Genomic DNA, 57,671 nt, shown 5'->3' on the forward strand with positions numbered 1-57,671 from the left:
CGAGCTCCTCTATCGAATTTCAGCCGCTTCCAATCGACGATCCCCGGCAGCGGCAGCCAAATATCGATCGTGCACGCAGAACCTTGGGATGGTCTCCATCCGTGCAACTCCATGACGGCCTAGCGAAGACTATTGCCTATTTCGATGGTTTGCTGCGCTCTGAAGGACGCGTGCAGTGAGATGACAAAGACGGTGATTATTACGGGTGGCGCGGGTTACGTGGGGGCGCACTGCGCCAAGGCTTTCGCAAGTGCGGGCTGGAATGTCGTGACGATGGACAATCTATCGCGGGGCTGGCGCGATGCCGTCCGATGGGGCCCCTTGGTCGAATGCGATATTCGAGATTCAGACAGGGTACGTAGTGCACTGACGACCTACAAACCGGATCTGGTGGCGCACTTCGCCGCCTTTGCGTATGTTGGAGAGTCAGTAACAGAGCCGGCGATCTATTATGAGAACAATGTGGCCGGTACACTCGCCTTGCTTGGAGCGATGCGCGCGTCCGAATGCTCTCGCATCTTGTTTTCCAGTACCTGCGCGAGCTATGGCATTCCCGAATTTGTACCGATCGACGAGAGCCATACGCAAATGCCAATCAATCCTTACGGCTGGAGTAAGATGATCGTCGAGCGCATACTGGAGCACTACAGCGGGGCCTACGGCTTAGCCTCTGTTTGCTTAAGATACTTCAACGCCGCGGGCTGCGATCCGGATTGTGATATTGGTGAACATCACGAGCCCGAGACGCATGCCATTCCCCTGGCGATCGAAGCTGCTCGCAATCCGCTCCGTCCGTTCACGGTTTTTGGAACAGATTTTCCTACGCCTGACGGAAGCGCGATCAGGGATTACATCCATGTGGTCGATCTTGCACGAGCACATTTGCTTGCTGGTGAGATGTTAACGAGGAGAGACGGAGCGTTCGTTTATAATCTTGGTACGGGGGTAGGTACCAGCGTACTTGAGTTGATAGGTACGGTAGCTCGTGTCACCGGGACCGCGCCGGCGGTACGGTATGGACCGCGCCGAGAGGGGGATCCACCGGAGCTCGTTGCATCGTTCGCCAAAGCTGCAGCAGAGTTAGGTTGGCAACCGACCCACTCGGAAATCAGTTTCATTGTGGAGACCGCGTTGCGCTGGCGCGATCATCATTTTGCCACCCAGAGCGCAAACCGTTTGAGGAACAGTCCACCGACCCGACGATGCTGAGGCCGGTGAGACTCTGTGCCGGAGCTTGGCGGACCATGAGGAACGAGCTCTGCTATGTTTCTTGAAAGCCTTCGCTTCCTTTTCGGACGCGTGAATAAGACGGATGCAATCCAGTTCGGACTGAGGGGGCTGCTGTTGCCATCCCGCATCAGGCACCTTAGTGGACCTGCCCAGGTCAATTCTGGGCCCCGCGACGTAACAATAATCAGCGTGGTACGAAACGGCGAGCCCTGGCTAGAGTCGTTTTTGACTCACCATAGGGCCATAGGCGTTAAACACTTCGTTATCCTGGATAATGGATCGACCGATTGTTCAATCAGTATGCTCGCCAACCAGGCCGACGTTACGCTGCTCTCGAGCTCCGTTCCCTACCATGCTTATGAAAACACAATGAAGCGCTATCTGGCGAACACTTACTGCCGTGACCGGTGGTGCCTGTGCGTAGACGTGGACGAGCAGTTCGACTTTCCTGGGTCGGCTAGACTGCCTTTGTCCGCTTTGATCAACTACCTCGACGGAAGGGGTTTCAATGCTGTGATCACCCAGATGCTCGACATGTTCAGCGACAGGTCAATTTCTGAGGTGAAGATACAGCGAGGGATCGATCTGCGCTTGCAGTTTCCGTTCTACGACGTGTCAACGATCGACAAGTCTCCCTACACCTTCGGAGCGGTTAGCAACCCCGAGATCATGACCCACCACGGCGGTATCAGGAAGAAGGTGTTCGGCACAAACAATGGTCTTACCAAGGTTTCGCTTTTTCGAATGGACGGACAGATCAAGCCATTCGTTGCCTGGCACCACGCACTGAATGCCAGATTGGCAGACATTTCGTGCGTTCTTCTCCATTTTCCGTTCGTTGATTCTTTTTATGCAAAAGTGGCTGACGCCGTCCGAACCGGACGATACGGCTATCTAACGAGTGATGAGTATTCGAGTTATTGGGCAGGATTGCAGAGGCTGCCCGGTCTCTGCCTGAAGTTTGATTCGGCAAGTAAGCTTTCAACTGTCGATGAGCTGCTCGACAATGGCTTTTTGGCTACTTCGAAGGAGTATCGGAATTGGCTATGTAAGAACACGCGTGTACCTGCATGAGCAAGCCAGCAGATGAACAAAGTAATGAGCCGCCTGGACGACAGGTGTATATTCGAAGTCCTCGCCGACCGAACTTTCGCCCGGACTTGGGTGATTGCGTATGACCGCGTTTTCCCCGTTTCGTCGCATCGCAAGGTCTTGCCGCTCCCAACTGCTGCGGCTCGTTGCTCAGAGCCCCTCTTCAATCGGTCGGCTATTGCCGCGTCGCTTTTGGACGCCTCCGCCCGGAACCATTGATTTCGGCGATTTTGGAAGGACGGAACCGATCAGCGTCGACTTCGGCTTCGACCGCGGGCTCCCGATCGATCGTTATTTTATCGAGCGCTTCCTTGAGCGCAATTCATCAATTGTCTGCGGCAGAGTGCTCGAAATCGGTGACAATGAGTATACCCTTCGGTTCGGCGGCTCGCAGGTGGAGAAAAGTGATGTTCTCCACGTCGACGCGACGCATCCAGCCGCTACCATCGTCGGGGATATTTCGGTCCCTGGTACTTTGCCGAACCGGGCTTTCGATTGTATCATTCTCACGCAAACGCTGCATCTGATCTTCGATATGCGCGGGGCGTTGGCGGAGCTTGCCAGGGCTCTCAAGCCGGGCGGAACGCTGCTCATTACAGTGCCGGGGATTTCTCCCGTTGATCGAGGGACCTGGGGCCGCACTTGGTACTGGTCCTTAACTGAGAATGCACTTGAGCGACTGCTGGCCTCGGTGCTTGCGGAAGAAGGCATTGAGGTCGAGACGTTCGGAAATGTCTTTGCTGCGACGTGCTTCTTGCAAGGACTATCGCTGTCGGAAGTGCCGCCGGCCAAGCTTGACGTGCTCGATAAAGCGTTTCCCCTAATTGTCGCTGCCGCAGCAAAGAGGCTGCCCCAATGATACCGCTGCCGATGCGAAGGTTAAAGCGATCAATTGAACGGTGGATCTCTGGCGCTGACCCGATCATACTCATGTATCACCGTGTGGCAGACATTCCGGTCGACCCCTGGGGGCTTGCGGTACATCCGGTGCGCTTCGAGAAGCAGATCACGCGTCTTAAGCGCTCTCGACGTGTCGTACACCTCCACGAATTGCTTGACTTGGAGCGGAGCCGTACGCCCTCGGAAAAGCCGCTTGCAGCAGTCACCTTCGACGACGGCTATCATGATGTCTATTTGAACGCTCGGCCGATATTGCAGCGGCTAGATTGCCCGATGACGCTGTTCGTAACTACAGAGATCATCGGCACTGCCAGGGAATTCTGGTGGGATGCTCTGGCGCGGGTCCTCCTTGAAGCCGAATACTTGCCAGATAGTCTGACGCTCCACGTCGGGGGCAAAGATTGCCACTGGCGGGTCCCCCCGTTCTCGAATCTTCAAGGGCGAGACCGCGTCTTTCGAGAGATTTGGGGAGCTTTGCGAGTTCTTCCACACCAAGCTCAGAGGCAACTCCTAACGAAGATCGGTATATGGTCGTCCTGCGATCTTTCAGCTCGGGAGATGCATCGGGCCATGACAGCTCAAGAGGTTCGCAATATCTCGGACGACTTGATCACGATCGGGGCGCACACGCTGACGCATCCCACTTTGCCGGCGCACAGCGCAGACATTCAGTTCAGGGAGATTGCCGACAGCAGGCGAGCCTGCGAAGAAATCACGGGTACTGCAGTGCGGGCCTTTGCCTATCCGTTCGGCGATCATAGTGATGTGACTGTCCGAGCAGTCAGAGAGGCCGGTTTCGAACTTGCTTGCACGGTGGACGCTCGCTCTGTCGGACATAATCCCGTTCCCCTGACGTTGCCACGGATCTACGTGGGAAATTGGGAGGCCGACGAGTTTCAAATGAGGATCGAGGATCCCTCGCTATGACAGGAAGTCTAAAGCGAGTCACGATCGTCAGGCGTCGGAGCGGCTGGTTCGACCTTGACTTGCGGCGCGCATGGGGACATAGAGATCTTTTATTTCTGTTTGCCCTGCGCGACATCAAGGTTCGGCATAAGCAAACCTTACTTGGCCCCGGTTGGCTGGTGCTTCAGCCTCTTGTGTGGACGGCTGTCTTTACAGCCACGGTCAGCGGTGTCGCCGGTGTGTCGACAGCAAATCAGCCGGCACCACTATTCTATCTTTCGGGGCTGATCGCGTGGGCCTATTTCTCACAGGTCATCCACGCTACCAGCCAGGTCTTCATCGAGAACGAACACATCTTTAGCAAGGTCTACTTCCCCCGCATCATTGTCCCGTTGTCGTCACTGATTTCGAATGCAGTGGCGCTCCTGATTCAGTTCCTCGTAGTGCTTGCGTTCCTCATCGCATTTCAATGGCTCGGAAAGGCCGACGGTCTCTCATGGCGCATTGTCGCATTTCCAATGGTCGTTCTGCACCTTGCGGCCTTTTCTCTTGCGATAGGTCTCCTCCTTGGCGCGTCAACCGCGAAGTACCGCGATCTGGCCTTCATGACGCCGTTCCTAATCCAGGTCTCGATGTTCGTAACCCCGGTGCTCTATCCTTTCTCGGCTATTCCAGAACAGTTTAGGGTGCTTGCGAGCTTCGCCAATCCATTGACAGCCATCGTCGAGGAAGGCCGTTGGTGCCTCCTAGGCGAATCGATGCTCTCGCCGGGCCAGCTCCTAGCTTCCCTTTTCACAACGTCTGTCGCTCTGGGATGTGGTGTTCTGCTTTACCAGCGCGTTGAGCGCACGGTCATGGACACGATCTGAGATGCGGCATCAACTAGCAATCGACGTCGAAGGTCTTTCGAAGCGATATCGCCGAGGCGCCATAGGCATGAGCTCGTTGAAGGAGGAAATCCATTATTTTCTTGATCGACTTCGAGGTAAGCGGCCCGCACGGCGGAGCGGCGAGTTCTACGCGCTTCGGGATGTAACCTTCTCGATTCCGGTGGGAAGTGTTTGTGGGATTATCGGGCGGAATGGCTCTGGTAAGACGACACTTCTCAAAGTGCTGACCTCGATCACCGAGCCAGATGAGGGAGAGGCCAGGCTTAGGGGGCGAGTCGGCAGTCTTCTTGAAGTGGGCGCGGGTTTTCATCCTGAGTTGGACGGGATCGAGAATATCTATCTAAACGGCGGCATCCTAGGAATGAGCAGGTCTGAGATCACATCGAAGCTTGATAGAATTATCGAGTTCGCCGACGTGGGAGCGGTGATGGAAACGCCGGTCAAGCGCTATTCCTCCGGAATGTATGTCCGCCTCGCCTTTGCAATTGCTGCGTATCTCGAGCCGGATATACTGTTGGTTGATGAAGTTCTGGCGGTCGGCGATGCCGACTTTCAGCGCAAATCGCTCGCCAAAATGAAAGACGCTGCAGGTGAGGGGCGAACCGTGCTGTTCGTCAGCCACAATATGGCGATGGTCCGCCAGCTCTGTGATATGGCCATCTTTCTGGAGGAGGGGTGCGTGAAACAGATTGGCCCGTCCTCGGCCGTCATCGATCGCTATCTGCTTGCATCCACGCCACAATCGGTTCAGGTGCAACGCACTGAGACCGATGCTGTTTGGGGGGAGCTCCGTGTTGTAGAGCCATCGACTGAGACTGTATGCCCTCATCTCAAATTTGGTGGAGACTACGATTTTGTATTGCGGTTAGGAGCTAAGCAGCCGTTCAAGCGTGGCGTCGCGCAAGTCAGGATACTCGATCAGGAGGGAGTGCTGATCTCATCTCTGGAAAGCCTCGCGGAAGGTGTCGATCAGTTCGACATTTCGGAGGTCGTTGAAGTCGTGTTCAGCGTACGCTCGTTAGGCTTGTTGCCGGGGACGTATCTTGCTGGTTATTCGCTCTATGCCTGGGGTGAAGAAGAGGCGAGATTGTCCGCGGAGGCTTGTCTAAGCTTTGAAGTCATCCCAGCCACCGTGAATGATGCGTATTGGCCGTACCTACGAGAGCATGGCATCGTTCGGTTGGCCCATTCGGCAAACCTGCGCTACCCGCTTCTTAGTCCGCAGCTCTCAGACCCGGCTGGACTGGCCAGTAGGCCTGAAGGGCTTCCGCCCGTGGAGTAGATGATGCTTTCCGACGCGCCGAAGGACACGTTCAAGCAACTCGTAGGGGAACATCAGAAAGCCGTAGATGACTGGGTGCGTATAGCGCCACATCGAGCGATCGATGGCTTCATCGATCCGCGGCTCCGTCACCCCCTTTGATCTCAAGTAGCGTTTGAGCCATGACAGATAGTACAAGCGCACAGTTCCGTACTGCCCTTCGCGGCGCACCGTGGTGAGACAGGAGGCTCGGTGTTGTCGGTACTTGAGCCAAACATGGCTGGAAAAGAAGACAGGCGCTTCCAGGTAAAGTTTGGAGAAGCATCCCTGGTCTTCATAGGCTTGTTTTTCGCCGGTAAAGTGCTCCTCGAATCCTCCAATGCGCGCAAGGATATTGGCCCGGATCATGACGTCAGAGGGACATGGTGCGTCTGCCTTCCCAAGCGGATAAAGCGCGAGTAGGGCCTCGGGCTGCGGAACGGGGCGATCGAAAATGTGTCCCGTCGGGATCAGGAAATCGTGGTCGCCCGTCCAGCTCCCCCAATAAAGTACCGCGCCGCAGACCATGCCCAGCTCGGGATGGTCTCGCATGATCCTCACCTGATCGACCAGCTTGTTCGGTTCCCAGACATCATCTGCATCGATGAAAGAGATTAGTTCGCCACGCGCTGCACGTATTCCAAGATTCCTGGTCGCGCTCATTCCGCGGTTCACGTGACCGGCGTGCTCCAGGTATCTAACTTTCTCGGGATATCGCCTAGCGTATTCCATAGCCGTTTCGCTGCTCTTGTCCGTCGAGCCATCGTCAACGAGCAAAAGCTCCCAGTTGGCATAACTTTGAGTAAGCACGCTTTCCACGGCTTCCGCCATAAAAGTCTCAGCGTTAAAGAAAATCATAATGATGGAAACAAGGGGATCAGATAGCTGCACCGCTTGGTCCTGTGGATGCTCCGAAATCATCTCTTACCAAAATCGCCTTGAGAAGTGAAAGCTTTACTGAGGGGTACGATTGCAGCGGCCAACAACTTTGCCTGTGAATTGTACGCCTCAAGAATCTTGGGAATTCATTCGAGTGGGTCGCAAATCGGACATCGCGTGTTCGGTTCGATCGTTCCGAAGTGGCATCCATGAATTGAGACACTCACGTTTGTGCCAAGATGATAGACCTTTAGCACGGTCCTCAAAAGGCCGCGCGCTAAATCGCTCGAAAAGCCGCCTCTTTTCGATCGGATTCCTAAATCACGCCTTGTCGCAGCAAGCACTTCTTGGATCTTGGAAGTCCGGGTCGCGTCTTGGATGCCAGAGATGTAGAGGTCAAAATCGCGGCGCGACTTCGCAAACAGGTCCTCGGGCACATTTGGGTGGCTCGCCCGAGCATAATTCATAGTCAGTTCGTACGATCGCGTCATTTGTCGCACATTTCTCGACATCGTCTGGGGAAGTTGACGGTAACCCACGAGAAAGGCTGGTGAGAGTACGGCGCGCGCGCGCTCGGCAATCTGGAGGTACAGCAGCCAGTCCTCGCATCCTTGCGCATTGGCTGCGCGGAGGCCTGGGTTCCAGCCGCCGATCTGTTCAAGCAGCGTCCTCCGAATAAGTGGAACGCTTGAATTGCCTATAAAGTTGCCAACAATAAGCGGCTGGTAGATATCCCCCTCGAGGCGACTTACGTAGCAGCGTGTTATCTTCGAGTCGGCGTCAATGTCGACAAACCAGCAATAGTCCAGCCCGACGTCGTTGGGCGCTTTGAGCAGATTGGCGACTTGCCGTTCGATTTTAGTCGGGTGCCAAAGATCGTCCGCATCAAGCGGGGCAATTAGGGAGCCTTTTGACCTAGCAAGAGCGGTATTTCGGGCAGCCGCAACGCCCGAATTAGATTGACGTATCAGGATAACCCGGGGATCTTGGTCACTGAATTGAGACACGATGTCTGGTGTCTCGTCGGTGGACCCGTCGTCGACCACGAGGATCTCAAGGTCGCCGTACGTTTGCTGCTGCGCAGCTTCAAGGGTCTCGCCGATCGTTTGTTGTGCGTTGTAGGCAGGAATAAGAACGCTGACCAATGCCATGATGGCAGCCCTTTAGCCGGTCCCATCGGGAGCTAGGCACATTATCCATATCATCCCGGATAGTCCCGGCAACTTCACTGTTAGGGTAACCAGCGTAGCCAAGTAGCCTTGGCTCGCTTTTCGAGCTATTCTGCGGACCTAAGGAGAAGCACTGCCATTACATTTATTCTCGAGCGGTAGCGGCTGAGAGATGCTGCTTTTTCAATCCAATCGTCCGATCCTTGAAGAGCCTCATGACGAATTCCGTCGCACTTGTAATCAATACATACCAGCAGGCTCATTTCCTCGCCGCGTCAATAGAAAGCGGTTTAACGCAGACGGCGCCATTCGACGATATCATAGTCGTCGATGATGGATCGACCGACGACCCTGCATCCGTTGTTGCACGCTATCCAGGGGTTAGGCTGATCACCCAGCCCAATGCTGGACTGGCAGCGGCGCGGAATACAGGGCTCAAGGCGTCAACATCAACGTACATCGTCTTCCTCGATGCAGATGATCTGCTCATGCCAAATGCGGTCTTCCTTGGCCTGGCCAGTCATGCACTTAACCCTCTCGCAGGTCTGGTCTATGGAGCGCATCGTCGGGTCGGACGGCGAGGTGAGCCATTGGGAGGAAAAGTCTACTCGGAAATCGGAGTCGACGCTTTCCGCACCCTTTTGACCGGTAACGCCATCGGGATGCATGCTACTGTGATGTACGACCGACAGAAGTTGCGAGACATCGGTGGATTCGACGCGTCCTTACCTCGTTGCGAAGATTATGACGTCTATTTCCGCATGGCGGCGAAATATCCGATCCACTCGCATCCAGAGATCGTTGCTCTCTATCGCTGGCACGGACAGAATATGTCCGGAGATCCATCTGTCATGCTGAAATGGGTCCTCCTCATCAATGATCGCCAACGGGCTCACACGACCAATACTTTGCTCCTGGAGGATGAACGCCTCCTCGGACGGCGAGTGTGGGTCAGATACTACAAGGATGAGATCGTAAGTGACCTTAAAAGTGGCTATCGATCGCGAAGTGCGCTTCTCTCCTTCGCGCGAAGCCTCCGTTTCGGAAAGATCGCCGCGCTAGAAATGGGACGATGGTTCATCCACCGAGTTCGAACCCATATACGGACGCCGGGCAAAATCGCCTTTCCATAGTTCCATAATAACGCGTTGAGGGCCGGCATCCTACATGGCAATCCTAGTGACTGGAGGGGCAGGCTATATCGGCAGCCAAATGGTTCTTGACCTGGTTGACGCCGATGAAACCGTTCTCGTGCTCGACGATCTTTCCACCGGTTTTGAAGCCGCCGTTTCTCCCAAATCGCGATTGGTTGTCGGAGATGTGGGCGAGGCGAGTCTAGTGTCCCGTCTCATTGTCGAGCACAACATTGATGCGATCATCCACTTCGCGGGCTCGATCGTCGTTCCCGAGTCGGTGGCCAACCCCCTCTATTACTACTTGAACAATGCGAGCAAGACACGGACACTAATCGAAGTCGCCGTCGCATGCCGCGTTCCGCACTTTATTTTTTCCTCGACCGCTGCGGTATATAGCGCGCAAGGATCACTGCCCGTCAAGGAAGGCGATCCGCTTCTGCCGCAATCTCCGTACGGACGATCTAAGCTGATCTCGGAGTGGATCCTGCAAGATGTTTCAAGGGTGCAGCCTATCAAATTCGCCATCTTGCGGTACTTCAATGTAGCAGGAGCCGATCCGCAAAGAGGCATCGGGCAGTCTACACGAGGCGCTAGTCACCTGATCAAGGCGGCCATCGAAACGGCAACTGGGAAAAGGCCGTTCGTCGAAGTATTCGGAACAGATTATCCCACTCCAGACGGGACCTGCGTCCGAGATTATGTCCACGTAAAGGATCTAGCTGGCGCTCACCGGCTTGCGTTGGCACGGTTAAGAGATGGTGGAGAAAGCATCATTGTGAATTGCGGCTATGGTCGCGGTTATTCTGTCCTGGAGGTCTTGCATGCTGTTGAAAAGATATCGGGAATAAAGCTGGACATTCGCATGGCTGCGCGGCGGCCAGGTGATGCGGCTATGATCATTGCGGACCCAAGTGTAGCGACCACGCAACTAAGCTGGACGCCGACGTTCGACAGTCTCGATGCGATCATCAGGAGCGCACTAGAGTGGGAACTTGCAAGATCGTACTAAGTTGGGCGTTACGAGGGGACCGAAACGTAGATGCGAGCGTTAAAGTCGTGTAGTGCGGTGAAGGTCATGGTCCCTGAGCTGCTGCCGGTTTGATGGACACCGGGTTGAGCTAATCCCACCTTGCGCTCGAACTCAACCGGGCTGAGATAACTGATAGTCGAGTGCCTGCGGGTCGTGTTGTAAAATCTTTCGATGTAATCGAACACATCGGCTCGCGCCTCGTCTCTGGTTTTGTAGATCTTGTTGGCCGTCCGTTCGGTCTTGAGCGAGGAGGCGAAGCTCTCCATCGCTGCGTTGTCCCAGACGTTGCCGGAGCGGCTCATGCTGCAGACGATGGCAAGGTCGGCCATCAGGCGCTGGAACTACTCGCTGGTGTACTGGCTGCCATGGTCGGAGTGGTGCAGTAATGCGTCCGGTTTGCCGCGTCGGCCAAATGGCCGTCAGAAGCGCATCAGTGACCAATTGTGCGTCATGGCCGCGCTCATCGACCAGCCCACCACGCGCCGCTCGATCTCCTGCTGCTCCGGCTTCATCTGCCCTTGGCCAGGAAAGGCCTGCACCGGGTCGGAGCCGAACTCCCTTCACCCATTTGCGTAGAACGTTCTCATGAACGTCCAGCTCGCGACCGGCTTGCGCCACCGATACCCCACGTTTCCCCGACCAGCTTGACCACCTCGACCTTGAACTCGCGACTAAACTTCCGTCCCTTCATCGCCCACCTCCGGCTTCATGAAACACCTAATCTCGGTGTCCATCAAACCGGCAGCAGCTCAGACGCCAGTCTCTTCGACACCCTCGCCGCGCCACACGATGCGGCGGCCGACCTGCGCAAAGGACAGCTCCACTATCTCCCGCACCGAGTGCATCTCGCCGGTGGCGAGCACGAAGTCGTCCGCCCTATCGGCCTGTAGGATCTTGTGCATGCCCTCGACGCAATCTTTGGCATGGCCCCAGTCGGGCTTGGCCTCGAGATTGCCGAGATAGAGCGTGTCCTTCAATCCCACCACATGCGGGCAACGCCACGCGTGATCTTGCGGGTGACGGCGGTCTCGCCTCGGATTGAGCTCTCGTGATTGAACAGGATGCCGTTGCTGGCAAACATGCCGTAGGCTTCGCGATAGTTCACCGTGATCCAGTAGCTGTAGAGCTTGGCTACGCCATAGCGCGAGCGCGGATAGAGCGGTGTTCTGCGGAATCTCCTGCACGAGGCCATAGAGTTCGGGCATCGAAGCCTGGTAGAACCGCGTCTTGTTCTCCATGCCAAGGATGCGGACCGCTTTCAGCAGGCGCAACACGCCGATCGCGTCGGCACTGGCGATGCATTCCGGGCTCTCGAAGCTGACGGCGACGTGACTCTGGGCGGCGAGGTTGTAGATCTCGGTCGGCTGGATTTGCTGCACGAGGCGGATCAGATTGGTCGAATCTGTCATGTGGCCATAGTGCATCAGGAACGGCACGTCGCCGACATGCGGGTCCTAGTACAGATGGTCGACGCGTGCGGTATTGAAAGAGGATGCTCGGATGAGACCTCGGCGAGGAGAGCTGAGCTGGGCCAGCCGGATCGTAGCAGCAGATGGCGCTTGGTGACGCCGTAGTCGCCGCAATTGCCTTCGTATGGGAAAATCTGCCACACCGCATCACGCCAACTTGCAGGCGGAGCCTTCGGCGCTATGCCGAAATTCACCGTCGAATTGATCTGGGCGAGTTCTTGCCAACGCTGAATTGAGGAGCGGAAATCTCTGATCCTCCGATCATCGTGGTGCGGGCAATCCTCGGAATATTGAATGCAGAATCTTGAAGAAGACAGAGATGGTGTTACCGCTCGAAATTTTTAGCTGGAATAGGCGGGCTGGCCGCAAACGCAATACATCATGGCCAGCATGCGCATAGCATGTCTGATTATCGAAACGTTCGCCTGACATTCTTGATTGCTAGGCGGAGTATATTCGATGCTATGGAAGCGCTACGACAATTATGAGGCATCGATCGTGGAGCAGCGCGCGTGCTCGATCTCGACCGACTAAAGCGAATATCGCGCAGCCTATAGCCTCATCTGCAAGATGAACGTCTTTAAGAACTCGGAGCTGCTTGCCTGCTCCATCATCGCGTCCCTAGAAGGCCACTTGCGGACGAACTTAGAGTCCATGCGAGGCCTCGTCAGCAAGACCTCTTCGTGGAAGGGCGGCGCCGCTTTGCGGACGCCGAGTACTATTTGCAGGATGCGCCATTTGTAAACGTCGGAGGTTGTTGATTTCCTTCAGCAACATCAGGCGCCGAAGTTGTGCTCCGTTATGCAGTGATTCAAACAGCGCGAGGATCTCGCGCGCTTGAACGTACACCTCCATATTGATGGCGTGTTGATCGAAACCGTACGATCGAAGGCGAGCTTCGATATCAAGCGCAGCAGAAGCGTCCAGTTGCCAGTCCAGGGCATTATTGATGGTATAGATTTCAGCGACGTCCTGAAATTCCGGGGCAATGCCGGTAAGGTCGACGCGGCGAAGCGTCATCTCGATAGCCTTTTGGCGGTAGGTGTTCAGGACCCGATGCCGCAATATCCGGTAGCGCTGCATCTCCCAGGAGAGCTCGGCGATGTCGATGACGAGCAACCACTCGATCGCTGATTGAGGTGCAAGGTCGCGGAAGATTGCGGCCTGAAGGGCATAATACTGATCGATGTTCTCTCCCGGTAGGAGTTGAGGCGGGTGACACAGCGCCTCGAATTGAGAGGGCAAGACTTTCGCCGAGTGTGCTTGGGGAAGATTGACAGCGCCATTCATTGACCTCGCGCCTCCGACAGCGGGCGTGCTGCTGGTGCAGCCACCTCTACTCCGTTCGCCACATGGACGGGGCTGGCATCCCAAAGCTGCCTTGCGATCGGCAGCGGCGAAATTTGCAGGTTGGTCCACCAGGCTCTTTCGTCTCCGTGTCGGTGTAGGGATTGATGATGCGATCGGCAGAGCGGCACCGTGAATTCGTCGCTGACTTTGCGTCCCAAGGTGCGTGGTTGAGCGAACTTCAGGTGATGCGCATCAGCAGGTGTCTTCTGACAAACGAGACAACCTTGGCTGCGGATGAAGGAGAGGTGGTCCTTGCTTCGTCGTCGGGGCGGCTCCTTTGGGAAGGCGAGGCCGACCTGCTGTCCGGGAGAGGGGCTGGCAGGTGCGAAAATGTCGCCGGATGTCTCCGAAGGAGAATCCTCAGGTAGAGACCGTCGGACCGCTGGCACGGCCGGCTGCTCTGCTGGATCGATGTCTGGAGGGGCAGCTTCCTCGAGCCTCTTCTGGTAGGCGGCCTCAAGAGCGCGAGCGTCCGCCTCTAGAAGAGTGTTCTTGAGGGAAAGGCTGATCTTGGCCCAGGCAAGCAGCTCTTCGACGCCCCCCTGAAGAGCAAGTTCGCCCAAGAGGCGATCGAGAAGCTCGGCCGAGTGTTCAGGGGGCAGGACCGGTGACCGGTTCAGGACGCCCGTAGGCAACTTTCCCTTCGGTCCTGACGCGGTCTGGGCCTCGGTGGCAACGGGAGGCCCTGTAATGACGTCAGGCGCGTCCAAATCGTCCTCTCCGGCTATCCCGACCAGTGCAAAGAGGGCATAGCGGCGGGCATAGGTCAGCGCCGCAACCATCCGGTGCGGCGCTTCGACATCCTTGCTGGCGCAGACCGGAAGGTCCGAAGAAATCCATTCGCCGGAAGCATGGGCCAGCAGGGTAGTGAGGTGGATCTGGCCGGTGACCTTCTCTATCCGAGTAGTCTGGATGGTGGCGATCTCCTGCTGGCTTAACGTCTTGCGGACGATGTCCAGGCCAGAGGCTAGGGACGCGTAGCGGAAGGTCCGATCATCCTCCCGCGGGAATGGTGACCGGATCACCGCCGTCAGGGACTTCTCGGGGTTGGTCAGCTCGGCCTGAGCTCGGGCGAGGGCGGCCGCGATAGTCCCGATGCGCTCACTGGACTGATGCATGGGGCCTCTCCGTCGCCTGAGCCTCGAAGCTGATCGCGCCGGACTTGGACCGCTTGGCCTTGATCCCGTGCCCTGTGGCTTCCTTGGCGTCCTCCGGCATGAGTTTCTTCAAGTCGGCCTTGGCTGCCTCATGTTGCCGTGCGCGTCGCGGGTTCGTAAATAGGTAGCCGCCAGTTCCGCCCATTGATTGGAAGTGGACATATCAACGACTTTGACAGCCTCTAGCCTCGGGCGCGGCGTCTCGATGTTGAACAGAGCGGGCGGCTCGCCACTCTGGACGCAGCGCCAGAACTTTTTCTCGGCGGTAAGGAGGAGATGTTGGTAGAGCGGGTCGGCGTGGATCTTGATCTCGACCCATTTGCCGCCGCCGGTGATGATCGAGAGCACCGCATTGCGGGCGGCGATCACCCACATGTTGTGCTGCAGCTGCGCCATGTGCTTCTCGGCCGCTGCTTCCTCGGTAAAAGCCCAGGGCAGCATGAACTTGGCTTCGAAGACCGCGCCGGTCTGCTCGACGGTCCCGTCCAGCGTTGCGGCCATCCATTTGTGCACGGGGTGACGGACGCGCTTTTGGATGTCCTTGATCGTGTGGCCGCTCGCGCGCTGATACCAGGCGCGGTTTAAGACCTCTGTGACGGTCCCGAGCTGAACGATCAAATTGTCCGAGAGATCCTCCGGCTCTGCTTCGCCGCGCTTTTCGCGCCAAAGGCGAATGAGGCTCTCCTGGTCATCGCCCATGATGATGCGGGCGTCTGAGCCGCCGAAATGCCGGCGGTCGTTTGGGTTGAACCTGATGATTTGATATTGTGGCCCGGCCGGGCCGTCACTCTGTACGCTACCCACTGGTATCTCCTACTCCAGAACAGCGGCGCTTGTCGCCGCACTGCCTGAAGCCTCGCATCTGCGAGGTGAGATACCGGTGGCGCCATCGCGCGCCCGGCCGACTCAGTAATGCTCCAATCGCAGCGGAATGCCAGTCCTTTTTGCAGCAATCTTGTTGCTCGAGTTAGCGCGAGACTATTGGCGATGTTCAGCAAGGGAAAGCCCAGGCGAACGGATTGTGAAGGACGCGCTCTCGCTCAAAATTGACAAATCAAAACCAAAACGGGCGAGTGGCAAGTACCAGAAAGAGGCGCCTTTGGTCTTCAACCGCCTTAAGCGGGGGTGGCGGCGGGCTCCCCTCCTGAATGCATGGAAGCCACGGACCTCGCACGATCATCTCTGTTTCTCGATCCGAGGCTTGAAGTCGTAGCCACTTCGAGGGAAGCGTCGGGACGAGAGCAAGACCCAAGTAGAGGCGGCATGGCGTCAGAACGAAAAATCGCAGCGAACCGATCGAACGCCAAACGAAGCACGGGTCCTAAGACCGAGGCCGGTAAGACGCGGTCGAGCCGCAATGCCCGTCAGCACGGTCTCTCGCGTCTGAATCGAGAAGGCGATGTCAGCTCCAGCGCATTGGCCGGCGCCATCACGGTGGGCCTGGCGCAACAAAGCTTATTCGAGATGGAGAATCTCGTCCGGGCCAATCTGTGGCTGGGCCGCATCCGGCAGGCCCGCCATGATATGCTTGTCGCGCTATTGGAATGCCCGAGCCCGAAGCTGGCGAAGCGTCTTGTTGGATTGGAGCGCTATGAGAAACCGGTTCGGGCCGCGCAACGGCGGGCCCTGAAGCGCTGGCTTAAAGAGATGTGATAAAGAAGGGACGCGCGGGCGGCTAGACGCTGAACGTCAGGGCCTTGCGTCTAGAGAGCCTGTCGAAACCCATGGCGTCAATCGCACGAACGGTGAGGATTTCAATCTGGCTCAATCGTGCGCCAATCGAGCAAGGAGCGTGGCGGCATCGTGAATGCGCCACGCACGAATCGCTCCTGGCTACCGCGCTCGTCTAAGCCAACGTGGAGTCATGCCGCGCCTCAAGCCCGCTCTCGACCGCTCTTCGTTCGTTGCTGTGCTTTTGCATGAACCGGTGAAGCTTGCCGTGCACCAGGTCCCGGATGCACATGCACAGCCTTGGCCGCCAGCGGTTCACCGCATTCAGAGCAGACCATCACGGGATCGAACATCCTCTTGCAGCTCTTGTGCTCGTGCAGCATCGGCCGTCCGCGCGAATCGACCATGTGCACGTTGCCCCAGTGCACGATCGACATGATGATGGGATACAGATCCAGGCCCTTCTGGGTCAGGATGTATTCGTAACGCTTTGGTGCGTCCTGATAGGGGATTCTCCGCAGCACGCCGAAGCGCACCAGCTTCTTCAGCCTGTCGGCGAGCAGATGGCGGGTAATCCCTAGCGACGCCTGGAAGTCGTCAAACCGTCGGATGCGAAGAAAGCACTCGCGAAGGACGAGCAGACTCCAACGATCGCCGATCACAGCGACGGTGCGGGCCAGGGAGCATGGCTCCTCTTCGAGTGCATCCCATTTCATCAACTTGCTCCGCGCTTTTCGACTTCAGAAAAATAAATTCTAAAACAGAACTTACATGATTTCAATAGGATGCTGTTGCCCACGGCATTGGATGACGAATATCATATTGACAGTTCTATAACAGAACTTATGGTTCACGCCGAGCCAAACGAGACGGCGGTTGAACCGCCGATGTAACGAAGGGAAGAGCGTTCCATGGTTGCTGCGCTGAAGGCTGAGTTTCACTTCGATTTCGGCAGTCCCAACGCTTATCTGGCCGAGCTCGCCTTGCCTGATATCGAGAAGCGCACCGGGATCAGGTTCGACTATGTCCCGGTCCTGCTTGGCGGCGTCTACAAGGCGACGGGCAACATGTCTCCGGCGGACTCGCTGCGCGGGATCAAGAACAAGCCGGAATACAATGCGCTCGAGACTGCGCGCTTCCTGCGCCGCCACGGCGTCACGAGGTTCACGCCGAACCCGTTCTTTCCGGTGAATACGCTGAGCCTGATGCGCGGGGTCGTCGCGGCCGAGTTTGAAAGCCTGTTCGAACCCTATTTCCGCGCCGCCTATCATCATATGTGGGTGGAGCCCAAGAAGATGGACGACCCGCAGGTATTTCGCGCGGCGTTCCTGTCCTCTGGTCTCGATATTGACCGCATCATCGCGCGCGCCCAGCAGGATGACGTCAAAAAGAAGCTGATCGAGAACACCACGCGCGCCGTGGAGCGCGGCAGCTTCGGCTCTCCGACCTTCTTCGTCGGCGACGAAATCTATTTCGGCAAAGACAGTCTGCGCGACGTCGAAGAGGAAATCCTCGCGCAGCTCGCCAGCGCCCGGCGCAAGACGGCGTGATCATAACATCTAGGCAAAACTAACAGGCAAAAAGCCGTTTCTCAGGGAGGGTGCCGTGGTCTCATTGACCCAGGAGACAGTCGGGAGCGTGGACGGTCTGCCGAGCCGGATCCATCACGCGATGGCGCCGCATGTCGCAGCAACACCGGATCGCGTGGCGCTGGTCGACGATATGGGGACGCTGACCTATCGCGAACTCGATGCGGCGGTTCAGGCCACCGCTGACAAGCTGCGTGCGCTTGGCATCCGCGCCGGCGACCGCATGATGATCGTCAGCGAGAATTCGATCCCGCTCGCTTGTCTGCTGCTCGCCGCGAGCTTGCTCGATGCCTGGGCGATTGTCGTCAATCCGCGGCTGTCCCCGCGCGAGATCGACCAGATCCGGGATCACAGCGGCGCAAGGCGGGTGTTTTTCACTGCCGGGGTGTCGCAGGAAGCCGCCACTCATGCTGCACGGTGCGATGCGCCGGTGCAGGAGCTTGGGCCGCTGCGCGATATCGGCGTGACCGCGCTGAACACGGACACGGCGGCGGAGCCGGTCGAAGCCGATGGCGCCAAACAAGTCGCAGTTCTCATCTACACCTCTGGCACTACGGGCACGCCCAAGGGCGTAATGCTGACCCACCGCAACCTCTTATTCAGTGCGCGCGGCACCGCCGCGTGGCGCAGGATGACCGCGGCCGACGTGCAATATTGCGTGCTGCCGATCTCGCACATCGTGGGCATCTCGCTGCTCACCATGACCTTGATGGTCGGCGCCAGGGTCCGCCTGGTCGCAAAATACGATCCGGCAGCCCTGGTGAAGGCGATGGCGGAGGAGGGCATCACCATCCTCAACGGTGTGCCTGCGACCTATCAGCGCCTGTTGGAGTACCGCCGCAATGCCGGCCTGCCAAAGCTCGATCGCGGCGCCCTGCGCTTGATCGCGGTCGCCGGCGCGCCGCTTGACCTCGAGCTCAAGTCGCGCGTCGAGCAAGAGCTGGGCCTGCCGCTGCTGAATGGCTACGGGATCACGGAATGCTCACCGGGCATTTCGGGCGTGCGGAGCGAGTCGCCGAGGGCGGATCATGCGGTGGGGACAGTCCTGCCGGGCCTGGAGGCCAAGCTCGTGGGCCGCGACGGCAAACCAGTGGCGGCGGATGCGGTCGGTGAACTCCATGTCCGTGGGCCGAACGTGATGCGCGGCTATTATCGGGCACCGGATCTGACTGCGAAGGCGATCGATCCGGATGGCTGGTTCAATACCGGCGATCTGGCTCGCGTCGAAGGCGATGTTCTCTACATCGTTGGGCGCACCAAGGAGATGATCATCCGGTCAGGATTCAACGTCTACCCGGCTGAGATCGAGGCCGTGCTGAGCACGCACGAGTCGGTGGTGCAATGTGCCGTCGTCGGCCGGCCGGTCGAGGGCAATGAGGAAGTTGTCGCCTTCGTCCAGCTCATCCAGGGTTCCAAGGCGACGGCGCAGGATCTGCTGGCCCACATTGCTCCGCAACTTACCTCGTACAAGCGACCGTCGGAAATTATCCTGATCGACACGCTGCCAGCGACGTCCACCGGCAAGATACTGAAGCACAAACTGGCTGAGTCCCTGCGCAGTCCAGGCTGACGCTCTGCCTCACAAAGAGGTCTCTCGCAACGAAGGAAAAGGCCATGCAGAAGAGAAACGCGACCGCAGCCGTGATCGGTGCAGGAGACTACATCGGTGCCGAGATCGCCAAGAAATTCGCCGCTGAGGGATTTTCGATCTATGCCGGCCGCCGCAACGGCGACAAGCTCGCGCCGCTGGTCAAGGACATCGAAGCCGCGGGCGGCGAAATTCACGCCCGTTCGCTCGATGCCCGCAAGGAGGAGGAGATCACCTCCTTCCTGAATGACGCCGACAAGCATGCGCCGCTCGAGGTCTGCATCTTCAACATCGGAGCCAACGTTAACTTCCCGATTCTCGACACCACCGAGCGGGTGTTCCGCAAGGTATGGGAAATGGCCTGCTATTCCGGTTTCCTGGCCGGGCGTGAGGCGGCGCGGCTGATGACGGCTCGCGGCGGGGGCAAGATCTTCTTCACCGGGGCGACCGCGTCCTTGCGCGGAGGCAGCGGTTATGCCGCCTTCGCCAGCGCGAAGTTCGGCCTTCGAGCGGTCGCGCAGGCGATGGCGCGCGAGCTGGGTCCGAAGAACATTCATGTTGCGCATCTCATCATCGATTCCGGTGTCGATACGGAGTGGGTGCGCCAGCGCCGCATCGAGGCGCTTGGCGCCAACGCGCTCGACAATCCGGACCTCCTGATGCCGCCGGCGGCCGTCGCCGGCGCCTACTGGCAGCTCTACCAGCAGCCAAAGACCGCCTGGACATTTGAGCTGGAGATCCGCCCGTTCGGCGAGAAGTGGTAGGGAGCCGATTCGATGGAGCTCGCATTGTCGCCGCAAGATGCGGCGTTTCGCGACGAGGTTCGCGCATTCATCAGGGATCATTACCCCGAGGAAATGCGCGTTCCGAATCCCGAGACCGATCTGACCAAGGAACAGTCGCTGCTCTGGCATCGCATTCTCTACAAGAGGGGCTGGATCGCGCCGCTGTGGCCGAAGGAATATGGCGGTCCCGGCTGGTCGATCACACAGCGCTTCATTTTCGAGCAGGAGACCTCCCGGGCCGGGACGCTTCCGCCGCTGGCGTTCAGCGTCACCATGGTCGGCCCCGTCATCTACACCTTCGGCAACGAGGCGCAGAAGACAAAATTCCTGCCACGGATCCTGTCCGGCGAGGATTGGTGGTGCCAGGGCTATTCCGAGCCGGGCTCCGGCTCGGACCTTGCGACCGTCAGAACCAAGGCGGTGCGTGACGGCGACCATTATGTCGTCAACGGTCACAAGACCTGGACCACGCTCGCCCAGCATGCGGACTGGATCTTCTGCCTCGTGCGCACCGATCCGAATGCGAAGCCGCAATCCGGCATCTCTTTCCTGCTGATCGACATGAAGTCGCCCGGCGTCACGGTGCGACCGATCATCACGATCGACGGCAGCCACGAGGTCAACGACGTCTTCCTCGAGAACGTCCGCGTGCCGGTCGAAAATCTGGTCGGCGAGGAGAACAAGGGCTGGACCTACGCCAAATTCCTGCTCGGCAACGAACGCACCAGTATGGCCGGCATCGGCCGCTCCACCCGCTACATCAACAAGCTGAAGCGGATCGTGAAGGCCGAGATCCCGGCCGACGATCCCGCGCACCTCGAATTCCTGCGGGACATCGCCAGCATCGAGCTTGACCTGCTGGCGCTGGAGGCGACCGAGCTTCGCGTCGTGGCACAGATGGCGCGCGGCATTGATCCCGGCCCGGCGGCCTCGCTGTTCAAGATTCGCGGTACCGAGATATTCCAGGACATCACCGAGCTCACCCATCGCGCCATCGGCAATTACGGGCTTGCCATCCGCGAGCACCCGGCCAGCGCCAACCATTTCATGCCGGGTCCCGATCACGGCCACACGGCGTCCGAGAAATATCTGAACGCGCGCAAGCTCAGCATCTACGGCGGATCCAACGAGATCCAGCGCAATATCATCGCCAAGGCCGTGCTCGGCCTCTAGCCGCGGCGCATCGGGAGGATCGGATGGATATCCAGTTCACGGAAGAGCAGGAGTTGCTGCGCTCCAGCGTGCAGCGGCTGCTACGGGATCAATACGATTTCGAGGCGCGGCGCAGGATCGTGGCGAGCGAGGAGGGCTTCAGCCGGACGCAATGGCAGGCTTTCGCGGAGCTCGGCCTGCTTGCGGCACCGTTTTCAGAAGAAGCGGGCGGTCTCGGCGGCGGTCCGTTGTCGACCATGATCATCATGCATGAGTTCGGCCGTCACCTCGTCGTCGAGCCCTTCGTCGAGACGGTGGTGCTGGCCGGCGGATTGATCGAGCATCTGGGTACGCCGGAGCAGAAGCAGGATCTCATTCCAGGCATCGTCGACGGCAGCAAGCTCTGGGCGTTGGCCTGGACCGAAAAGGCCTCCCGCTTCGATCTCGCCAACGTCGCCACCCAGGCGCGGCGCGAGGGAAGCGACTATGTCCTGAGCGGCGAAAAGACCATGGTGGTGTCGGCGCCCTGGGCGGATCATCTGATCGTCTCGGCCCGGACCAGCGGCGGCCAGCGCGACTGCGGCGGTGTCGGTCTCTTCGTGGTCGACCGCCATGCCGCGGGAGTTGATCTGCAGAGCTTCAAGACCATTGACGGCCGGCGCGCCGCCGAGATCAGCCTGCGCGGGGTTCGCGCGCAGTTGCTGGGCAGGGAAGGAGAGGGCGTCGGTGCACTGGAGGCCTGCCGCGACCGCGTCATCGCCGCGCTGTGCGCCGAGGCCGTCGGCGCCATCGGCGAGCTGAATTCGGCGACGCTGGACTATTCCAAGACCCGCAAGCAGTTCGGCACGACAATCGGCTCCTTCCAGGTTCTCCAGCACCGCATGGTCGACATGTTCATCGCGCATCAGGAGGCACTCTCGCTGATGCAACATCTGACCCTCAGCCTGAACTCCGGCGATGCCGAGCTGTCGCGGCTTGCCTCCGGCGCGAAGTCGAAGATCGGTTACGCCGGCAAGTTCGTCGCCGACCAGGCGGTGCAGCTTCACGGCGGCATGGGCATGACCGACGAGCTCAACGTCGGGCACTATTTCAAGCGTATCTCCTCCATCAACATCCAGTTCGGCGATCCCGCCTTCCACGTGCTGCGCTACGCGCAGCTGGACGCGGCCGCATAGAGAAGAGGCCAGCATGACCACAGAAGCAGTCATCGTTTCCACCGCAAGGACCGCCGTCGGCAAGGCCTATCGCGGCGCGCTCAACAACACGGACGGCCCGACCATGGCCGGGCATGTGATGGCCGAAGCGGTGAAGCGGGCAGGCATCGCGCCCGGCGAGGTCGAGGACGTGGTGATGGGCTGCGCGATGCAGCAGGGCACCATGGTGATGAACGTGGCGCGCAAGGGTGCGATCCGGGCGGGCCTGCCCGTCACGGTCGCCGGCACCACCATCGACCGGCAATGCGCCTCGGGCCTGCAGGCCATCGCCGTGGCCGCGCGCTCGGTCATGCTTGACGGGGTCGAGGTCGCGATCGGCGGCGGCATCGAGTCGATCAGCCTCGTGCAGAACGAGCACATGAACAGGTTCCACGCCGTCGACGAAGAGCTGATGGCGATGAAGCCCGAAATGTACATGTCGATGCTCGACACCGCCGAGGTCGTGGCCGAGCGCTACAATATCGGTCGCGACAAGCAGGACGAATACAGCCTCGAGTGCCAGCGCCGTGTCGGTGCTGCGCTGCAGGCGGGCCGGTTCAACGACGAGATCGTGCCGTTCACGACGAAGATGGCGCTCGTCAACAAGGACACCAAGGAGGTCACCTATGAGCAGGTGACGCTCACCAAGGACGAAGGCCCGCGACCGGAAACCACCGCGGAGGGTCTCGCCAGGATCAAGCCGGTGTTCGAGGGCAAGACCATCAGTGCCGGCAATGCCAGCCAGCTGTCGGACGGCGCTTCGGCCTGCGTGATCATGAGCGACAAGATCGCGGCCAGGAAGGGCCTCAAGCCGCTCGGCATTTTCCGCGGCTTCGTCGCCGCCGGGGTCGAGCCGGACGAGATGGGCGTCGGTCCGGTGGCCGCAATCCCGCGCCTGCTCAAGCGCCACAATCTGAAGATCGACGACATCGACCTCTGGGAGCTCAACGAAGCCTATGCGGTGCAGGTGATCTATTGCCGCGACAAGCTCGGCATCGATCCGGACAAGCTCAACGTCAACGGCGGCTCGATCGCGATCGGCCACCCCTACGGCATGACGGGTTCGCGGCTAACCGGCCACCTTCTGATCGAGGGCCGGCGGCGCAAGGCGAAGTACGGCGTCGTCACCATGTGCATCGGCGGCGGCATGGGTGCCGCCGGTCTGTTCGAAATCATTCACTGAGCGGAAACGCGGGGAGGTCATTCGTGAAGACAGCGATCACTGAAATGTTCGGCATCGAGCATCCGATCATCCAGGGAGGCATGCACTATGTCGGCTTTGCCGAGCTCGCCGCTGCGGTATCGAATGCCGGCGGCCTTGGCATCATCAACGGCCTGACCCAGCGGACGCCGGAATTGCTGGCGAAGGAAATCGCGCGGTGTCGCGACATGACCGACAAGCCGTTCGGCGTGAACCTCACCTTCCTGCCGACCTTCTCGGCGCCGCCGTACCCCGAGTATATCGCGGCGATCAGAGAGGGCGGCGTCAAGGCGGTCGAGACCGCTGGCCGCAGTCCGGAACAGTACATGCCCGCGCTGAAAGCGGCGGGCATCAAGGTGATCCACAAATGCACGTCGGTCCGGCACTCGCTCAAGGCCGAGAAGATCGGCTGCGACGCCGTCAGCGTCGATGGCTTTGAGTGCGGCGGCCACCCCGGCGAGGACGACATCCCCAACATGATCCTTTTGCCGCGCGCCGCCGATGAGCTCAAGATCCCGTTCGTTGCCTCGGGTGGCATGGCCGATGCGCGCAGCCTGGTCGCTGCGCTTTCGATGGGCGCCTCGGGCATGAACATGGGCACCCGCTTCGTTGCCACCAAGGAGGCGCCGGTCCACGACAACGTGAAGCATGCGATCGTCAAGGCGAGCGAGCTCGACACGGTGCTCGTCATGCGCGCGCTGCGCAATACCGAGCGTGTCCTCAAAAACAAAGGGGTCGCCCAGCTCGTGGAAATCGAGCGCGAGAAAGGCGCGAGCCTGAAGATCGAGGACATCCACGACCAGGTCGCGGGCGTGTACGCCAAGGTGATGGTCGACGGCGACATGGACGCCGGCGCCTGGAGCTGCGGGATGGTGGTCGGCCTCATCGACGACATACCGACGGTCGAGGAGCTGATCGATCGCATCATGAGCGAAGCGGAGACGATCATCCGTCAGCGGCTGACCGGCTTCCTCGACGGCAAGGTCGAGACTGAGAAGGCGCGCGCAGTCGCCTGATGCGGTGCCTCCGGGCACGGCATGGTCGCGAGCCGGTATGACGTGCCGGCCGAACATGGAGATCTGATCGCATGGGCGCACCTGTCTGTCTGATATCCGGCGTTGGGCCAGGCACGGGATCGGCGCTGGCAAGGCGATTCGCCGAGGGAGGATACCGTCTCGCGCTTCTCGCCAGGAATGAGGAGCGTATCGCCGCGCTGGCGCAGGAGCTACCGGGCGCAAAAGCTTATCGATGCGACGTGTCTGATGCCGCGCAAGTCGAGGACGCGGCATCCGCCGTCGAGCGGGATCTGGGCAGTCCCAGTGTCGTCATTCACAACGCGGTAGGTGGCGCGTTCGGCAGGTTCAGTGAGATCGATCCGCAAATTCTCAACCGGAACTTCCAGGTCAACACGATGGGGCTGCTCTATTTGGCGCGGCGGTTTGCCCCGGCCATGACGCAGGCCGGCCATGGGGCCATCGTCGCGACCGGAAACACATCGGCGTTGCGGGGCAAGCCGGGCTTTGCCGGCTTCGCGCCGACCAAGGCGGCACAACGCATCCTTGCCGAGGCAATCGCGCGTGATCTCGGACCGCAGGGCGTCCACGTCGCCTATGTCGTTATCGACGCCGTGATCGACCTTGAATGGACAAGGAGCGTTGGCCGGACCGGCCGGACGACTTCTTCATCAAGCCGCGGGCGATCGCGGATGAGATCTGGCATGTCGTTCACCAGGACCGCAGTGCCTGGTCGTTCAATGTGGAGATCAGGCCATTCGGTGAAGCCTGGTAGTTGGTAAGTCAGCAGCACCGCCGCTCAAATCATAACAAGCTCAGGAGGGAATTTAGATGTTGATGAGGAAACTCGCGCTTTCCGTGGCCGCGCTTGCGGCATTTGCCGCGATACCGGTTCATGCCGACACGCCCGGTGTGACGGAATCGGAGATCAAGGTCGGGGCGACATTCCCATTCAGCGGCCCCGCGTCTCCGCTCAGCAATACCGGCAAGGGCCTCATCGCCTACGTTCGCTCGATCAACGACCGTGGCGGCGTCAATGGACGCAAGATCAACATCATGACCTATGATGATGCCTACAGCCCGCCAAAGGCCGTCGAACAGACCAGGAAGCTGATCGAGGGCGACGAGGTGGCATTGTTGTTCAGCCCGCTCGGGACACCGGGTCTCAGTGCAACCGTCAAATATGTGAACGGCAAAAAGGTGCCACACCTCTTCGTCGTCAGCGGTGCGACCAAGTTTGCCAAATTCGCCGACTTCCCGATGACGACCACGGGACTGCCGAGCTACAACACCGAAGGCAAGATCTACGCGAAGTACCTCACCGAGACCAAGCCCGACGCAAAGATCGCGATCCTCTACCAGAATGACGACCTCGGCCGGGATTTCGTCGCGGCGTTCAAGGAGGCGTTGAAAGCCGATTTCGACCGGAAGGTGGTCGCCTCGCCTTACGAAGTTACCGAACCCACCATCGAATCTCATGTGGTGTCGCTCAAGGCCTCGGGGGCCCAGGCCTTCGTGATCGCGGGCACGCCGAAATTCACCGCCCAGGCAATCAAGAAGGCGAGCGAGATCGGCTGGTCGCCGCTGACCATCATCAACTATGTCTCGAGCTCGGTCTCCGCTACCATTGTGCCTGCCGGAGCGGACAAGGCGGTCGGGGTTATTGCAGCGACCGTAACAAAGGATACGAACGACAAGCGGTGGGCCGACGACCCGGGTATGAAGTGGTATCGGGAGCACTTCGAGAAATACCTTTCCGGCTCCGACATTGGCGACAACAATTACCTGTTCGGGACCCAGCAAGGTCAGATCCTGGAGCAGGTGCTCAAGCAATGCGGCAACGATCTGTCGCGCGAGAACATTCTGAAGCAGGCGCGCAACATCAAAGGACTCGTGCTTCCGACGCTGATGCCTGGTATTGCGATCAACACCGGCCCGAGCAACAGTATGGCGTACACGCAGCTTCAGCTGCAACGCTGGACCGGAAGTTCCTGGGAGCAGTTCGGTAGTGTTCTGAGTGCCGACCAAAACTAATCAGCACTAGAGCGCCCGTGATGCTGGGTTCTCCTTATCGGAGTTGGGGCTTGGAGATTGATTTGCTACCTCAAAGCCTCCGCTTCGACACGGTCGGCTGACCAATTTCAGCCGAGCATTCTCGGACATCCAGAAATCGCGGATTGGTCAGTGCAGTCGAGGTTGATGGCATCACAGGCGCAAATGGAAGCTGCAATTGTTTTCTTTCACGCATGAAGCGCCGAAGCAGCTTCAGCCGATCAGCTCCGAGTGCCTCGGCAAATGCTCGATGACGTCAAGGCGCCGATCGCCACCTTCGTACTTGGCTACGAAAGATTGCGGTTTGCGGAGTTTCTGGACAAGCGAAAACCGCCGCCAGCGGTTGCCCACATGGCGGCGGTTCACGATTGGGCGAAGCTCGACTCCCGGCCGATTGCTACGGCGCGTTACCGCACGTACCAATATCCCCACCAGCGCTGGGACACCGGCCGCGCCTGTGCCTTCATCGCCGCGACCTCCTCGGCAGGGCGCAGCTGCGGGCCATAGACCGCCGGCGGGTAGACGTCGTCCCAGAACACAAGTCCGCCCTGGGCGGCGGCCGCCCGGTGTGACGGAGCAAGTGCGAGCTCGGCGGCCGACGCCGTGGATGTCGCCAAAGTGAGGCCGAGGGCGGCCAGGGCAATGGATGGAATAAGGGCACGGAAGTTCATTGGATTGAATCCCTCATGAAATGCGATGGGTGATAATGCGACGGGTTCCGGATGGTTGCAAGGGCACGGGCTGGCCGGCTGACGCCGAACTTCCGGTTGCAGGGGCGCATGGTGTCGCCAACGCGCGTCGGATCGACCGCGACGGGCCTTGATGCATTGGGCTGCGAGAACGTCTCTTAGATATGTCGTCGTCATATATATAGAGAGTGTTCGATGATCACCTCCGGCCGAGACGAGATCAGCCCGAGGTCGGCAACCTTGCCGCGCGCGCGGCATGCATGGACAAAGGAGACCGAACCTTGAACATTTTTTCGGCGCTCGCGAATCCTCGAGAACCATGATGTCGACACACTGCTCACTCTTGATAGGACGCGCACGATCCAGGACGACTCCCAGGACGACTCTCATGACTTCTGCGTTTGTCTCTGCTTCCATTTTCGGCGCTGGTCTCATTCTCGGATACGCGCTACGCGCCTGGCGCGTCCAACGAAGAACGGTGAATTCGTCCAGCGGCGCGTCGCGCCGGGCGTCGCGGCCCGCTCCGACCTCGACGTTCGGCCACGCCCGGCGAGCCTTCTAGGCATCGTCCCATTCGATGACGGTATCCAGCTTCACACTGAACTCGATGGGACATGACGACATGAGTGAGCCCAAGAAGGATGCGCCGCGACGCTACATCGTGGACGGCGCCGGACAGCGCGTGCTTGTCGGTCTGACGATCTCGGAAACGATCGAGTTCGAAGCGCTGGACAAGCCGGACACCCGTCCCGGCGCCGAGCTGCTCGGGGAGGCGGCGCGCGTCCGAGAGGCCAGGCATGACGAACGTTGGGTGGAGCTCTACGTCAAGCACGAGCGAGCCTGGAGCGACTGGATGGCCCAGACGCGTGCGCGGCCGGCGCAGCCGCCGTTGCTCAACTAGAAATCGCGAACGTCCATTCCCTCCCTGAGACGGTCTCGCGCATCGGTGGCAGGAGGCTGAAGCTCATCACACCGCGAGCATGCGGCTTCCCTGGATGCTCATCAGGGTGAGGTTGCCGGTCGCATAGGCGCCGGTGTCGATATTGGCGCGGTTGGCCAGTAGTTCGGCGCTGCGGACCGGCGTATGGCCGTGGACGATATATTTGCCGAACTGCTCCTCGCTCTGCAGGAATTCCTCGCGAATCCAGAGCAGATCGCGCTCGGTCTGCTCGGCGAGCGGCACGCCCGGGCGAACGCCGGCGTGGACGAAGAAGAAGTCTCCGCAACTGAAGCTCAGCCGCAGATTGTCCAGGAATTCCAGATGCTCGGTCGGCATGGCGCGAATCAAGTCACGCAGGATCGATGCCGGCTCGTCGCGCCTGAGATCGGGCGGAGCAAGCCCGTAGGACATCAATGTCTGGGTCCCGCCGAAGGCAATCCAGTCCTCGAACAGGGAAGGATCTTCGAACACCCTCACCAGAAAGGCCTCGTGGTTGCCCTTGAGGAAGACCGCATTCCCCCGGCGGCTCCGCTCGACCAGGATGTCGAGGGTTGACCGCGTATCCGGGCCGCGATCGATGTAATCGCCCATGAAGACTTCGACGGCATAGCGCGGCCGGCTGCGCGCAACGTCGGCGTCGATCACCCGCAGCATGGGCTCGAGCAGATGCGCGCAGCCGTGAATATCAGAGATCGCGTAAATGCGGACGCCGTCCGGCAATTGCGGTTTGGGAAGCGACGGGTAGGATCGCGCGAAAGATTTCATGGCGCTCATCGATCGGGTGGTCGGAAAAAATATCCCCAAGTCACCGGCACCGGAGAGCGTCCATCCAACGCGAACAACGCGAGTTCCGTGGGGCCGCAGCTCGTTGTCGGTGCCGATCACGCCAAAAGAAGGGCACGGCATTTTTTGTTTCATGGACTTCAGGAACGAGAGGGGTCCGCAGGAATTGCATCGCTGGCTCGAAGCGTGCAGCAAGTCTGCATGACTCGTTGCAGATTCTCGCGTACACCCGCAGATAGAAATCCTTGGAAACTCTCGCAAGTGATCCGATGTTTGCGTTCGTCGGCAGCAAGCAGCGCCTCAAACTTGAGCGAACAGCGGCTCGTGCAACGATGGCGTCGCATTGGATGCGGAACTTGATTCAAAATAGGGCAGTTCGCTCGCTCGTATGTCAGCACTGTGACGACATTTTCAGCGCACCGAATTTCGCCGCGCATCTCAACGCGACACATCGTCCGTGCGCCGCAAAAGTTTCGCGTGCAGCGCCACAATGTCGCTGCGATCGACCAACACTTTCCGTGCGGGGAATTGACGAGTCTTCAGCATCACGATGAGCGTCAGGCACTCTCTCGATACGCAGAGGTTCGAATGGCTGTTGCAACTTACGGTTCTGAAAGCGCTCATGCGCTGTCATCTGCGCGCGGCAGTGCGCTTCAGAGGCCCTTTCAGGTCGTCGTCATCGCTGCTGATTTTCTGTTGATCCTGCTGAGTTACGCGGCGGGGGCTTCGCTGTACGGCGTGGCGGTCGCATCGCCGCCCGAGGGTGCATCGGTGGGAGCTGGATTGTTCGTCGGTGTGGTGTTCGTCGGGATCGCCTATTTCCGGGACGTTTATTCCACGCACCGCCTGCTCAATCTGGTTTGGCAGCTTCGAATGGCGGCGTTTATCTGGTTGACGTCGCTCACGATCCTCGCCGTTGCGGCCTTCCTGCTGAAATCGACGGACAATCTGTCGCGCGGCACCGTCATCGTCTTCGCCGTGATCGGCGGGCTCGGTCTGATCAGCCTGCGCTTCGTCTGGCAGGCCGTGTTCGGCACGAGCTTTGCGAGAAGCCGCCTGGTCGACCGCAAGGTGATCCTGCTCAGCCTGAAGCCGCTCGACTTCACCTCGAGCCGCTTCAAGGATTTGCGCAGGAACGGCTTCGACGTCATGCGCCATTTCGTGCTCGGAGAGGACCGGGATGACGGCCAATGGGAGCGGCAGATTCGCGACGTCATCCGTCAGTCGCGCGCGGCCGACGTCGATGAATATCTGCTCGCGATCGACTGGAACGAATTGCCGATGCTGCGCAAGCTCGGGCCATATTTGCGCGCCGTTCCGCAGCCCATTCGCCTGCTGCCGGACGATTCTGTTGCCGACCTCGTGACCCGTCCGTTCCTGCCGGTCAGCGGAACCGTCGCGGTCGAGATCCAGCGGCCGCCGCTCACCATTCTCGAGCGGCTGCAGAAGCGCTGTCTCGACGTCGGCGTCGCTCTGTTCGCGCTCGTGCTGCTGACGCCGCTGCTGCTGACCGTAGCCGTGCTGATCAAGCTGGATTCGCCGGGAAGCGTCATATTCCGGCAGTCGCGCCGCGGCTTCAACGGCAAGCCGTTCGAGATCTGGAAGTTCCGCACCATGACGGTTGCCGAGAATGGCGAGACGGTGACCCAGGCGACCAAGGGGGATGCTCGGGTTACCAAGATCGGGCGCTTCCTGCGCATGACCAGCATCGACGAGCTGCCGCAGCTCTGGAACGTGCTACGGGGGGACATGTCGCTGGTGGGACCGCGTCCGCACGCGCTCGCCCATGACAATTACTACGACGAGCTCATCAGCAAGTATGTCTACCGCCATCACATGAAGCCGGGCCTGACGGGCTGGGCTCAGGTGAACGGATTCAGGGGCGAAACGCCAACGATCGATCTGATGGAAAAGCGGGTCGAGTACGACGTCTGGTACGTCAGCAATTGGAGCATCTGGCTCGACCTGAAGATCATGGCCCGCACCGCGTCCGCCGTGATGTTCCAGGAGGCCTATTAGAGCATGATCCGGAAAAGTGCGTAGCGGTTCTCCGAAAAGATCATGCTCCTAAGGGCGCGATGGCGTTTCATCCTAATCGCATCGCGCTTTAGCCGCTCGATCTCTCAATCGCCGGAAACCTCCGTCCCGGGGCTCAGGTTCCATTGCGCGGCGGCCTGCGGAAGAGCCGCATGATCGCATTGCGCAGCGCGAGCAGCGGCGGCACGAGCACGAAGAAGGCTCCCATTGCGACGGAGACGATGACATGGCGGATCGAGAAAGGCTCGTCCTGCTCGATCTGGCGCCGGCTCGGGTCGATGGGCGCGGGTGAGAGCGTCGTCGCCATGGGGTGGCGGAGCGGCTTGCGTGGAGGGACCACGATCAACACGAACAGAATGTTGAGCAGGACCCAAATAGTCAAAATCGTCAGGACGATCAGCATCCGAGCCTACCGGAAAAAAAACTGCGAGTAATGAGCCGAGATTAGCCCCGGGGAACCGAGAAAGAAAGATGCCTAAAGTTTCGGCATTTTCAGGCCTCAAGGCTCGGATCGTCTTATTGACAGCTGGGCACCGGCACAACTTTCCCGGCGACCACCGTATCCGTCAATCCTTGCTTTTGGCTAGAGCAATAACTGCAAGTTGTGGATTCCGGACGAATACGGAGCCCGCGAGCAGGTCCTGAGCGCTTGCCGCGTGCGCGAGGGCACGGGATGCCCTTCAAGCGACCGCCAAGCACGAATAAGGCCCGCTGCCAATCGGCAACGGGCCCGAGCTCATTCCAGTTGTTCAGTGGGAGCGGCGCCTCGCCTCCGCCTAGGCGTGCTCGACGTAATAGCTGTTGTGGTGCTTGCCCTTGTAGGCCTCGATGCGCTTGAGCATCTTCGGGTTCGCGCGGTTGAGCACGGCGCCGATCAGCTTCTTCTGGAGGACTTCCGAACCTGAAACCGACTCCTGCAGAGCGGTTCGCGTGGTCTGGCCCCATTCGATCACGTAGACCATGGCGTCGATCAGGAAGCTGACGGCCTTGGAATCGGCCACCGGCATCACCGGGGCGAGATCGATCACGATGTACTCGTAGTGCTCCTTCAGCACCTTGAGCAGCTCGGCCATTGCCTTGGATCCGATGACGTCGGCCGAATTGACCATGCGCGAGGCCACTACGGAGGGCAGGAAATCCAGTCCCGTCTCCTTGCTTCGCTGCACGTGGTAGCCGAGGTTCGCGGGATCGTTGAGAGCCTCCACGAGGCCGGTCTTGGCGTTGGGCGCGAGCTCCCGCGTCAGCGAGCGCGTGTGCAGATCGCCGTCGATCAGAACCGTGCGATGCCCGGTGAGGGCGATCAGCTGCGCGAAATTGGCGGCCACCGTCGTCTTGCCCTCCTTTGGAAGCGAGGAGACGATGCCGATCACCTTGATCTCGCGGGTCAGACGCGCGACGTCGATCGAAACCTTGATGTTGCGCAAGGTCTCGGCAAAGCGTGAGAACGGATGATCGACGACGTAGCGGGAGAGATCGGGAGGGCCGGTCTTCGCTGACGTCGAGAGCAACGCGCCGGCCGTCGTCGGCGGACGTATGTCCGGCAGCACGCCGAGGCATTTCACGCCGAGCTCATCCTCGACTTCGCCGGGGGTCCGCAGCACGTCGCTCAGCAGTTCACGCGCAAATGCCGCGCCGAAGCCGAGGCAGAGGCCGCCGACCAGGCCGCCCACGAGGGCGAGGACCGTTCGCGGCGAGCTCTTGCGGTCCGGCTTGGTGGCGGTGCTGATGAGGCGGGCCTCGCTGAGGGGAAAGCTCTGGTTCTGCGTCGCGCTCTGCAGCTTTTCCAGGAAGTTGTTGTAGAGATTGCGGTAGGTGTCGGCGGCACTTTCGAGATCGCGCAGCTTGACCTCGGCCTGGCCCTTGTTGCCGGCCTGGGCGACGAGGTCCTTTACGTTCTTCTCGAGCGAGGCCTCCCGGCTCTTCGCGATCTCGTAGTCGCTGCGATAGGCGTCTGCGATCCGACGCACCTCGTCGGCGATGTTCTTGCGCAGCTCGTCCATCTTGTTGGCCAGATTGACCGCCGCAAGGTGGGTCTTGCCGTAGCGCCTGGACCAGTCGGAATATTGGGCCTGTAGGTCGAGATATTGAGCGCGCAGACGGGTGATCACCGAGTTGTTGAGGGCGTCCGTCACGGTAGATTGCGCAACATCCTGATCGGAGATCGTGTCGATCCGGTCAAGCCGGGCCTTGGCTTCGGCGGTCGCAGCCCGCGCCTGAACTAGCTGCGTGTTGAGGTCCGACAATTGCTGCTCGGACATCAGGCCGCGGCTGGTTCCGACGATGTTGTTCTCGGCCTTGAAGGTTTGGACGGCGCGATCGCTGGCCGATGCCTGCTCGCTCAGCTCGAGGCTGCGCTGCTGCAGCCATTCGGTGGCCCGCTTGGTGGACTGATATTTGGCCTCCAGGGCGCCGACGAGATAGGCATTGGCGATCGCGTTGGCGATCTTGGCGGCTTTGTCGGGGCTCCGCGCTTTATAGCTCAGCGACAGCACATATGTCGTCAGCACGCGCTCCGTACGCAGATTCTTCTGAATCTGCTGGACGACCGCATGTTCGATTCGCTCCTGGCTTGCTGGTTCGCCGGAGCCGAATAGCGATGTCAGCTTGCCGATTGTGATAGAGAGCAGGCCGGGCTTGGAGCCGTTGAACTCCGGGTCTTCTGTCAGCTTCAGGCGGCGGACGACGGACAGAATGAGGTCGTCCGAGTTGATGATCTCCACCTGGCTGTCGACGTAGCCCGTGTCGATCAGGGCGCTGCTGGCGTTGCTGTCCTTGTCCAGAACTTGCGTCTGCCGCGTATCCATCATGATGCGGGCGTTTGCCGTATACATGGGCTGCGCCATGGCCAGGTAGACGATCACCAGGGCCAGCGAAGCTCCCGTACAGACCGCGATGATCGGCCATTGGCGGCGAAGGACGTCGGCCACCCGCTCGAAGCTGAGGACCGCCCCGCCGAATTCGATGCCGAATCGGTGCCCCGACTGGAAATGTTCCCTAGGCTGGTACATGTGCTAATTCGCTGCCTTTGACGATCATGGATCAATTCGGAAGGGGGACGGGCTTGAATGGATTGGCCAGCTTGGTTCTCCACTCGCCTTCGAGCAGTGCTCCGCCGCGGCCCGGCTGCGGCGAGGTCTTGATTTGCGATTGGGCCTGGACGCCGGAGCTGTCCTCTCCGGCGCCGGAATAACCGGCCTGCACGTTGAGATCGCCGATCCGCTGCACGAAATCCCTGATCTTGCGCGCGGCGTCCGGCTTGGTCGACGTGCAACGTGCTTCGGCAAGGCGCAGCGCAGCGCCGATGGACGAGCGATCGGCTGAAGCCGACGCCGAGATGAGCGTCTGGACGGACGGCAGCACCGACGGATTCGTCGCGACATAGCGCGCGAGCCAATACCGCAACTTCTCCTTGTCATTGCGCAACCGCTCGAGGAGCGAGGACGGCGACTTCACGAAGGTGTCGAGTTCGAGTTGCGAGGCGCGGTCCGAGAATTCGACGCACTGCGCGCGGCAAGCACCGGCGCCCGACACGATCAGCGCAGAACCAATCAAGACAATCGCTAGCCATCGCGGCTGCGCATGACGACGTGTTAGTCCGCGGCCCATCCGTGTTCCTTGCTTCTGTTGCAATAGGAGAACAGGCGAAACTTGACAGGTAACTGTGTCATCTTTTTGTGCGACGCAAAAGCTGGTGCAAAGCTGGCGACAAAACAAACGCGAGCCCGCTTGTTCGCCGGTTGCAAAAACAAGTTCTACAATGCCTGCGAGATCGGCAAATCACGCCCATGAATGTTGCAACCTGAAAACATATCGGGCACTCGCGCAGCCGCTCGTCGCAAAGCCGACACAAGTCACGGGCGCCTTTATTGTTCCCATTGGCCAAAGAATTTTTCGTGCGACATTGGCACGCAGCAATCGATGTGCTGCAAGGGCCTCGATCGCAACAGTGCCGAATTTCGCGCACACTTTGCGCGCAAATACTCGCAATCATCCCATGCCGATTGGCTTGCGCGCCGAAGCAGGCGCACGTCGGATGAAAAGTGGCATGAACTTGGCGCTCGCATGTCCGAATGATCTGCAAGCTTTGAAATTATTGTCGGTCGTCATGCATCGAATGCGGCTCCGTGATTGCAGAGATTGATCACGCGTTGAGACCTGATACACACTGCTGCGGTGCAACGGCTACGGAATATTGATGTGACGGAGTTGGTTCATCGTGAGAAGGCGCACGTCCTGCCGCTCGACAGCATCCGGGGGATCGCCGCGACTTCCGTGGTGATCCACCATCTGCTGCTGATGCCAACCTTTCTCGCGGCATTCCCGCACAACGCCTGGATCAACTGCTCCTTCTTCAGGAGTGCATGGCTGCTGGTCGATCTGTTCTTCGTTCTCAGCGGAATGGTCATGGCGCTCAGCTATGTCGAGAACGACTTCACGCGCTTCTCGCTGCGCGAATTTATGGTACGGCGCCTGGCGCGAGTCTACCCGCTGCATATCGTCATGCTGCTGGCAAACCTCGTCTTTCGCCTGCTGCGCATCGGCCTGGTCATGGCGGGGGTGGTCGTCGCCGCGCCTGCGGCGTTCGAAGTGAACAATGCCTATTCCTTCGGCCTCAACGTCCTGCTTCTCCACTCGATGGGGTTCATCGACTATCTCAGCTGGAATGCGCCGAGCTGGAGCATCAGCGTTGAGTTCTACACCTACCTGGTGTTTGGTCTACTCGTTCTCATTGCGCTGCGCATGCGCTCGCTGGCGTGGTCCTATGTCCTCTCCGGGCTGCTCGCGATCGGAAGTCTCGTCTTCATCATCTTCGTGCTCGAAAAGAAGAGCATCGAGCTTCAGACGGATTTCGGCTTGCTACGCTGCTTCGTCGGCTTTTTCCTGGGCGTCTTGATGGTGAGGATCGTCGATCGCCTGCCGGCCAAGCCGGGGCCTGCCGCGCAGGGCGCATTGCAATTCGTCGCCATGATCGCGAGCATCGTCCTGGTGTCCCTGGCGGAGGCCAATCCTGCCGCGACCTTCCTCGCGCCAGTGATGTTCGCGATCTTCCTCGGCAGCCTGCTGGCCTTTCCGGATGCGCTGCTGGTGCCGCGGATCCTGGTGGCCAAGCCGCTGATCTGGTTGGGGCGTCGTTCGTACTCGATCTATATGGTGCACGCGCTCGTGGTGCTGCTGGCTGAATACTTCGTGCGGGGCGTGGGGGCGGGGCGAATCGCCGCCCTGGATTCGATCTGGGCAGGCCTGCCGGCGACGCTGAATCTCGTCGTTTCACTGGCCGCCGTGCTCGCGGTTTCGCACCTCACCTATCTCTATGTCGAAATTCCCGGCGGCAGGCTCCTGCGAAATGCATTCGGAAGCCCCCCGGATTTTGCGCCATCCCCCGCCCGATCGGCGCGGCTGAGCAACTGAGCCGCGCATGAGCACCTTCGCGCTGCAACCCCGCAGGATGATGCTGATCAGCCTCAATATCGAGGCGATCGCGCTCGCAGCCTATCTGGTCCGGGATGCCTTCGGCGGTATGATGCGGTACTACACCAGCATCATGCATTTGGACGCGCTTTGGTTCGTGCCGGATGGCATTGCGCTTCTGTGCCTGGTCCAGTTCATCGTGCATTGCATCTTGCGCAATCGCAGTATCATGGCTGCAGTTGTCCTCGTGCAGATCATGCTGTCGCTGGTGCTCGGCTACTTCATGCTGGGGACGGTCAACGCGGCGATGTCGTCGTTTAAGATGATGCTCCCGGTGTTCGTCGGATTTTGTTTCTGCGACACCAGTCTGGGCTCCTACAAGAAGTTGCTGTCGGTCATCGCCGCGACGTTCTACCTCTCGCTGATCGGCGTGCTGCTGACGAAATTCTACTTCATGCCCTGGGTCGGATACAAATATGAGTCCTTCGGCGCCGTTCGTGAGGCGGGTCGCTTATGGTGGGCCTATGGCGGTGACGATCAGCGTCTCACGGGCTTTGCTGCCGAAAGTACCATGGCGGCCTTCTTCATACTCGTGTCCTTCGCAATTACGTCGATCCGTAAGAGCACGATTTGGTGCCTTCTGTACGGCTCTCTTGCGGTCTACATCATCCGTCTGACGACCAGCAAGACGACCATGATCGTCCTCGTGCTCTACTTGATTCTGCTGGTGTTCGTGCGGATGCTGCCGGAGAAGTCGCGCTTCTCCGCGATACGGAACATTGCACTGTGGTCGTTTGCCGCGATCCTGGTGCCGTTCTTCATGATCGTGCTTGCTTCGGGTACCGCCGCGGTGCCGCACACGACCCTGTTCAGCATCGTCGACCGCATCAACAACAGCTGGCAACTGCCGTTCGTCTACCTGAGCCAGCTCATGCCCGTTGGTCTCGTGACCGGCTGCGGCGTGGGCTGCTTCAACTACCCGCAGAAGCTGTTCTCGCCGCTCGCCCCCTTCTGGGTTCCCGTCGACAATTTCTACATCGGCACGTATCTGATGTTCGGCCTCCCGTTCGTCGCATTCATGGTGATGGTATTCCGGGCGACGTTCGGCACGACCGACGTCTACAAGCTGACGCTGATCTTCGTCGTCAACTTGTTCACGATCACCGTTCTGAATTACGGCCCGGCGTCCGGCCTGCTGATCATCGCGTTGAGCTTCAGCGAGGTGTTCTCGCGGCACGCGACCACCGCGCGGGCGGGCGACGCCGTACCAATCATCGTACGGCCACCGATGCCGTCATTAGAAGGCTTCCGCCCGGATGTGCCGGCGGCGAGCGGAAGCAGGTGAGAACCAACAATGCATAAACGGCTCGCATTCATCGACACACTGCGCGGCATTGCCGTGCTGGCCGTCCTGGTCCAGCACGTATTCGAGGTCATCCTGGAGAAGCACCCGACGGGTGTCTATTACGGGCCCCTCCACGACATATTCGGCTACTACATGAACTTTGGCCGGTTCGGGGTCGTGTTGTTCTTCTTCGTGAGCGGCTTCGTCATTCCGTTCAGCTTCCCGGACAGCGCCACGCCTGTGCGCGATTTTACGATCAGCCGCTTCTTCCGGCTCTATCCGGCTTATTGGACTTCGATCGTTGTCGGGCTCGTGTCGGTGCAGCTGCTGGATTCGAAGAGTTTTCCGCTGGGGCAGATCGCCGCTAACGTGACGATGTTGCAGACTTTCGTGAACGTCCCGAATCTCTGGGTGTTCTACTGGACGCTGGCGATCGAACTCCTGTTCTACGTCGGATGCACCATTCTCTTTGCGATGGGGCTGCTCAACCGGCGCTTCACAGCGGTGACCATCGTCGTTGCCGCCGCGCTGGTGGGAACCACAGCTGCACTTTTCGTTGAGAGCAGGGCAGTCTCCTCGGTGATGGAGGTCGGCTTGAACCTCTCGGCGATGTTCCTGGGCAAGATCATCCGCGACACCGTCATTGGCGGCAAGCTGCGGTGGACGCATGTGACCGTCTGCACGCTTCTGTATGCGGTCTTCGCCGCCACCCTGTCCGACCGCCGGTTCGGCGGCGTGTATCACGAGAATTTCTTCTACAGTTATTCGATCGGATCGGCCTATATCTGCGCGGCGCTTGTCTTCATCGGCTTTGCCGTGTTCGGCGAACGGATGGCCTGGCGTCCGATGGCATTCGTCGGCGTGATCAGCTATTCGGTCTACCTGATGTCGCCGTTCGCGATCGTCTACGTCCATCGCCTGGTATGGTTCGGCGACGGACCCCTCGGATGGTCGATCTTCCTGGTCGTAATTCTGGCATTGTCGATCCTCGTCAGTTGGATGACATACACGTTCATCGAGAAGCCCAGCATTTCCTTCGGGCAAAGATTCCGCTCCGCGCGAAGAAAGCAGCCTGTCGTCCTCGAGCCAGTGCTCAGCACCCAGGGTGCCGCAGAGTGATCAAGGCACCTCACCAGCCGGGCGCCGCCTATGATGGATCGTTCCTTCCTTCGGTCCAGGGCCTTCGTGCCATCGCGGCGCTGAGCGTGCTGATGGATCATTTCTACGACATGCCGAAGGCAGGCATGTATGACATCCCGAATCCCGGTTTTCTGCCGCCGCTCTGGCCCTGGCTGCAGTCGGTGATCAATGTCGGCGGGCACGGTGTCGAGCTGTTCTTCATGATCAGCGGCTTCCTGATCCCGGCCAGTCTGATACGCCACGGTTCGCTGTCGCGGTTCTTCTTCGACCGCGTCCTGCGCATCATGCCGGTGTTCGTCGTGCTGCATCTTGCGCTGTTCGCGATCGGGCCGATCGTAGCCTACAAATTCTTCCGCGGCATCGATTTCACCAGCTATCTCGGGATCTTTGCGGCCAACCTGTTCTTCGTGCAGGACGCGCTCGGCCTGCCCATTGCCCAGCAGAATGCGTGGACGTTGACCTATGAGTGGGCGTTCTACATCTGGTTTGCGCTGACATTCTCGATGTGGCGCGCCGGCGGCAGGCTGCTGGCTGCGCCTCTGATCCTGCTGGGCGTGGCCTGCCTGATGCGCTGGCCGATCACCGCGTTCTTCTGCATCGGGATGCTGTTCAGCGCGACGGGATTTCGCATTTCCATTCCCGGACGGCTCGGTCTGGTCGCAGGGCTCGTCTGCGGGGCCGCGCTGTATGCGAGCCTGGTGCTGTTTCATCCGTTCGTGGGCCTCATTCCCGGATTTCTGCTGTTCGCCATGGTGCTCGCCCCGGAATCAGGCCTCGGGAAGGCCCTGAGCACGCCGGCGCTCCAATATATCGGCAAGATCAGCTACAGCCTCTATCTCGTGCACCCCTTCGTGCTCTTCCCCTTGCAAGTGGTTGGCCTGAAGCTGGTTGCCGCCGGCGTCGACCGCTGGTTGCTATGGGCGGCTTTCATCGGACTCGGGCTGGTGATGTCACTGGCTGCAAGTGCGATCAGCTATGAACTGATCGAGGTCCGGCTGAGGCGCTTGCTGGACGGCGCGTTCCGCAGCACGTTCTTTCGACCGCTGAAAGTGGGGCAATCGGCTTGAGAAAGCGCGTGTCGCGCTCACTGCACGCTACGACCGGCGAGCCTGTGATAGGATCCAAGCAACCGTTCGGCAATGTGGTCCCAGTTCAGAGGGCCGGCCGCGGTCTGCCGCGCGCCATCAGCCAACGTTGCGGCGAGTGAATTCGACGTCAGCACGCGCTCGAGTGCATCGGCGAGCGCAGTGGCATCGCCGGGAGGGACCAGGAGACCATTGACGCCGTCCGTCACGACGTCGGGAATGCCACCGGTGGCGCTGGCGACGACGGGACGCGCATTCCCATAGGCGGATGCGAGCACCCCGCTTTGTGATGCATCCTTGTAGGGCAAGGCGACCACCGTAGCAGATTGAAATAGACGTCCGGTATCCGCAGGCGAAATGTAGGCATTGATGGTCTTGACCGTCGGCATTGCCTCCATCCGGGCGCCGAGCCGTGTCATCTCGGGGCCGCGCCCGGCGACGATCGCTTCATGCGTGACGCCGCGCTGGGCCAACATATCGATCGCGTCGATGAAGACGTCGAGGCCCTTGTAAGCCCACATCCGTCCAAAAAACAGGATGCGTCCGGGTTCGGGCTCGGTGAACGAGCTTTTGTCCGGCGGAACCATCAGCACGCCGTGCATGCTGGAAACCGTCTCGCCCTTGAAGTCGGGCGAGGCGCGATGAAAATCTGCAATGCAGCTCTCGCCGTGCGTCGTGACGATCGAGGCGGCCGCACGCATGCGTCCGCGCCAGGCATCTTCACGGGGCGAGGTGCCGGAGCCGCCCTCCGAGTGCGGGATCGCATCGTGAACGGTCAGTACCAAGGGAACGCCGAGCGGACGCAGGAGCTGAATCAGCTTGGACGTGTAGATCTCGGGAACTTCGTGACAATGGATCACGTCCGGGCGGAAGGAAATTATGTCGATGAACGAGGCAGGGATGCCGATTGCGCCGCCGCGCCGCAGACTGAGGTCGCGAATCCGTGTCTCGAACGGCGCCGTCACAGCGATATCGGCAAGCTCCCATTGCTGGTTCGCGTCTTTGCGGTTGAGCACAAGCCGAACGTCGCAATGATGCGCCAGTCCCGATGCGAGGCGGTAGGAATATTCCGCAAAATGCGGCGCGTAGATGGCCACGCGGAGGCGCTTGGCCATGCTAGTTCTTTCCGCTCCAGAGGTCGATTGGGAATGCACTCATCAAGGCACGATGATCAAAGTTGAGGCGCGCAGCTCCCCCCATCTCGCGACCTTCGTCAATACTTGTTGCAAACTCGACGGCGAACCGGCCGGTGCCCTCATAATAGTCATGATACTTGAACTCGGCCTCTCCGCTGCTCAGCCGTACGTATCTAGCCGGTATCCCGAATGCCTCGGCGACGATGATGCCGTGAAGCGAGCTGGCCAGAACCAGTTCAGCTTCGAGAATTGCGTCAATTCGCCGGTTCCAGGATCCCAGCGGTGAGACCACTGTATCGGCGGCAGGGTCGACGAGACTCAAATCGTGCAAATTCGGAACAAACACCCACGGCTTCTTGGCAGTAGGGCGAAAACGATTTGGAAACAGCTGAGGAAGCAGCAACGCCGGATCTCCGAACACTTCGGGAACCGCGATGCCCCGGCGCTGCAGAACTTCCCGGGTACGGGGGCCGCGCACCGCTCGCACGTCCAAATTCTGCACGCGATGGTTGAGGTCACCTTGGCCGGGGCGTCCGTTTACGCCGCTTCCCCAGATCACATCGCCATTTCGCGCGTAGTGGAGCACGGAGCCGATCGCGAACAAGCGCGCTTGCCGCGGCACCTCATCGGCGAGCGTATAGCCGAATTGCCGCAAGAGATGGTCAACGACAACGATCGAAAGATGATCACCGAAATTGATCGTTCCATCGTCGGGACGCCAGAAGAACAAGTCCACGTGCGGATAGGGCAGTTGATGAATAAAGTCGCAGCCGACCTCGTTGATCAGCCGTCGTAGATTGCCTCGAAAATTCATGCTGCCTCGGATGTAGCTGCTTTCTTGCCGTAGTGTCCTCGTAAACAAGGCGACTATTGGACCATAGCAGCCAATGGCTCTCGACGAATGTCGATCTAACCCCGAATTGTGACAGGCTTCCAATTGCGCCACGAGATTATCAAGCCGCGCTCGATCGTTTCGGGCGTCATTTGGTCGGCGCTCGATTCCGCGGTCGGGCAGGCGCTCACGCTCGCAATCTACATGATCATGGCGCGGCTGCTGTCGCCGCAGATTCTCGGCATCGTGGCAACGGGAGCGCTGGCGCTCGAGTTCTGCCGGGCAGTCCTGATCGAGAGCATCGCGATTGCCGTCCAGGCGCGTCCTGATCCGAAGGATGAGGATTACACTGCCTCGTTTTGGCTCATCGCGGGCCTCTCCTTGTTTGCAGCACTCGCACTGTTCGCCTCGAGCGGCGCCATCGAACGATTCTCCGGTCTTTCGGATCTTGCCATCGTTCTCAAGGGATTTTGCATCGTGGTGGCCGTGCAAGGCCTGTCACGGACGCACGAAGCCTGGCTGACGCGCAATCAACTCTTTCGATCCCTCGCCATCCGTTCGCTTTCTTCAATCTCGGTTGGCGGAGCCGTAGGGATCGCGCTGGCGATACAGGGTTACGGGGTCGTTGCGCTGGTCGGACAACTCGTCTCGACTTCGTTGATCTCGCTGGTCAGCCTTTGGGTCTTGACGCCCTGGCGCCCTCGGCTCCGGGTCAGCCGGCAGGCTGTTATCGATCTCCTGAGCTATGCGCGCTACGTGGCACTGACGGGAATCACGAACTTTGCCAATGCCAATTCCGATCTGATTTTCGTCACTTGGTATACCGGCGCCGCCGGCGCGGGCTTCTACAGCCTCGCCAAGCGCCTGGTCAACGCCGTGAGTACCGTGATCGGGAATGCGTTGAACCGCGTGTTCTTTTCGACCATCGCTGGCCTCCAGCATGACCGGGAAGCATCGCGTTCGACGCTGGTCGACTTCGTCAAGTACACGTCACTGCTGACGGCCCCGCTTTTCGCGGGCATAGCGGCTCTGGCACCGGATCTCATCGTCGGTTTCTTCGGATCCAAGTGGGGCGAGGCCGCCCCTCTACTCGCGATCATGTCGATCACCGGGTTCTTGACCACGATCGGCCTCTACAATCACTCGGTGATCCTGGCATTCGGCAAACCGCACTGGCAGACTTGGCTGACGCTGATATACGCGGTTTCGAACATAGCGATCTTCATCGTCGCTGCGCCATTTGGCCTTATCGCGATCGCTGTCGGCTACGTCGTTCGCGCCTTGTTGCTGTATCCACTATCCGCCGGAGCCTCGATGCGGATCTTGTCGCTCCGCATCAGGCCCTATGCCGCGGCGCTGATGCCCGCACTTGCGGGCTCCGCAGTGATGGCATGCGCGGTGGTTGCTGCCTCCATTACCATGCCGGCCACGTCGCCATGGCTGCGTCTCGCCGTGCTCGTGCTGCTTGGTTCTTCGGTCTATCTTGCCGTTGTCATGGCGGTCGCCCGGCCGGCCGTGGTGCGGATATGCCAGGAAGTCTGGGGTCGTGTGCGGCGATCGTCTAAGACTTAGCCAGAATTCGGCCTGCACGCACCAGCTAGCTTGCGTTGGCCGCCTGTCTGGCCTCGGCAAGATCGAGCGGCTCGGGCTTCGGGACGCGGGCTGATCTTGCCCCGCCAGGCGCAAGCCGGTTGATCAATCTTCTAGCGGGATCTTCGACGTAGCGATATGTCACGTCGGCAACGACTGTCAGAACGATGCAGCAGACCAATGCAAACACCGGAAACATGCTTGGCTGAAGTCCGAAATAGTGCCAGGCCGGCTTGAAGAGCAGGATCAACAGCACTTCGTGCATCATGTAGATGGCATATGACGTGTTGCCGAGGCGGCCGAGCCAATCGGAGCCGGGAAACCGCGCGAAGGCGCTTTCTCCCGTGGCTGTGACGAGGATCGCGAGAGAGAACAGTATGATTGCAAGGTCGGGCTTGGCAAAGAAGTTGAGAACCAGAACCGAGACGGCAAACAGCGCTATTCCGGCGAATGCAACCGGCTTCTTGCGATAGTCGCTCGAGAGCCTGAACAGGACGGTTAGGAGAATCCCGTTCAGGAAGCTCGGAAGCGCCCGTAACATCCCGAAATCGAAAGTTGCCCCGTACATCTGAGAGCGTTCCTGCCAGATCGGCAGGTGAGCATGGGCAAGGATGCCGTAAGAGAGCGCGACGATGATCGCCAGCATCAGCGGCGAGATCCTCCCGGCCAGCAGCATGAACAATGGGAATAATAGGTAACAGAACAGCTCGGCGCTGATGGACCAAGCCGGCGAGTTGAAGCTGAGATGATCTGTGATACCCCACGCCTGCACGAGGAAGAGGTTTTGAATGAAATCCGTCCAGCTCGCGTGCGAGGTCGGACCGGATATGCCCATGAGAGCAAGGACCGCGAATATCAACAATGTGAGCAGATGCAAGGGGTAGATTCGCGCGATCCGCCTGATGAGGAAGCGCGCATAGGAGCGCAGGCCGGTCGAGCTTGAAGGATAGGAGTAGGAAATCACGAACCCGGACAGGATGAAGAACATGTCCACGAACAGGCCATAGGACCCGTTCCAGGCCGGTGAGATGCCCTTGTCGATCAGCTTCAGGTGGAAGATGAAGACCCCGAGCGCGGCGACGAAGCGGTAGAAGTCGAGAACGACAAAACGTCTTGCTTCACTGGCTTCCATCGGGGCTCGGTTTCCTTGCACGTTTCGTCGCTCTTCTAGAGACGAATTGTGACGCAAGTTCGCAAGCGCGGCGGCCGATGGCGGCACAACCCGACGATCCCTCCGAATTCATGGGGCTCATCCAATTGCGGATGGCAGAGAGCCCTTTGCTCATCGATGAGGCAGGCGCCCGACCAACGAGCGATCAGGGGCCGGGACATGGTCCCGGCCCCCAGCGACGTTGGCGCCCGTTTGGGCAGGTCTCACCGGCTCAAACGAACACGAAGTCGTGGCTCGTCAGGCTGGAGACGTAGACGTTCTTCAGCAGAATCGAGTCGGTCGCCGAGAACGTGATGAGCGCGTTCGTGCCGGACTGCGTGATCTGGAGCTGGCTGTAGTCCTCCGCCAGCAGTTTCGAGATCGCGATCGTGTCGTGCGTCGTCCCGCTGCCGGCCTGGAAGTTGAGGATCTGGTCCTGGCCGTGGTCGTACGCGATGGTCGTCGAGTTCGGCGCCGCCGAGAACACGTCATTGCCGGCCCCGCCCTGGATCGTCACGCCGCTGGCGACGGCCGTGACGTTGTGGGTGCCATCGGACTTGGTCTGATCGATGAACTCGAGCGCCTTGGCGGTGTTGTAGCTCTCGTGCTGCGTGACGCCGGCCTGTCCGTTGAAGTTGAACAGGAAGACGTCCCTCGAGCCGTCGGCGTGGCTGGCGATCTCCTGGGTCTTGATGCCGGCACTGTTATAGATGTCGGTCAGCTTGCTGCCGTCATTGTTGATGACCTGGGTATAGTCCAGAGTGCCGTCGGCGTGAGTCCTTGTGATCTCGACGATCTTGCCCGAGGCATCGAGGTGCTGGTGCTGCGTCGTGTAGGACTGGCCTGTGATGTTGTAGTTCCAGTTGTCCGACGTGCCGTCGGCGTTCTTGATATAGGCAGCGGTCTTGATACCGCCGGTGTAGACCGTGGTGGAACTGTATCCGTCGCTCTTGGTCGTCACCTCGCTGGTGATAATTCCTTTGGCATCATACCAGCCCGAGGTCTTGGTGCCGTCGGCGCTCTGCACAAGGGTGAATGCCAGGCTTTCGTCGGCGTGGGTCCGCACGATGTGCGTAAGGAAACCGGTGGTATCGTAGGTATCGTGCTCTTTCGTGTAGTTCTGACCGATGACGTTGAAGAGATAGACATCCCTCGAGCCGTCGGAGTGATAGTCGGTTTGTGTCTTCTTGAGGCCTGAAGCGTCGTAATTGGTCACGACACTGCCACCGTCGCTGCCGACGACCTGGGTATAGTCGAGCGTGCCGTCGGCGTGCCAGCGGGTCACCTCCGTCGTCTTGCCGGTCGGATCGAGATGCTGGTGCTGCGTGGCATAGCTCTGCCCGGTGATGTTGTAGGTGTAATTGTCTTGGCTCAGGTCGGCATTGGTGATGTAGGCCGCAGTTTTCAGGCCGTTGGTATAGACCGTTGTCGAGCTGTAACCGTCGGCCTTCGTGATCACCTCGCTGGTGAGGACCCCCTTGGCATCGTACCAGTCCGTCGTCTTGGTCCCGTCCTTGCTCTGCACCAGCTTGAACGCCATGCTGCCGTCCGCGTGCTTCCGGATCAGCGTCGTGAGGAAGCCGGTTGCATCGTAGACATTGTGTTCGGTCGTGTAGTTCTGGCCGGTGATGTTGTAGAGGAAGACGTCCTTGCTGCCATCAGCGTGGTACTCGGATTGTTTCGTCCGTACTCCCGTCGAGTCATAGATGGTGACGACGCTGCTCCCGTCGTTGTTGACGACCTGGGTATAGTCGAGCGTGCCATCCGCGTGCTTGCGGGTGACGGACGTGACCTTGCCGGACGGATCGATGTGCTGGATCAGCGTGGTGTAGCTCTGGCCGGTGATGCCATAGGCATAATTGTCCAGACTACGGTCGGCGTTCTTGATGTAAACTTTCGTCTTGACGCCGTTGCTGTAGAGGGTTGTCGAGGCGAAGCCGTCGGCCTTTTGGACCACCTCGCTGGTGAGGCTGCCGGCGGCATTGTACCAGTTGGTCGTCTTGGTGCCGTCGGCGGTCTGCATCAGCTCGAAGGCCAGGCTGCCATCGGCATGCAGGCGCGTCAGGGTCGTGAGGAATCCGGTCGAATCGTAGACGTCGTGCTGGGTCGTATAGTTCTGGTCCTTGATGTTGTACGTCCAGACATCCTTGCTGCGATCGGCATGGTAGGCGGTCTCGATCAGTTTCACTCCCGTGGCGCTGTACAACGTGATCACGCTGCTGCCGTCACTATTGTAGACCTGGGTCGAGTCCAGCGAGCCGTCGGCATGGCTGCGGATCACCGAAGTGACCTTCCCCGAAGCGTCGAGATGCTGCACCTGGGTGGTGAAGCTCTTGCCCGTGATGTTGTAGGTATAGTTGTCCTGCGAGCGGTCCGCGTTCTTGACGTAGGCGGCTGTCTTCACGCCGTTCGTGTAGAGCGTGGTGGAGTAATAGCCGTCGGGCTTCTGGACGACTTCGCTCAGCAGGGTGCCGGCCGTGTTGTAGGTGTCGGTTGTCCGGGTTGCGTCGGTTCCGACATGAACGAATTTCGTCTGCACGCCGCCGGTGTAGCTGATCACGTCCTTGGAGCCGTCGCTGTGGACGATGGTGGTCGAGGTCGGCTGCCCGCTTGAATTGAGGCCGGTGTCGGATTTCGAGAGCAGCTTGCCGCTCGAATCGTAAGTCCTCGTGCTGGTCCAGGTCGCCGCCGAGTTCGTCACCGAGAACGAGTATCCGCCCTGGATCTTCGAGAGCGCGTTGCCGTAATGGGCGATCATGTAGTCCATGGTCGCCTTCGACGCGACCTGCAGGACGTGGGAGTCGGTCAGGGTGATTGACTGCAGCGCCGTCGAGTCGCTCAGATCGGACAGTTGCGGCACGATCTCCGCAGCCGTTCCGGTGACGCTGGTCCTTGTGTCCGGGGCGGGTGGCGTGGTCGGGGGCGCGTCGATCTCGATGATCACAGGGTGATCGCTGACCGGAATGGTGATGGTGCTGACGTCGGTGTAGCTGGCGATCGCAGTCGTGCCGGTCAGCGTGTCGTACACCTTCACGGTGTGATGGACCGCGCCGAGGTTCACGGTGACCGTCTGGGCCGCATTGGACAGCTCGGTATCGGTGGCATCGTTCCAGAGCTTCGGCTCGGCCCAGACGACGAGTTCGTAGGCGCCATTGCTCTTGCCGAGCACCATGCTGTTGCCGGTGGCCGGCATGTTGCTCAACGTGTAGTTCAATGGGTCAGTCGGCTGCAGGCCGCCCTTGCCGTCGTCGGCCAGAATTGTCGTCAGGTTGTGAATCGCCGTCGCGGCGAGCTTGGGCGTGCCGTCGGAGTTGAACAGGCCGAAATTGGCTTCGGGATTGGTGTTGGCTGCAGACGAGTCGCGGTCGAACAGCTCGTAGAGGTAAGTTGCACTCACGCCGGCCTTGTAGGCGACGACCAGCGTGTTCAGGATCGATTTGGCCTGCACCGTCTCGTTGGCGCCGAGATACTGGGTATTGTTTTGCGTGGTGTAGCCGGTTTCCGTGATGACGACAGGCTTTCCCGGAGCCGCGGCCATGACGGCGCTCAGCGTCGCCGCAATGGAACTGCTCGGATTGAGGCCGGTGCTGACATAAGCGTGGGCGTTGGCATAGTCGACCGATCCCGACATGTTGCCGAGCTGGCTGTAGCCTTGCGGATCGTTGTAGGCCAGTGACAGATTGTAGACGGGGATGCTGGCGAGCGTCGCGTTGGCATTGACGGCCTGATAGAGCGCACTCTGGAACTGGGCCGCGGCCGAAAGGCTGGAGCTGCCATTGTAGCTGAAGGGCTGGTGATTGGCTTCGTTGAGCCCCTCGATGGCGGTGATGCTGCCCGAATAGCTCGTCGCGAATTTCTGGAGCGAGGCGATGTAGTTCTGCAACCCGACCGTACCGGACTGGGGCAGCGCAGACGATACCAGAAAGTCGAACTTGTAGCCGGCGGCGGCCAGGCCCTCGACGACCGGCTGCGCAGCGGGGTTCGTCCCCATCGCGTCGCGGAGATGGGTGACGCCGATATACTCGAGGCTGTCGGCCATCAGCGCGAGGTTGTTGTAGCCGGTCCATCCGAAACCGGCGTGCGTGTTGACGCCGATGGAGTTGATGAAGCTGCTGGCGGACAGGATGGTTTGATCAGGCATTGCAAACTCGGGTTTCAGCGCGAACGAAATTGCTCGCAGGGATTTGCGTCGAAGCTTCTCTGTCGAGTGTGAATTTCAGATAAAAATCGAAGCTACAAATCGCGAGTGAAATGCGGTTCCTTGTGCAGGAACAGCTCGACTCGTATTGCAGCAGAATGCTGATGCGATGCCCGTGCAGGATGGCGCGAGAAAGGCGCTTTCAAGATTTCCACGATTCACGCTGCTAAATATATGCGCAAGCGGTGCTCGTTCGATCCAACGCTTCGGCTTGAGAGCGTGTCATACGAACGCGGCGGTGGGTGCGACTCTTTCGTCTGCGTCATCGGATGGCACAGGGAGTCGGCAGATGCCATTTTCATGGGCGGGCAATCTGAAAGATGTTATCGCACTGGTTGTATCCGTATTTTCCCGGATATGACCGCTTGGTTTGATCGGGGAGGCGCAATGGTTCCGTCCGGGACCTGAATTTGAGCCGTGGCCCAACGGCTCAGTTGCTCGCCCGCTGTGTTCCGATCCGTGCCGAATGCGGCGAATTGGGCTAGCCGCGACGGGCCAGCATCAGAAAGTCGCCGCGCCATCCGACGATCGCCGTTGCGAGCGCGGCGATCACGATCTTGCCGGCAAGCCATGTCGCGGGCTCGGTCGGCATCGCGCCGAGTGATCCGATCAGGACGGCGGCCACCAGCGCCTGCGCGACCAGTGACCAGCGCGGGAATGCCTCGAACCGCAGGGTCGGACCGAGCGCAAACAGAATCGCTGCCAGCGTGGCGAGGCAAGCGCAGCCGACCGCCTGTTGCGGCGACAGGCCGGCCCATGCCGCGGCCAACGCGACGGCAGCGACGATCGCGAGCTGGCCGGCCGCAACGATCACGAGCCTCGTTGCGAGCTTCTCCAGGTGCGGAACGACCGCGACGGTCGCCTGGAGATGCGTGTGCAGGAAATAGAAGACGGCCACAACAGGTGCCGTCGTCAGGAAGCCATCAAGGCTCTCTCGCGGCACCAGGATACGGGCTGCATCCGGAATGAAGCCGACGAGACCGCCGAGCAGCACGAGGGTCGTGCAGACCATGAACTCGAACATCCGCCGCGTCGATTGCACCGACTTCATGACGGTTCCGTGCTCGAAATCCTTCACGACATCGGGATAGCTCACGGTGTGGATCGCTGCATTGAGGACCCAGAACGGGCGTTGCAGCAGGTCGAGCGCAATCGAAAATCCAGCGCCGGCGCCCGTCGCGCCCAGCCGGCCGATGATGATGAAGCGGAGCAGCACCGGCACCGAGAGATGGATGACGGACGCACCCGCCGCCAGCATGCCGTAGCGGGAGAAATCCTTCCAGTCGGCCAGCATCGTCCGCAGCGGAACGCGCTCCAGGGGGGTGCGATAGGCCACCAGCCCCGCGAGCAGGCCCAGGGCGTGGCCCGCACTGACGCCGAGCAGCGCCGCTTCCGCCGCTCCCCAAATCGCCGCACCCGCGGCGGCTCCGGTCAGAAGGGCGGTAGCGCGAAACGCCAGGAGAGAGGAGGCGACACCCAGCCGGTCGGACAGACGGACCGACAGCAAATAGAGGTCGGTCAGGCCCTGAAGCACGGAGATGCCGAGGCCCAGCGCGATGATCCCGGCCGGGAGTACGCTGGCCAGAGATGCGCAGCCGCCGACCACGACGAGCGCGCCTGCGCTCGACAGGCCCGCGGCAAAGAGCGACCACCTCAGCCGCGCCGCCTCGTTCTCCCCGGCTGCTGCCAGAAAACGCAATCCGGCGAGTTGCAGCCACTCGAACATCAGGACGCAGAGCAACTGGCTCGAGGCCAGTGCCAGCGAGAAATTGGTGTAGTCGGAGGCGGGCAACAGATGACTGATCGCGAAGATCAGGATGATCGCCGCGGCGCTCTGATAGAGGTAGCCCGCCATCGCGAAGAGGCGTGTCATCTCGGAATGAGGCGCTCCTTGCCGACGGCCCGCGGCGCTTCAGTCGTTGCTGCGCGCACGCGCGACATCCGCTGCTCGCGCAATTGCTCGTACAGATTCTTGTAGGACGACAGCACGTCGGCAAATATCCACTTGTTGGTATCCGCAATGAGGCGCCGGCTGATCTCGTCGATCTTGTGCGGATCGGAGGCAACTGCGAGCATGCTGTCGGCCAGGGATTGCGGATCGGCTTCGGTCAGCCAGCCCGTCACGCCGTGCTCGATCACCTCGGGCATGCCGCCGAAGCGCGTTCCCAGCAGCGGCCTGCCGGCCGCCTTGGCATCTGCGACGACGAGTGGACCAGGGTCGTGCCAGATCGATGGCGCGACCACCACGTCGACCTGCTGGTAGAAATCGTCCGGCGCCACGAAGCCCATGAACTCGATACGCGCATCCGGTGCGAGCGCCCTGAGGCGGCGTTGCTCCTCCTCGCTGACCCGGCCGGCGATCAGCATCCGGATGCGGTCAGGGGGCAGCATGGCAAGGGCATGCATCAAATTGTCGATGCCCTTCTCCTCAGTGAGCCGGCCGATGAACCCGAACGTCACTTCCGTGGTGCAGACCGGGCGAGGGTAGGGCTCGCGCGGCGGCTCGGTCGAGGCGTTGCGGATCACGGTGCGGATCGGCGTCTCCGCGAACATGCCCATGTCGGTGTGAATGGACAGCACGCGCTCGCTCACGCCGACCACGGCGCTCAGCCAGTGCGTCGCCCGCTTGCGATGGAAGGTCAGGATCCCGCAGCTCGTGCAGGTGTGCTCGCATGAGCGTCCCTTGTCGAAGCGCGAGCAGCGCGGGCAGGTCAGATAATAGTCGTGAAGCGTATGCAGCACCGGGACGCCGAGCTGGGCGGCAACGCGCCAGATCGCGGTGGTGAGACCGGACAGATTGTTGGAGTGCAGCACGTCCGGCTTGAAGGCCCGGATACGTTCCGCGATCAGCGGGGCCTGCATCTGCCAGTCGTCGACCGCGTGCCAGATGCTGCGCAAGACTGCGTTCTTCTGCTCCGTGAAGGGCCGGTAGATGTTCTGGACCGGCGCGGAATAGACGTTGATGCCGTTGCAGCTTTCGCGCTCCTGCCCAGGGGACGATGCGGCCCGGATCACCTCGACCTCGTCTCCGCGCTGCACCAGGCCTTCGGCGAAGCGCCGCGCGAAGATCTCTGCACCGCCGACGATCTTGGGGGCCTGAGGCGTCGGATAAAGCGTGGACGTCAAAAGAACTTTCATCACTGAACCTCATGTTTTGCAAAATCGCGCTTACCGCGCCGGCCTTATCTCCAAAGCGGGCATGGCACCGTTGCTAGCTGCAATGAGAACCGGCGTGGTCGAAACCGGAATCCAGGCATCGGACGCAGGTCTTGCGGCCGAGTCGCACGGCATCGCAAAGGTTGCGCCGTCCTGATCCCCCTTGATCCGGACCTCGTAACGCCGCTCGGGAGTCTCGGACCACACCGCAACTCTGCCGCCGGACGTCGTCGTTGCATTGATCGACACGACGCCACCGGCGAGCTCGCGTTTCTCGGCGCTCAGGCTGGAGCGGATGAAAGCCCAGGCGCCCTGAACCGCGCAGGCGACGGGCTTCGGCGAATTGTCGAAACGGTAGAGCCCGAAATTGTGCTCCAGGTCCGATGCGTCCTTTCCACTGTCCTTGAGTTCGTAGAACCACATTCCTTTGAGCCAGCGCGCCGCGGTCGATGCCCACAAGATGAGCTGCGCACTATTGTCGGACTGGGCTTGTTCGCTGACGCCGCATTTATTGCTGGCAGCCGTGGTCCACCCGGTCTCGGTGACATAGATCGGAAAATCGGGGTTTCCGCTCGCCTGGCCGACCAGGCGGTGAAACGCCGTCAGCCTGTCGATGATTTCGGCCGAGGTGCGTTTGCTCGGGCCCATGCAGAAATTGTAGAGATGGATCGAGGCGCCGTCCGCATATTGAAGAATGCCGGTCCGCAACATCTTCTCGGTCCATGTCCAGCCCAGATCGTCGCCGAGCGCGCCGACCAAAAACGGCGCATTTGGCGCCACCCGCTTGACCACCGGCCGCGTGACCTCGGCAAGCGCCCGATAGTTTTCCGGCGAGAACGCAGGATCTTTCTTCGCCGCCAGGTTCCATTCGTTCCAGAGCTCGAACAGCGGATGCTGCGCCACCACCGATTGCGCCGCCGCCGCCGCATAATCGGCGAACCGCTGCCGCGCCTCGTCCGTCGTCGGTGGCGAGGAATTCGGAACGAGATGATGGCCGAAGGCGAGGATCAGGAGAGGGCGCGCGACGCCGGACTTGACCTGCGCTTCGAGCCTGCCAAGTCGGGGTGTGAAGCCCATCCGGCGTCCCCCAACCTCGAACTCGGACCAGGGAAAATCATCGCGAAAGGAATTGAGACCGAGTTGCTTGATCTGGGCGACGTTTTCCGAAGGCACGTATCCGCGCGCGCTCACCGGGCCGCCCAGCCCCTGATGCGTGCCGACCCCGAGCAGGAATCGGGCATCGAGCGGTTGCGCCTGCTGTGCGCAGACCGAGACCGGAAGGAGAATGGATGCGATGAGGCTCGCGAGGCGGAGACTGTCGCGAACCAAGGTGCGTGGGAGCGGTGCAGCCATCAGAAATTCTTGGAGAGATCCGACTGCAGCGCCGCCTTCGCTTCGACGGGTTGGTCGTCCTGAAGCAGCTCGACATAGACCTGCTGCAATTGCGCATGCGTCTTCTCGACGTCATAGAGCTGCTTGAACCGGTCGTAGCCGCGCTGCCCCAGCACCTTGAGATCGAGATCGAGTGCGCGCCGGAAACCATCCACGAGCGGCTGGACCGCGACGGGCTCGCAGAGCACACCGGTCACGCCATCGACGACGATCTCGGGCAAAGCGCCGCTACGGAATGCCAGGATGGGCTTGGCCGCCCGCATCGCTTCCAGCGCAACGAGGCCAAAGGCTTCCCAACGTGACGGAATCACGACGAGGTCGGCGGCCTCGAGCTGGGTCTCGATGGTCGGGCGGTCGAGCCAGCCCAACAGGGACACGTTGGACGGGACGGTCGGACCTTCGTACTTGTTGACGACGGAGGCGCCGATCATGCGGACGTCCAGCACATCCTCGAGCGCGCGTGCCGCTTCGATCAGCAGATCGAACCCCTTCTGCCGGTCCAGGCGTCCGATGAACAGCACCTTGACCTTCTTCGAGGTCCAGTCAGCCGCGACGGGCTGCGGCGTGCGGCTCTTCGAGATGCCGTTGTGGACCACGGTGAGGCGGTCGGCAGGAATTCCCGCGCGCACCGCCTCGCTATACTCGTCGCCGGAGATGCAGATGATTCGGTCCGAGGTGCGCGCAAGCAGGTTCTCCGCGGTCTTCGTCAGCTTATGACTGAAGCGGCCGGTCTCGCGAGAAAATGCCCAGCCGTGCGGACAATAGACGACGCGCGGTCCGCCCGAGCGGGCTGCCAGCGCGGGCCGGAGCACGAGCCCTGCAAAGGAAGAATGCAGGTGCACCACGTCCGGTCTGAAGGCATCCAGCGCTTGCATGCTGGCACGCAGCATCTGGAATAGGCCGGCGACGCTGCGGCCGGATCGTTCGAATGTTGTAATCTGGTTGTCATCGATTGCGCCGAGGTCGCCCCGATGATCCGACGGCACGACATAATGTACGTTCTCGGCACCGAAGCTGGCCTGTTGTTGAGGATGCAACTCGTTCAGATAGCTCGCGATCCCGCCACGGATCGTTTCGGCGATGTGCAGCACTTTCATCGTTTGCCTTGCGTAGGGCCGCGTTGGAGAGCTGGACATCTGTATCCCTGTTCTGTGTTCGCTAGTGCGAAACACAGTTCCTCGAATACGTAGCGATATTGGGGCAGCGATGTGGTGATGTTGCGCCAAGGCGCTCGTGCTTGCGATCACCGCAAGAACGAAGAAAAAGAATCATGGAACCAGGCAAAGAGCTGCGAGTTGCAAACCGTTTGTGCAAAAACCGTTGCGCGCGATAGGCGAACCGCGCCGCGTTTCACGCAGCGCTGGCGACGTTCGCCGGCACTGCGAGGTGATCGAGCAACGTCTTCGCCGATTTCTTCCACGAATAGAGTGCAAGGCGATCCTGTTGCCGCCGGCGTTCCTGGTCCGAGATCGCGCCGATTGCCAATCTTTCGAGCATGAGCTGCTTCAACGCCTCGGCATCCGTGGCGTCAAAATACGCAGCCCCGTCGCCGCACGTCTCCACGACGGCGTCGGCCCTCGAGGCGATGATCGGGCAGCCGAAGATCATGGCTTCGAGCGGCGGCACGCCGAACCCCTCGTAGAGGGAGGGAAACACGAAGGCCGATGCGTGCGCATAGAGCGCGGCAATCTCGCTATCGGTCAGACGGCCGGCCAGCACCAGGCCGGAAGCCCCTTCGCCCGAATTATCCTGAAAGACCTTGCTGTTGTCGCCGCCGACGATGACCAGGGGAACGTCTGCCCGGTCGAGCAGCTGGATGGCGCGGATCGCGACGGACAGATTCTTGTTCTTGGTTTTCGAGCCCACGAAGAGGAAGAACTTCTGCGGCTGAACGCCAAGTCGGGCCAGGATGCCGGGATCGGGCTTCGTGGCTGCAAAGTGCTCGGCGCTGTTGGGGAAGACGGGAATGCGCGATGCCGAGAGATTCAGCACGTCCGCAAGCTCCTTGCGGGAAAATCCCGACACCGTTGCGATGCTTGCGTGCCGGGCGAGCATCCGCCCCATCGTGCGATGGACGGTCAGATAGCGCCAGTTGAAGAAGTCGGGCCTGCGAAAGACCTGGGCGTCGTGAATCACGACGATGTGGTCGCGATGGAAGACGGGTCCGGAATTGGCCAGGCTGATCAAGCGGCCTCCGGCGGCAGCGCGGGCGAGATCGATTTGATCCCACGCGTGCCCATGCAGCCGGCCGACAGCGCGAATCTTGATCCGCTCGAGATCAAGTTCCTCGCTTGCATCCGCGGGCTTCAACAATTGCCAGTCTGCGTTGCGCAGCGAGGTCGGAATCTGCTCCGACGCGAGCAGCACGTCGATCGCCTTGACCATTTCAGCGGCATAACGCTGCACGCCCGTGAGCTTTTGCGACAGAAAGCGGCCGTTGATGAAGAATTTCAATTGGGGACCACGATGGTTCATGGAGTTCCGGCCGGGTTCGCGGGGAGCTCGCGGTGGAGGAGCCGCACGTGAGCAATCGTTAGGTACAGAAATATGACGCAGCCCGGCATGGCTTGGAGGCGCCGCCTGCATGGCCCGGCGTCGCCTTGCTGCTTGCCAGGCCGGGGTGTAGAGGTCGGCCATGACCGATGACACCCACTCCTTCCGCTGCGGCTCGCTCACCGCGACCGTCAAGGCGCACGGCGCCGAGCTCTGCTCGCTGAAGGGCGGCGGCACCGAATTCCTTTGGCAGGCGGGGCCGGAATGGCCGCGTCACGCGCCGCTGCTGTTTCCGATCGTCGGGCGCCTTGCCAACGACGAATTGCGGCATCAGGGCAAGACGTATCGGATGACGCAGCACGGCTTCGCCCGCGACAGCCGCTTCGTGTGGGCAGAACGCGGCGAGAGCCGCTGCACCCTGGTGCTCGACGATAATGAGACGACGCGCGCGCTCTATCCGTTCCCGTTCCGGCTGACGGCGGCCTATGCGATCGATGAGTTCGGCCTCGATCTGACGCTCACGATCGCCAACACCGGCAAGGAGACGTTGCCGGCCTCGCTCGGCGGTCATCCCGCCTTCAATTGGCCGCTGCAGCCAGGCGCGGCGAAGGAGAGCCATGCGCTGACTTTCGCGAGCGCCGAGCCGTCTCCGGTCCGCCGTCTCGAAGGTGGATTGCTGCGGCCGGCAGCGGAGCCGAGCCCGGTCAAAGGCACCTCGCTTCCCTTGTCGGACTCCCTGTTCGTCGACGACGCCATCATCTTCGACCGCATCGAGAGCACTTCGGTCCGCTATGCCGCGGCGGGCGGTGCATCGTCCGGGCCATGGCTGAAAATGTCCTGGCGCGGATTTCGCGAGCTCGGCGTCTGGTCGAAACCGTCAGGCGCGCCGTTCCTCTGCATCGAGCCCTGGCGCGGCTATGCAAGTCCCGCCGGCTTTCATGGCGAGTTCACCGACAAGCCGGGACTGATGCACATCGCGCCGGGCGCTGAGGAAGAGCTATCCTACCGGATCGAGGTCGGATCGTCCTGACGCCGAACGGCTTCCGCACGCATGATTTGTTGCGGCGCGCGTGCTTCGATCTTCGATCGTCCTCAGACCTTGATGCGCGTGAGATCCTCGCCGAGCACGACCGGTCCTGCATAGTCCTGCCTGACGTCATCAAGCAATGCGTTCAGCATGGTATCGTCGATGCGCAGACGGTGATGGGTCAGCGCGAGCTTCTTGACGCCGGCTCTGGCCGCGATCTTCCCGACGGTGTCGCCACAGGCGATCGTGTATTTCGCAAGCCGGCGCAAATGCTCGTTGTTGATCTCCGGCGTGGCGAGGAAGCAGCACTGCACCAGCAGGTCGGCTCCCTCGGCCAGCCGCTCGAGCCCGGGGCAGGGGACGGTGTCGCCGGACATAGCAATGACCTTGCCTTCCGCTTCGAAGCGATAGCCGAGACACATCCAGCGCGCCAGAAAGGCCGGGGGCATGTCGAGGCCGTCGCCATGCGAGACCAGTTCGGCGCTGATCCTCCAGCGCCCAGTATCGAGAACGGGAC

General features: G+C 60.4%; 48 protein-coding genes and 4 pseudogenes (2 of these 52 cut by a window edge). 28 read left to right on the top strand and 24 right to left on the bottom strand.

From position 1 onward, the window contains the following. The 7 genes from I6F17_RS14655 to I6F17_RS14685 all read left to right on the top strand — a co-directional run. Window positions 1-179, top strand: partial view of a UDP-glucuronic acid decarboxylase family protein gene (locus I6F17_RS14655; protein WP_225130657.1) — the final stretch only. It extends 784 nt beyond the left edge of the window; 179 of the gene's 963 nt are visible here — the last part of the coding sequence; the start codon falls outside the window, past its left edge; it ends in the stop codon at window positions 177-179. Window position 180: 1 nt separating this feature from the next. Further along, on the top strand, window positions 181-1,209 hold the full coding sequence (gene galE / locus I6F17_RS14660; RefSeq protein ID WP_225130598.1) for a UDP-glucose 4-epimerase GalE: 1,029 nt from the start codon (window positions 181-183) through the stop codon (window positions 1,207-1,209). Window positions 1,210-1,263: 54 nt separating this feature from the next. Continuing rightward, a complete protein-coding gene (locus I6F17_RS14665) occupies window positions 1,264-2,304 on the top strand; it encodes a glycosyltransferase family 2 protein (RefSeq protein ID WP_225130599.1) in 1,041 nt (346 codons plus the stop codon). Window positions 2,305-2,404: 100 nt separating this feature from the next. Further along, on the top strand, window positions 2,405-3,181 hold the full coding sequence (locus I6F17_RS14670; RefSeq protein ID WP_225130600.1) for a methyltransferase domain-containing protein: 777 nt from the start codon (window positions 2,405-2,407) through the stop codon (window positions 3,179-3,181). A gap of 71 nt (window positions 3,182-3,252) precedes the next feature. Next, a complete protein-coding gene (locus I6F17_RS14675; protein WP_225130601.1) occupies window positions 3,253-4,149 on the top strand; it encodes a polysaccharide deacetylase family protein in 897 nt (298 codons plus the stop codon). Further along, window positions 4,146-4,997, top strand: a complete 852-nt coding sequence (locus tag I6F17_RS14680) for an ABC transporter permease (RefSeq protein WP_225130602.1) — start codon at window positions 4,146-4,148, stop codon at window positions 4,995-4,997. The genes I6F17_RS14675 and I6F17_RS14680 overlap by 4 nt, the downstream gene beginning before the upstream one ends. Before the next feature lie 67 nt (window positions 4,998-5,064). Further along, window positions 5,065-6,300, top strand: a complete 1,236-nt coding sequence (locus I6F17_RS14685) for an ABC transporter ATP-binding protein (RefSeq protein ID WP_225130603.1) — start codon at window positions 5,065-5,067, stop codon at window positions 6,298-6,300. Here the strand turns inward: I6F17_RS14685 and I6F17_RS14690 are convergent. After that, a complete protein-coding gene (locus I6F17_RS14690; RefSeq protein WP_225130605.1) occupies window positions 6,247-7,239 on the bottom strand; it encodes a glycosyltransferase family 2 protein in 993 nt (330 codons plus the stop codon). The two genes, I6F17_RS14685 and I6F17_RS14690, sit on opposite strands and share 54 nt — an antisense overlap. Window positions 7,240-7,343: 104 nt before the next feature. Continuing rightward, complete coding sequence (locus I6F17_RS14695) at window positions 7,344-8,348, bottom strand: glycosyltransferase family A protein (RefSeq protein WP_225130607.1); 1,005 nt, start codon at window positions 8,346-8,348, stop codon at window positions 7,344-7,346. Between the two features lie 233 nt (window positions 8,349-8,581). Here I6F17_RS14695 and I6F17_RS14700 point away from each other — a divergent pair, with 233 nt between their 5' ends. Further along, the gene (locus I6F17_RS14700) at window positions 8,582-9,499 is read left to right on the top strand and encodes a glycosyltransferase (protein ID WP_225130609.1); all 918 of its coding nucleotides are present in this window, start codon (window positions 8,582-8,584) and stop codon (window positions 9,497-9,499) included. Window positions 9,500-9,533: 34 nt separating this feature from the next. Continuing rightward, complete coding sequence (gene galE, locus I6F17_RS14705; protein ID WP_225130611.1) at window positions 9,534-10,511, top strand: UDP-glucose 4-epimerase GalE; 978 nt, start codon at window positions 9,534-9,536, stop codon at window positions 10,509-10,511. A 107-nt stretch (window positions 10,512-10,618) separates the two neighbouring features. On the opposite strand, the pseudogene I6F17_RS14710 reads toward galE (I6F17_RS14705), so the two are convergent. From I6F17_RS14710 to I6F17_RS14735, 6 genes and pseudogenes are all read right to left on the bottom strand, one after another. Beyond that, window positions 10,619-11,223: pseudogene (locus tag I6F17_RS14710) on the bottom strand (IS3 family transposase); the annotation flags it as partial. A 61-nt stretch (window positions 11,224-11,284) separates the two neighbouring features. Then, window positions 11,285-12,031: pseudogene (locus I6F17_RS14715) on the bottom strand (GDP-mannose 4,6-dehydratase); the annotation flags it as partial. A 56-nt stretch (window positions 12,032-12,087) separates the two neighbouring features. Further along, window positions 12,088-12,318, bottom strand: a pseudogene (locus tag I6F17_RS14720) (transglutaminase-like cysteine peptidase); the annotation flags it as partial. A gap of 328 nt (window positions 12,319-12,646) precedes the next feature. Next, window positions 12,647-13,291 (bottom strand): hypothetical protein, encoded by a 645-nt coding sequence (locus tag I6F17_RS14725; protein ID WP_225130613.1) that lies wholly within the window; start codon window positions 13,289-13,291, stop codon window positions 12,647-12,649. Beyond that, a complete protein-coding gene (locus I6F17_RS14730) occupies window positions 13,288-14,469 on the bottom strand; it encodes an ERF family protein (protein WP_225130615.1) in 1,182 nt (393 codons plus the stop codon). The genes I6F17_RS14725 and I6F17_RS14730 overlap by 4 nt, the downstream gene beginning before the upstream one ends. Continuing rightward, window positions 14,453-15,312 (bottom strand): annotated as a pseudogene (locus tag I6F17_RS14735) (YqaJ viral recombinase family protein). Before I6F17_RS14735 ends, I6F17_RS14730 begins: the two are co-directional and overlap by 17 nt. Window positions 15,313-15,771: 459 nt before the next feature. Here I6F17_RS14735 and I6F17_RS14740 point away from each other — a divergent pair. After that, window positions 15,772-16,161 (top strand): hypothetical protein, encoded by a 390-nt coding sequence (locus I6F17_RS14740; RefSeq protein WP_225130617.1) that lies wholly within the window; start codon window positions 15,772-15,774, stop codon window positions 16,159-16,161. Between the two features lie 221 nt (window positions 16,162-16,382). Here I6F17_RS14740 and I6F17_RS14745 read toward each other — a convergent pair whose 3' ends face one another. Beyond that, entirely contained in the window at window positions 16,383-16,895 is a 513-nt protein-coding gene (locus I6F17_RS14745; protein WP_225130619.1) for a helix-turn-helix domain-containing protein, read from the bottom strand. Between the two features lie 195 nt (window positions 16,896-17,090). Between I6F17_RS14745 and I6F17_RS14750 the strand changes: the two genes are divergently transcribed. The 9 genes from I6F17_RS14750 to I6F17_RS14790 all read left to right on the top strand — a co-directional run bounded on the left by I6F17_RS14750 (window position 17,091) and on the right by I6F17_RS14790 (window position 26,734). Further along, window positions 17,091-17,729 carry a 2-hydroxychromene-2-carboxylate isomerase gene (locus I6F17_RS14750; protein WP_225130621.1) on the top strand — a complete coding sequence of 213 codons (639 nt, stop codon included), beginning with the start codon at window positions 17,091-17,093 and terminating at the stop codon, window positions 17,727-17,729. A gap of 121 nt (window positions 17,730-17,850) precedes the next feature. Next, window positions 17,851-19,338: an AMP-binding protein gene (locus tag I6F17_RS14755; RefSeq protein WP_225130658.1), complete on the top strand. Its 1,488-nt coding sequence runs from the start codon at window positions 17,851-17,853 to the stop codon at window positions 19,336-19,338. A gap of 44 nt (window positions 19,339-19,382) precedes the next feature. Further along, window positions 19,383-20,120, top strand: a complete 738-nt coding sequence (locus tag I6F17_RS14760; protein ID WP_225130623.1) for an SDR family oxidoreductase — start codon at window positions 19,383-19,385, stop codon at window positions 20,118-20,120. A 12-nt stretch (window positions 20,121-20,132) separates the two neighbouring features. Then, window positions 20,133-21,314 (top strand): acyl-CoA dehydrogenase family protein, encoded by a 1,182-nt coding sequence (locus I6F17_RS14765; protein ID WP_225130625.1) that lies wholly within the window; start codon window positions 20,133-20,135, stop codon window positions 21,312-21,314. A 23-nt stretch (window positions 21,315-21,337) separates the two neighbouring features. Then, a complete protein-coding gene (locus I6F17_RS14770) occupies window positions 21,338-22,468 on the top strand; it encodes an acyl-CoA dehydrogenase family protein (protein WP_225130627.1) in 1,131 nt (376 codons plus the stop codon). A 13-nt stretch (window positions 22,469-22,481) separates the two neighbouring features. Next, the gene (locus tag I6F17_RS14775; protein WP_225130629.1) at window positions 22,482-23,669 is read left to right on the top strand and encodes an acetyl-CoA C-acyltransferase; all 1,188 of its coding nucleotides are present in this window, start codon (window positions 22,482-22,484) and stop codon (window positions 23,667-23,669) included. Window positions 23,670-23,692: 23 nt separating this feature from the next. Next, window positions 23,693-24,703, top strand: coding sequence for a nitronate monooxygenase family protein (locus I6F17_RS14780; RefSeq protein WP_225130631.1), 1,011 nt, complete (start codon window positions 23,693-23,695; stop codon window positions 24,701-24,703). Window positions 24,704-24,774: 71 nt separating this feature from the next. Further along, window positions 24,775-25,482, top strand: a complete 708-nt coding sequence (locus tag I6F17_RS14785; RefSeq protein ID WP_225130633.1) for an SDR family NAD(P)-dependent oxidoreductase — start codon at window positions 24,775-24,777, stop codon at window positions 25,480-25,482. A 49-nt stretch (window positions 25,483-25,531) separates the two neighbouring features. After that, a complete protein-coding gene (locus I6F17_RS14790) occupies window positions 25,532-26,734 on the top strand; it encodes an ABC transporter substrate-binding protein (RefSeq protein ID WP_225130635.1) in 1,203 nt (400 codons plus the stop codon). 425 nt (window positions 26,735-27,159) lie between these two features. Here the strand turns inward: I6F17_RS14790 and I6F17_RS14795 are convergent, their stop codons facing one another. Then, window positions 27,160-27,423: a hypothetical protein gene (locus I6F17_RS14795; RefSeq protein ID WP_225130637.1), complete on the bottom strand. Its 264-nt coding sequence runs from the start codon at window positions 27,421-27,423 to the stop codon at window positions 27,160-27,162. Between the two features lie 640 nt (window positions 27,424-28,063). On the opposite strand from I6F17_RS14795, the gene I6F17_RS14800 reads away from it, so the two are divergent. Then, window positions 28,064-28,342 (top strand): hypothetical protein, encoded by a 279-nt coding sequence (locus I6F17_RS14800; protein ID WP_225130639.1) that lies wholly within the window; start codon window positions 28,064-28,066, stop codon window positions 28,340-28,342. 66 nt (window positions 28,343-28,408) lie between these two features. On the opposite strand, the gene I6F17_RS14805 is transcribed toward I6F17_RS14800, so the two are convergent. Further along, on the bottom strand, window positions 28,409-29,146 hold the full coding sequence (locus I6F17_RS14805) for a metallophosphoesterase (RefSeq protein ID WP_225130640.1): 738 nt from the start codon (window positions 29,144-29,146) through the stop codon (window positions 28,409-28,411). Here I6F17_RS14805 and I6F17_RS14810 point away from each other — a divergent pair. Next, window positions 29,145-29,369 (top strand): hypothetical protein, encoded by a 225-nt coding sequence (locus I6F17_RS14810; protein WP_225130642.1) that lies wholly within the window; start codon window positions 29,145-29,147, stop codon window positions 29,367-29,369. The genes I6F17_RS14805 and I6F17_RS14810 overlap by 2 nt on opposite strands. Window positions 29,370-29,752: 383 nt before the next feature. After that, a complete protein-coding gene (locus I6F17_RS14815) occupies window positions 29,753-31,183 on the top strand; it encodes an undecaprenyl-phosphate glucose phosphotransferase (RefSeq protein ID WP_225130644.1) in 1,431 nt (476 codons plus the stop codon). A gap of 133 nt (window positions 31,184-31,316) precedes the next feature. Here the strand turns inward: I6F17_RS14815 and I6F17_RS14820 are convergent, their stop codons facing one another. The 3 genes from I6F17_RS14820 to I6F17_RS14830 form a co-directional block, all read right to left on the bottom strand. Next, entirely contained in the window at window positions 31,317-31,604 is a 288-nt protein-coding gene (locus tag I6F17_RS14820; RefSeq protein WP_036035387.1) for a hypothetical protein, read from the bottom strand. 373 nt (window positions 31,605-31,977) lie between these two features. After that, window positions 31,978-34,209 (bottom strand): Wzz/FepE/Etk N-terminal domain-containing protein, encoded by a 2,232-nt coding sequence (locus I6F17_RS14825; RefSeq protein WP_225130646.1) that lies wholly within the window; start codon window positions 34,207-34,209, stop codon window positions 31,978-31,980. Window positions 34,210-34,240: 31 nt separating this feature from the next. Continuing rightward, the gene (locus I6F17_RS14830) at window positions 34,241-34,915 is read right to left on the bottom strand and encodes a hypothetical protein (protein WP_225130648.1); all 675 of its coding nucleotides are present in this window, start codon (window positions 34,913-34,915) and stop codon (window positions 34,241-34,243) included. A gap of 483 nt (window positions 34,916-35,398) precedes the next feature. Here I6F17_RS14830 and I6F17_RS14835 point away from each other — a divergent pair, with 483 nt between their 5' ends. The 4 genes from I6F17_RS14835 to I6F17_RS14850 are packed head-to-tail and all read left to right on the top strand — an operon-like array spanning window position 35,399 to window position 40,162. After that, window positions 35,399-36,610 (top strand): acyltransferase, encoded by a 1,212-nt coding sequence (locus I6F17_RS14835; RefSeq protein ID WP_225130650.1) that lies wholly within the window; start codon window positions 35,399-35,401, stop codon window positions 36,608-36,610. 7 nt (window positions 36,611-36,617) lie between these two features. Beyond that, on the top strand, window positions 36,618-37,955 hold the full coding sequence (locus I6F17_RS14840) for a hypothetical protein (protein ID WP_225130652.1): 1,338 nt from the start codon (window positions 36,618-36,620) through the stop codon (window positions 37,953-37,955). A 9-nt stretch (window positions 37,956-37,964) separates the two neighbouring features. Continuing rightward, window positions 37,965-39,074 carry an acyltransferase gene (locus I6F17_RS14845; RefSeq protein WP_225130654.1) on the top strand — a complete coding sequence of 370 codons (1,110 nt, stop codon included), beginning with the start codon at window positions 37,965-37,967 and terminating at the stop codon, window positions 39,072-39,074. Next, window positions 39,071-40,162, top strand: a complete 1,092-nt coding sequence (locus I6F17_RS14850) for an acyltransferase (RefSeq protein ID WP_225130659.1) — start codon at window positions 39,071-39,073, stop codon at window positions 40,160-40,162. The genes I6F17_RS14845 and I6F17_RS14850 overlap by 4 nt, the downstream gene beginning before the upstream one ends. Before the next feature lie 17 nt (window positions 40,163-40,179). Here I6F17_RS14850 and I6F17_RS14855 read toward each other — a convergent pair whose 3' ends face one another. Together I6F17_RS14855 and I6F17_RS14860 are read right to left on the bottom strand one after the other, a co-directional pair. Beyond that, on the bottom strand, window positions 40,180-41,295 hold the full coding sequence (locus tag I6F17_RS14855) for a glycosyltransferase (RefSeq protein WP_225130655.1): 1,116 nt from the start codon (window positions 41,293-41,295) through the stop codon (window positions 40,180-40,182). A gap of 1 nt (window position 41,296) precedes the next feature. Continuing rightward, window positions 41,297-42,130: a polysaccharide pyruvyl transferase family protein gene (locus tag I6F17_RS14860; RefSeq protein ID WP_157286757.1), complete on the bottom strand. Its 834-nt coding sequence runs from the start codon at window positions 42,128-42,130 to the stop codon at window positions 41,297-41,299. Window positions 42,131-42,253: 123 nt separating this feature from the next. On the opposite strand from I6F17_RS14860, the gene I6F17_RS14865 reads away from it, so the two are divergent. Beyond that, window positions 42,254-43,720: a lipopolysaccharide biosynthesis protein gene (locus tag I6F17_RS14865; RefSeq protein WP_050991695.1), complete on the top strand. Its 1,467-nt coding sequence runs from the start codon at window positions 42,254-42,256 to the stop codon at window positions 43,718-43,720. A 25-nt stretch (window positions 43,721-43,745) separates the two neighbouring features. Here the strand turns inward: I6F17_RS14865 and I6F17_RS14870 are convergent, their stop codons facing one another. From I6F17_RS14870 to I6F17_RS14900, 7 genes are all read right to left on the bottom strand, one after another. After that, window positions 43,746-44,870 (bottom strand): acyltransferase, encoded by a 1,125-nt coding sequence (locus tag I6F17_RS14870; RefSeq protein ID WP_050991694.1) that lies wholly within the window; start codon window positions 44,868-44,870, stop codon window positions 43,746-43,748. 250 nt (window positions 44,871-45,120) lie between these two features. Then, window positions 45,121-49,029 (bottom strand): RHS repeat protein, encoded by a 3,909-nt coding sequence (locus tag I6F17_RS14875; RefSeq protein ID WP_225190433.1) that lies wholly within the window; start codon window positions 49,027-49,029, stop codon window positions 45,121-45,123. A 538-nt stretch (window positions 49,030-49,567) separates the two neighbouring features. Beyond that, window positions 49,568-50,959: a hypothetical protein gene (locus I6F17_RS14880; protein ID WP_225131498.1), complete on the bottom strand. Its 1,392-nt coding sequence runs from the start codon at window positions 50,957-50,959 to the stop codon at window positions 49,568-49,570. Beyond that, window positions 50,956-52,224, bottom strand: a complete 1,269-nt coding sequence (locus tag I6F17_RS14885) for a glycosyltransferase family 4 protein (RefSeq protein WP_225131496.1) — start codon at window positions 52,222-52,224, stop codon at window positions 50,956-50,958. Before I6F17_RS14885 ends, I6F17_RS14880 begins: the two co-directional genes overlap by 4 nt. 30 nt (window positions 52,225-52,254) lie before the next feature. Continuing rightward, window positions 52,255-53,595 carry a hypothetical protein gene (locus tag I6F17_RS14890; protein ID WP_225131494.1) on the bottom strand — a complete coding sequence of 447 codons (1,341 nt, stop codon included), beginning with the start codon at window positions 53,593-53,595 and terminating at the stop codon, window positions 52,255-52,257. After that, window positions 53,595-54,731, bottom strand: a complete 1,137-nt coding sequence (locus I6F17_RS14895) for a glycosyltransferase (protein ID WP_225131492.1) — start codon at window positions 54,729-54,731, stop codon at window positions 53,595-53,597. Before I6F17_RS14895 ends, I6F17_RS14890 begins: the two co-directional genes overlap by 1 nt. A gap of 253 nt (window positions 54,732-54,984) precedes the next feature. Then, window positions 54,985-56,088 (bottom strand): glycosyltransferase family 1 protein, encoded by a 1,104-nt coding sequence (locus I6F17_RS14900; protein ID WP_225131500.1) that lies wholly within the window; start codon window positions 56,086-56,088, stop codon window positions 54,985-54,987. A gap of 181 nt (window positions 56,089-56,269) precedes the next feature. Between I6F17_RS14900 and I6F17_RS14905 the strand changes: the two genes are divergently transcribed. Beyond that, the gene (locus I6F17_RS14905; RefSeq protein WP_225131490.1) at window positions 56,270-57,157 is read left to right on the top strand and encodes an aldose 1-epimerase family protein; all 888 of its coding nucleotides are present in this window, start codon (window positions 56,270-56,272) and stop codon (window positions 57,155-57,157) included. 62 nt (window positions 57,158-57,219) lie between these two features. On the opposite strand, the gene I6F17_RS14910 is transcribed toward I6F17_RS14905, so the two are convergent. Next, on the bottom strand, window positions 57,220-57,671 hold the 3' portion of the coding sequence (locus I6F17_RS14910; RefSeq protein WP_225131488.1) for an MBL fold metallo-hydrolase. Its footprint extends 397 nt past the window's final position; the window shows 452 of its 849 coding nt (coding positions 398-849); its start codon lies beyond the right edge, outside the window; the stop codon is at window positions 57,220-57,222.

Source organism: Bradyrhizobium sp. NBAIM18, assembly GCF_020193825.1.
In the GTDB taxonomy this organism is placed as follows: domain Bacteria; phylum Pseudomonadota; class Alphaproteobacteria; order Rhizobiales; family Xanthobacteraceae; genus Bradyrhizobium; species Bradyrhizobium yuanmingense.

What these genes read in the sequence shown, in the direction of transcription:
- galE (WP_225130598.1), top strand. Translation starts at nt 181, where the DNA reads ATGACAAAGACGGTGATTATTACGGGTGGCGCGGGTTACGTGGGGGCG.
- I6F17_RS14665 (WP_225130599.1), top strand. Translation starts at nt 1,264, where the DNA reads ATGTTTCTTGAAAGCCTTCGCTTCCTTTTCGGACGCGTGAATAAGACG.
- I6F17_RS14670 (WP_225130600.1), top strand. Translation starts at nt 2,405, where the DNA reads ATGACCGCGTTTTCCCCGTTTCGTCGCATCGCAAGGTCTTGCCGCTCC.
- I6F17_RS14675 (WP_225130601.1), top strand. Translation starts at nt 3,253, where the DNA reads ATGTATCACCGTGTGGCAGACATTCCGGTCGACCCCTGGGGGCTTGCG.
- I6F17_RS14680 (WP_225130602.1), top strand. Translation starts at nt 4,146, where the DNA reads ATGACAGGAAGTCTAAAGCGAGTCACGATCGTCAGGCGTCGGAGCGGC.
- I6F17_RS14685 (WP_225130603.1), top strand. Translation starts at nt 5,065, where the DNA reads ATGAGCTCGTTGAAGGAGGAAATCCATTATTTTCTTGATCGACTTCGA.
- I6F17_RS14690 (WP_225130605.1), bottom strand. Translation starts at nt 7,239, where the DNA reads ATGATTTCGGAGCATCCACAGGACCAAGCGGTGCAGCTATCTGATCCC.
- I6F17_RS14695 (WP_225130607.1), bottom strand. Translation starts at nt 8,348, where the DNA reads ATGGCATTGGTCAGCGTTCTTATTCCTGCCTACAACGCACAACAAACG.
- I6F17_RS14700 (WP_225130609.1), top strand. Translation starts at nt 8,582, where the DNA reads ATGACGAATTCCGTCGCACTTGTAATCAATACATACCAGCAGGCTCAT.
- galE (WP_225130611.1), top strand. Translation starts at nt 9,534, where the DNA reads ATGGCAATCCTAGTGACTGGAGGGGCAGGCTATATCGGCAGCCAAATG.
- I6F17_RS14725 (WP_225130613.1), bottom strand. Translation starts at nt 13,291, where the DNA reads ATGAATGGCGCTGTCAATCTTCCCCAAGCACACTCGGCGAAAGTCTTG.
- I6F17_RS14730 (WP_225130615.1), bottom strand. Translation starts at nt 14,469, where the DNA reads ATGCATCAGTCCAGTGAGCGCATCGGGACTATCGCGGCCGCCCTCGCC.
- I6F17_RS14740 (WP_225130617.1), top strand. Translation starts at nt 15,772, where the DNA reads ATGGCGTCAGAACGAAAAATCGCAGCGAACCGATCGAACGCCAAACGA.
- I6F17_RS14745 (WP_225130619.1), bottom strand. Translation starts at nt 16,895, where the DNA reads ATGAAATGGGATGCACTCGAAGAGGAGCCATGCTCCCTGGCCCGCACC.
- I6F17_RS14750 (WP_225130621.1), top strand. Translation starts at nt 17,091, where the DNA reads ATGGTTGCTGCGCTGAAGGCTGAGTTTCACTTCGATTTCGGCAGTCCC.
- I6F17_RS14755 (WP_225130658.1), top strand. Translation starts at nt 17,851, where the DNA reads ATGGCGCCGCATGTCGCAGCAACACCGGATCGCGTGGCGCTGGTCGAC.
- I6F17_RS14760 (WP_225130623.1), top strand. Translation starts at nt 19,383, where the DNA reads ATGCAGAAGAGAAACGCGACCGCAGCCGTGATCGGTGCAGGAGACTAC.
- I6F17_RS14765 (WP_225130625.1), top strand. Translation starts at nt 20,133, where the DNA reads ATGGAGCTCGCATTGTCGCCGCAAGATGCGGCGTTTCGCGACGAGGTT.
- I6F17_RS14770 (WP_225130627.1), top strand. Translation starts at nt 21,338, where the DNA reads ATGGATATCCAGTTCACGGAAGAGCAGGAGTTGCTGCGCTCCAGCGTG.
- I6F17_RS14775 (WP_225130629.1), top strand. Translation starts at nt 22,482, where the DNA reads ATGACCACAGAAGCAGTCATCGTTTCCACCGCAAGGACCGCCGTCGGC.
- I6F17_RS14785 (WP_225130633.1), top strand. Translation starts at nt 24,775, where the DNA reads ATGGGCGCACCTGTCTGTCTGATATCCGGCGTTGGGCCAGGCACGGGA.
- I6F17_RS14790 (WP_225130635.1), top strand. Translation starts at nt 25,532, where the DNA reads ATGTTGATGAGGAAACTCGCGCTTTCCGTGGCCGCGCTTGCGGCATTT.
- I6F17_RS14795 (WP_225130637.1), bottom strand. Translation starts at nt 27,423, where the DNA reads ATGAACTTCCGTGCCCTTATTCCATCCATTGCCCTGGCCGCCCTCGGC.
- I6F17_RS14800 (WP_225130639.1), top strand. Translation starts at nt 28,064, where the DNA reads ATGAGTGAGCCCAAGAAGGATGCGCCGCGACGCTACATCGTGGACGGC.
- I6F17_RS14810 (WP_225130642.1), top strand. Translation starts at nt 29,145, where the DNA reads ATGGCGCTCATCGATCGGGTGGTCGGAAAAAATATCCCCAAGTCACCG.
- I6F17_RS14805 (WP_225130640.1), bottom strand. Translation starts at nt 29,146, where the DNA reads ATGAAATCTTTCGCGCGATCCTACCCGTCGCTTCCCAAACCGCAATTG.
- I6F17_RS14815 (WP_225130644.1), top strand. Translation starts at nt 29,753, where the DNA reads ATGGCTGTTGCAACTTACGGTTCTGAAAGCGCTCATGCGCTGTCATCT.
- I6F17_RS14820 (WP_036035387.1), bottom strand. Translation starts at nt 31,604, where the DNA reads ATGCTGATCGTCCTGACGATTTTGACTATTTGGGTCCTGCTCAACATT.
- I6F17_RS14825 (WP_225130646.1), bottom strand. Translation starts at nt 34,209, where the DNA reads ATGTACCAGCCTAGGGAACATTTCCAGTCGGGGCACCGATTCGGCATC.
- I6F17_RS14840 (WP_225130652.1), top strand. Translation starts at nt 36,618, where the DNA reads ATGAGCACCTTCGCGCTGCAACCCCGCAGGATGATGCTGATCAGCCTC.
- I6F17_RS14845 (WP_225130654.1), top strand. Translation starts at nt 37,965, where the DNA reads ATGCATAAACGGCTCGCATTCATCGACACACTGCGCGGCATTGCCGTG.
- I6F17_RS14855 (WP_225130655.1), bottom strand. Translation starts at nt 41,295, where the DNA reads ATGGCCAAGCGCCTCCGCGTGGCCATCTACGCGCCGCATTTTGCGGAA.
- I6F17_RS14860 (WP_157286757.1), bottom strand. Translation starts at nt 42,130, where the DNA reads ATGAATTTTCGAGGCAATCTACGACGGCTGATCAACGAGGTCGGCTGC.
- I6F17_RS14870 (WP_050991694.1), bottom strand. Translation starts at nt 44,870, where the DNA reads ATGGAAGCCAGTGAAGCAAGACGTTTTGTCGTTCTCGACTTCTACCGC.
- I6F17_RS14875 (WP_225190433.1), bottom strand. Translation starts at nt 49,029, where the DNA reads ATGCCTGATCAAACCATCCTGTCCGCCAGCAGCTTCATCAACTCCATC.
- I6F17_RS14880 (WP_225131498.1), bottom strand. Translation starts at nt 50,959, where the DNA reads ATGACACGCCTCTTCGCGATGGCGGGCTACCTCTATCAGAGCGCCGCG.
- I6F17_RS14885 (WP_225131496.1), bottom strand. Translation starts at nt 52,224, where the DNA reads ATGAAAGTTCTTTTGACGTCCACGCTTTATCCGACGCCTCAGGCCCCC.
- I6F17_RS14890 (WP_225131494.1), bottom strand. Translation starts at nt 53,595, where the DNA reads ATGGCTGCACCGCTCCCACGCACCTTGGTTCGCGACAGTCTCCGCCTC.
- I6F17_RS14895 (WP_225131492.1), bottom strand. Translation starts at nt 54,731, where the DNA reads ATGAAAGTGCTGCACATCGCCGAAACGATCCGTGGCGGGATCGCGAGC.
- I6F17_RS14905 (WP_225131490.1), top strand. Translation starts at nt 56,270, where the DNA reads ATGACCGATGACACCCACTCCTTCCGCTGCGGCTCGCTCACCGCGACC.